Annotated in this window: 48 protein-coding genes and 1 other annotated feature (2 of these 49 cut by a window edge); of the genes, 5 read left to right on the top strand and 43 right to left on the bottom strand. The window is 27.8% G+C overall.

The annotated features are described in order from the left end of the window. Positions 1-323: the 3' portion of a hypothetical protein gene (locus MPUT_RS00485; protein WP_014034858.1), read on the top strand. It extends 121 nt beyond the left edge of the window; 323 of the gene's 444 nt are visible here — the last part of the coding sequence; the start codon falls outside the window, past its left edge; it ends in the stop codon at positions 321-323. A 52-nt stretch (positions 324-375) separates the two neighbouring features. Beyond that, on the top strand, positions 376-2,511 hold the full coding sequence (locus MPUT_RS00480) for an MAG6410 family transglutaminase-related lipoprotein (RefSeq protein WP_014034857.1): 2,136 nt from the start codon (positions 376-378) through the stop codon (positions 2,509-2,511). 146 nt (positions 2,512-2,657) lie between these two features. Here MPUT_RS00480 and MPUT_RS00475 read toward each other — a convergent pair whose 3' ends face one another. The 9 genes from MPUT_RS00475 to secA form a co-directional block, all read right to left on the bottom strand. Beyond that, positions 2,658-4,922, bottom strand: coding sequence for a TIM-barrel domain-containing protein (locus MPUT_RS00475; protein ID WP_014034856.1), 2,265 nt, complete (start codon positions 4,920-4,922; stop codon positions 2,658-2,660). Continuing rightward, positions 4,906-6,771: a PTS transporter subunit EIIC gene (locus MPUT_RS00470; RefSeq protein WP_014034855.1), complete on the bottom strand. Its 1,866-nt coding sequence runs from the start codon at positions 6,769-6,771 to the stop codon at positions 4,906-4,908. Before MPUT_RS00470 ends, MPUT_RS00475 begins: the two co-directional genes overlap by 17 nt. Positions 6,772-7,818: 1,047 nt before the next feature. Further along, positions 7,819-9,255, bottom strand: a complete 1,437-nt coding sequence (locus tag MPUT_RS00465) for an LppA family lipoprotein (protein WP_014034854.1) — start codon at positions 9,253-9,255, stop codon at positions 7,819-7,821. A gap of 785 nt (positions 9,256-10,040) precedes the next feature. Beyond that, on the bottom strand, positions 10,041-11,171 hold the full coding sequence (locus tag MPUT_RS00460; RefSeq protein ID WP_014034853.1) for a bifunctional folylpolyglutamate synthase/dihydrofolate synthase: 1,131 nt from the start codon (positions 11,169-11,171) through the stop codon (positions 10,041-10,043). Then, complete coding sequence (gene uvrA / locus MPUT_RS00455; protein WP_014034852.1) at positions 11,171-14,005, bottom strand: excinuclease ABC subunit UvrA; 2,835 nt, start codon at positions 14,003-14,005, stop codon at positions 11,171-11,173. Before uvrA ends, MPUT_RS00460 begins: the two co-directional genes overlap by 1 nt. A gap of 10 nt (positions 14,006-14,015) precedes the next feature. Further along, on the bottom strand, positions 14,016-16,016 hold the full coding sequence (uvrB, locus tag MPUT_RS00450; RefSeq protein WP_014034851.1) for an excinuclease ABC subunit UvrB: 2,001 nt from the start codon (positions 16,014-16,016) through the stop codon (positions 14,016-14,018). A 28-nt stretch (positions 16,017-16,044) separates the two neighbouring features. Next, positions 16,045-16,800, bottom strand: a complete 756-nt coding sequence (locus MPUT_RS00445) for a hypothetical protein (RefSeq protein ID WP_014034850.1) — start codon at positions 16,798-16,800, stop codon at positions 16,045-16,047. A gap of 418 nt (positions 16,801-17,218) precedes the next feature. Beyond that, the gene (locus tag MPUT_RS00435; protein WP_043714013.1) at positions 17,219-17,509 is read right to left on the bottom strand and encodes a hypothetical protein; all 291 of its coding nucleotides are present in this window, start codon (positions 17,507-17,509) and stop codon (positions 17,219-17,221) included. Between the two features lie 92 nt (positions 17,510-17,601). Continuing rightward, complete coding sequence (gene secA, locus MPUT_RS00430; protein ID WP_014034849.1) at positions 17,602-20,436, bottom strand: preprotein translocase subunit SecA; 2,835 nt, start codon at positions 20,434-20,436, stop codon at positions 17,602-17,604. A gap of 72 nt (positions 20,437-20,508) precedes the next feature. Here secA and MPUT_RS00425 point away from each other — a divergent pair, with 72 nt between their 5' ends. Further along, positions 20,509-21,090, top strand: coding sequence for an IMPACT family protein (locus tag MPUT_RS00425; RefSeq protein ID WP_014034848.1), 582 nt, complete (start codon positions 20,509-20,511; stop codon positions 21,088-21,090). Here MPUT_RS00425 and MPUT_RS00420 read toward each other — a convergent pair. The 3 genes from MPUT_RS00420 to MPUT_RS00410 all read right to left on the bottom strand — a co-directional run bounded on the left by MPUT_RS00420 (position 21,087) and on the right by MPUT_RS00410 (position 24,242). Further along, entirely contained in the window at positions 21,087-22,235 is a 1,149-nt protein-coding gene (locus MPUT_RS00420; RefSeq protein ID WP_014034847.1) for a phosphatase PAP2 family protein, read from the bottom strand. The genes MPUT_RS00425 and MPUT_RS00420 overlap by 4 nt on opposite strands. 273 nt (positions 22,236-22,508) lie before the next feature. Continuing rightward, positions 22,509-23,048 carry a lipoprotein gene (locus tag MPUT_RS00415; RefSeq protein ID WP_014034846.1) on the bottom strand — a complete coding sequence of 180 codons (540 nt, stop codon included), beginning with the start codon at positions 23,046-23,048 and terminating at the stop codon, positions 22,509-22,511. Between the two features lie 840 nt (positions 23,049-23,888). After that, positions 23,889-24,242: a lipoprotein gene (locus MPUT_RS00410; protein ID WP_014034844.1), complete on the bottom strand. Its 354-nt coding sequence runs from the start codon at positions 24,240-24,242 to the stop codon at positions 23,889-23,891. A 392-nt stretch (positions 24,243-24,634) separates the two neighbouring features. On the opposite strand from MPUT_RS00410, the gene MPUT_RS00405 reads away from it, so the two are divergent. Next, a complete protein-coding gene (locus MPUT_RS00405; RefSeq protein ID WP_014034843.1) occupies positions 24,635-25,684 on the top strand; it encodes a 5'-3' exonuclease in 1,050 nt (349 codons plus the stop codon). 52 nt (positions 25,685-25,736) lie between these two features. Here MPUT_RS00405 and MPUT_RS00400 read toward each other — a convergent pair whose 3' ends face one another. The 13 genes from MPUT_RS00400 to rpiB form a co-directional block, all read right to left on the bottom strand. Then, entirely contained in the window at positions 25,737-26,735 is a 999-nt protein-coding gene (locus tag MPUT_RS00400; protein WP_231992260.1) for a hypothetical protein, read from the bottom strand. Between the two features lie 175 nt (positions 26,736-26,910). After that, positions 26,911-27,210: a hypothetical protein gene (locus tag MPUT_RS00395; protein WP_014034841.1), complete on the bottom strand. Its 300-nt coding sequence runs from the start codon at positions 27,208-27,210 to the stop codon at positions 26,911-26,913. Positions 27,211-27,224: 14 nt separating this feature from the next. Beyond that, complete coding sequence (gene atpD, locus MPUT_RS00390) at positions 27,225-28,655, bottom strand: F0F1 ATP synthase subunit beta (protein ID WP_014034840.1); 1,431 nt, start codon at positions 28,653-28,655, stop codon at positions 27,225-27,227. Positions 28,656-28,665: 10 nt separating this feature from the next. Next, positions 28,666-29,523 (bottom strand): ATP synthase F1 subunit gamma, encoded by an 858-nt coding sequence (gene atpG, locus MPUT_RS00385; RefSeq protein ID WP_014034839.1) that lies wholly within the window; start codon positions 29,521-29,523, stop codon positions 28,666-28,668. Between the two features lie 2 nt (positions 29,524-29,525). After that, on the bottom strand, positions 29,526-31,103 hold the full coding sequence (gene atpA, locus MPUT_RS00380; protein WP_014034838.1) for a F0F1 ATP synthase subunit alpha: 1,578 nt from the start codon (positions 31,101-31,103) through the stop codon (positions 29,526-29,528). 10 nt (positions 31,104-31,113) lie between these two features. Beyond that, positions 31,114-31,665 (bottom strand): F0F1 ATP synthase subunit delta, encoded by a 552-nt coding sequence (locus MPUT_RS00375; RefSeq protein ID WP_014034837.1) that lies wholly within the window; start codon positions 31,663-31,665, stop codon positions 31,114-31,116. A 2-nt stretch (positions 31,666-31,667) separates the two neighbouring features. Beyond that, entirely contained in the window at positions 31,668-32,216 is a 549-nt protein-coding gene (atpF, locus tag MPUT_RS00370) for a F0F1 ATP synthase subunit B (RefSeq protein ID WP_408632073.1), read from the bottom strand. Between the two features lie 21 nt (positions 32,217-32,237). Then, the gene (locus MPUT_RS00365) at positions 32,238-32,552 is read right to left on the bottom strand and encodes an ATP synthase subunit c family protein (RefSeq protein ID WP_014034835.1); all 315 of its coding nucleotides are present in this window, start codon (positions 32,550-32,552) and stop codon (positions 32,238-32,240) included. 12 nt (positions 32,553-32,564) lie between these two features. Next, a complete protein-coding gene (locus tag MPUT_RS00360) occupies positions 32,565-33,455 on the bottom strand; it encodes a F0F1 ATP synthase subunit A (protein WP_014034834.1) in 891 nt (296 codons plus the stop codon). 5 nt (positions 33,456-33,460) lie between these two features. Next, a complete protein-coding gene (locus MPUT_RS00355) occupies positions 33,461-33,907 on the bottom strand; it encodes an MG406 family protein (RefSeq protein ID WP_014034833.1) in 447 nt (148 codons plus the stop codon). Positions 33,908-34,306: 399 nt separating this feature from the next. After that, complete coding sequence (gene upp, locus MPUT_RS00350) at positions 34,307-34,930, bottom strand: uracil phosphoribosyltransferase (RefSeq protein WP_014034832.1); 624 nt, start codon at positions 34,928-34,930, stop codon at positions 34,307-34,309. Between the two features lie 89 nt (positions 34,931-35,019). Continuing rightward, positions 35,020-36,261, bottom strand: coding sequence for a serine hydroxymethyltransferase (locus MPUT_RS00345; RefSeq protein ID WP_014034831.1), 1,242 nt, complete (start codon positions 36,259-36,261; stop codon positions 35,020-35,022). Next, positions 36,245-36,685, bottom strand: a complete 441-nt coding sequence (gene rpiB / locus MPUT_RS00340; RefSeq protein WP_014034830.1) for a ribose 5-phosphate isomerase B — start codon at positions 36,683-36,685, stop codon at positions 36,245-36,247. Before rpiB ends, MPUT_RS00345 begins: the two co-directional genes overlap by 17 nt. A gap of 82 nt (positions 36,686-36,767) precedes the next feature. Here rpiB and MPUT_RS00335 point away from each other — a divergent pair, with 82 nt between their 5' ends. After that, entirely contained in the window at positions 36,768-37,067 is a 300-nt protein-coding gene (locus tag MPUT_RS00335) for a rhodanese-like domain-containing protein (RefSeq protein WP_014034829.1), read from the top strand. A 31-nt stretch (positions 37,068-37,098) separates the two neighbouring features. Here MPUT_RS00335 and purB read toward each other — a convergent pair whose 3' ends face one another. From purB to MPUT_RS00250, 18 genes are all read right to left on the bottom strand, one after another. Continuing rightward, the gene (purB, locus tag MPUT_RS00330) at positions 37,099-38,394 is read right to left on the bottom strand and encodes an adenylosuccinate lyase (RefSeq protein WP_014034828.1); all 1,296 of its coding nucleotides are present in this window, start codon (positions 38,392-38,394) and stop codon (positions 37,099-37,101) included. Next, positions 38,387-39,685, bottom strand: coding sequence for an adenylosuccinate synthase (locus MPUT_RS00325; RefSeq protein ID WP_014034827.1), 1,299 nt, complete (start codon positions 39,683-39,685; stop codon positions 38,387-38,389). The genes purB and MPUT_RS00325 overlap by 8 nt, the downstream gene beginning before the upstream one ends. Before the next feature lie 98 nt (positions 39,686-39,783). Beyond that, on the bottom strand, positions 39,784-43,551 hold the full coding sequence (gene rpoC / locus MPUT_RS00320) for a DNA-directed RNA polymerase subunit beta' (protein ID WP_014034826.1): 3,768 nt from the start codon (positions 43,549-43,551) through the stop codon (positions 39,784-39,786). An 11-nt stretch (positions 43,552-43,562) separates the two neighbouring features. After that, complete coding sequence (gene rpoB / locus MPUT_RS00315) at positions 43,563-47,429, bottom strand: DNA-directed RNA polymerase subunit beta (protein ID WP_014034825.1); 3,867 nt, start codon at positions 47,427-47,429, stop codon at positions 43,563-43,565. A 21-nt stretch (positions 47,430-47,450) separates the two neighbouring features. Continuing rightward, on the bottom strand, positions 47,451-48,605 hold the full coding sequence (locus MPUT_RS00310; RefSeq protein ID WP_014034824.1) for a hypothetical protein: 1,155 nt from the start codon (positions 48,603-48,605) through the stop codon (positions 47,451-47,453). 722 nt (positions 48,606-49,327) lie between these two features. Further along, positions 49,328-49,540: a hypothetical protein gene (locus MPUT_RS00305; RefSeq protein WP_043714010.1), complete on the bottom strand. Its 213-nt coding sequence runs from the start codon at positions 49,538-49,540 to the stop codon at positions 49,328-49,330. A gap of 154 nt (positions 49,541-49,694) precedes the next feature. Beyond that, on the bottom strand, positions 49,695-50,063 hold the full coding sequence (rplL, locus tag MPUT_RS00300; protein ID WP_014034823.1) for a 50S ribosomal protein L7/L12: 369 nt from the start codon (positions 50,061-50,063) through the stop codon (positions 49,695-49,697). A gap of 63 nt (positions 50,064-50,126) precedes the next feature. Next, positions 50,127-50,627, bottom strand: a complete 501-nt coding sequence (gene rplJ / locus MPUT_RS00295) for a 50S ribosomal protein L10 (protein ID WP_014034822.1) — start codon at positions 50,625-50,627, stop codon at positions 50,127-50,129. A 26-nt stretch (positions 50,628-50,653) separates the two neighbouring features. Beyond that, positions 50,654-50,792, bottom strand: a sequence feature (ribosomal protein L10 leader region). Between the two features lie 97 nt (positions 50,793-50,889). Beyond that, positions 50,890-51,783, bottom strand: a complete 894-nt coding sequence (locus tag MPUT_RS00290; RefSeq protein ID WP_014034821.1) for a folate family ECF transporter S component — start codon at positions 51,781-51,783, stop codon at positions 50,890-50,892. A 48-nt stretch (positions 51,784-51,831) separates the two neighbouring features. Then, the gene (gene rplA / locus MPUT_RS00285; protein WP_014034820.1) at positions 51,832-52,512 is read right to left on the bottom strand and encodes a 50S ribosomal protein L1; all 681 of its coding nucleotides are present in this window, start codon (positions 52,510-52,512) and stop codon (positions 51,832-51,834) included. Beyond that, on the bottom strand, positions 52,512-52,940 hold the full coding sequence (gene rplK / locus MPUT_RS00280) for a 50S ribosomal protein L11 (RefSeq protein ID WP_014034819.1): 429 nt from the start codon (positions 52,938-52,940) through the stop codon (positions 52,512-52,514). The genes rplA and rplK overlap by 1 nt, the downstream gene beginning before the upstream one ends. Before the next feature lie 204 nt (positions 52,941-53,144). Next, on the bottom strand, positions 53,145-53,774 hold the full coding sequence (gene nusG / locus MPUT_RS00275) for a transcription termination/antitermination protein NusG (RefSeq protein WP_014034818.1): 630 nt from the start codon (positions 53,772-53,774) through the stop codon (positions 53,145-53,147). A gap of 24 nt (positions 53,775-53,798) precedes the next feature. Then, the gene (gene secE / locus MPUT_RS00270; protein WP_014034817.1) at positions 53,799-54,116 is read right to left on the bottom strand and encodes a preprotein translocase subunit SecE; all 318 of its coding nucleotides are present in this window, start codon (positions 54,114-54,116) and stop codon (positions 53,799-53,801) included. Then, positions 54,116-54,277 (bottom strand): 50S ribosomal protein L33, encoded by a 162-nt coding sequence (gene rpmG, locus MPUT_RS03625; RefSeq protein ID WP_014034816.1) that lies wholly within the window; start codon positions 54,275-54,277, stop codon positions 54,116-54,118. The genes secE and rpmG overlap by 1 nt, the downstream gene beginning before the upstream one ends. Before the next feature lie 62 nt (positions 54,278-54,339). After that, on the bottom strand, positions 54,340-55,071 hold the full coding sequence (gene rlmB, locus MPUT_RS00265) for a 23S rRNA (guanosine(2251)-2'-O)-methyltransferase RlmB (protein ID WP_014034815.1): 732 nt from the start codon (positions 55,069-55,071) through the stop codon (positions 54,340-54,342). 3 nt (positions 55,072-55,074) lie between these two features. After that, positions 55,075-56,397, bottom strand: a complete 1,323-nt coding sequence (gene cysS / locus MPUT_RS00260) for a cysteine--tRNA ligase (RefSeq protein ID WP_014034814.1) — start codon at positions 56,395-56,397, stop codon at positions 55,075-55,077. A gap of 18 nt (positions 56,398-56,415) precedes the next feature. Continuing rightward, on the bottom strand, positions 56,416-57,339 hold the full coding sequence (locus tag MPUT_RS00255; RefSeq protein ID WP_014034813.1) for an ECF transporter S component: 924 nt from the start codon (positions 57,337-57,339) through the stop codon (positions 56,416-56,418). 114 nt (positions 57,340-57,453) lie between these two features. Further along, a protein-coding gene (locus MPUT_RS00250) for a hypothetical protein (protein ID WP_014034812.1) crosses the window boundary here: on the bottom strand, positions 57,454-57,671 show its end. The gene runs 1,057 nt beyond the window's last position; 218 of the gene's 1,275 nt are visible here — the last part of the coding sequence; its start codon lies beyond the right edge, outside the window — the gene reads right to left on this strand; its stop codon occupies positions 57,454-57,456.

Below are 57,671 nucleotides of genomic sequence, written 5' to 3'. Positions count from 1 at the left end.
CAGATCCAGAAGAAGACTTTAAAAAATTTAAAGAATTTTCTGGAAAAGTATATAAGTTATACTATTCTGCCTGAAGAGATAGCCGAGATTATACAAACAAAAAATCAAAAAATGGAGAAAATTTTAGAAAGACTGTTGAAGATATTGTAGAAACAAACTCTTCATATGTTTACAATTGAAACTCACTTGATCAAGCAAGCAAACAAAATATTTATAAAGATGGTTTTGACAAAATTCACAAAGACATAAAAAGAGGAATTAAAAAATACGAAGATAATAAGCAAGAATTTGAAAAACTATTTAAACAATATAATATTAAATAGACAAATTTTTTAATACTTTTACAATTTATTTAACTTTAGAAAGGATTTTAAAATGAACAAACTTCTAAAATATCTAACTCTACTAATTGGTATTGGATCAACATCATCTTTAAGTCTTTTGAGTGTAAGTTGTGATATTGCTACTAAACCACAAAAACCAAATAACTCAAATAACAAAAAAGAAGATGAAGTAAATCCAACTAATGGATCAAATAGTAATAGTGATTCATCATCAATTAATAACAACGTAATTTATAATCCTGTTGATTTATCAGAAATTGATGCAAAGTATCTAAAATACACAACAACAGATTTTAAAGAATTTGATTTGAACAATTTTAATGTAACCAGTTTAATGTTAAATGATCAAGTTGGTGTTAATTTTTACGCTCATCCAGATTATAAGCTAGATCACGAAATTGTTGAATTAGATCAAAATATTAATAATCAAGTAAAGGTTAAGTTAATTGATTCAAAAACAAATCAACCTGTTGAAGATCAAGATAAAATTAAATGATATCAAAGAACAAGATATCCAAATGATGTGGTTTTTAAAGCTAATCAAAATGATGAAAATATGAATTTTAAATTATCTTCAGATGGCACTGTGAGTTGAAAAGAAGATAAGTTAGCAAATAATAGTACTAGAGAAGAACAATCAGCTATGTTATATGCTGAATATAAAGGTTATTTATATCCATCTATTGTAAAAGTTTATACTAAAGATAAAAGTAGACTAATTAAAGAAGAAGCTGAAGCCAGAAAAGCAGCTAAAGATATAGTTGAAAAAGAAAGGTGAAAAGATCTACCAATTTTAGAAAGATTAACAAAAGCATATGCATGAATAACTAAAAATGTTAAATACGATTACGACAAGGAAAAACTTTTCAAAAATCAAAGTGCACATTCGGCTTTAGTTGAGAGAAGTACTGTATGTACAGGTTATGCTAAAGGATTTCAAATGATTTGTGATGAATTAGGTATTCCATGTAAAGTTAAAGAAGGGTCTAGTTCTAGAGAGGCTAACTCAGAAGTCAAGCATGCATGAAATGCGGTTGAACTTGATGGAGAATGATATTATGTTGATCCTACAAGTGATAGAGTAGAGAATGGTCAGGGAGAAACAAAATTTGAATTCTTTTTAAATACAGATAAAGACTTTAGCAACAAGGATGTTTTTACAAAAGAAGAAAATCAAGACGCTGTTAAATTTAGAAATTTTAAAAATAAAAATTTTGTTTATACTGTCGAAGATGTTTTAGCTCTTGTTGATAATAATGCTGATGAAAAAACTGGTAACCTAACTAATTTAATGTTAGTCTCTGATAATTTTTCTAATGTTATTAATGCCTTTAATCAAAGGAAGTTAGAGCTAAAAGGTGAGCCAAAAGGAAAAATTTTAATTCCAGGGACTCGTTTACAAGAAGTAGAGTATCAATTTAAAGACCAGTCCAAAAGTAGTCAAGAAGTTAAAGTTGTTAATGTCACAAAAATTCAAACCCTTAAAAATGAGTTAGCAATTCAAATAAAATTAGATAAAGAAGTTCAATACCTAAAACCAGGAAACTTTAATATTGATGGTGCTTTAATCAAAAAAGTTGAAATAGCAGATTCAGGAAAAACATATACTCTATTTTTAGAACACTTTAATAATTTTGGTAAAGTTAATGTTAGTTTAGACTCAATCAAAAGAAAAGGTTATTCATTTAGACTAGATAATTTTAAAACCCCACTTACTTTCAACATCCAAAAACAGGAAAAACTTAATGTTGAAGTAAAACTGTCAGATGAAAATAAAATAACATTAAAAAATGTTAACAACAATATGCAATATCGCATAAATAACGAAAAATGAAAAGATATACCAAATGACAATTTTGTTATAGAAAAACAAACTATAGGTAACATATCTATTAAATATAAAGATACAGCAAACAAAATAAGTGCGGAAGTTCAAACTATACAGTTGAATAAACCAAGTATTCAAGCTGGTCAACTAAAAATTCTTAATAAAACAATAATAACTGGACTAAGCACTAATATGGAATACAAAAAAATTGATTCTCAAGAATGAAGAGATGTAAAAATGAATGTATTAAAAGATCTTGAACAAGGAACTTATCAAATAAGAATCAAAGCAAACAAAAATAACTTTGCATCAGAATCAGAAACTATAAAAATTAATTAATCTACTTTGTTTAAATTAAGTCTTTTTATCTTAGTTTAAACAAAGTTTTTTATATAGGTATTAAAAAAGTTAATAGTAATAAAAAGCAAGATATTAAAATGAGTTTAAAATCTTGCTAATCTATAACTATATATACTAAAACCTTATTACTTAACAATTATTTTATGTTTTGAATCAAATTCAACTTGATTGTGATTAATATAAATTTTATTTAATACTTCATCAATTTCAAATTCATATTTTAAATTATCAACTTTACCATAAATATCTACTTCAATTTGTTGATCTTTAATATTTTTAAAGTTGTAATCGCCATCACTAAATCTTAAAATTGCTGAATTACTTTTAATAAAAATTAATATATCATCTCATTCAACATCAAAGTTGTATAAACGATTTCCTTGGTATTCTTTTGTCTTATCATCTAATCTAAACCAAGAACCATCTGGTAAAAATACGTCCCTATTATTAGTATTTTGTTTTAAGACTGGACATACTAAAATATTTTCTCCAATATAGAATTGATCATCAATCAATCTAGCTATTTTATTATTCTCATTTTCTAAAACCATTGGTCTTAATATCGGTAAGCCTTTTTTAATTGATTCTTGTTCTCACACTTTAAATTCAGGTAATAAAGTCTTTTTAAATCTAGCTCATTTAATAGAGTTATCTAAAACTTGTTTACTAAATCTTCACGGTTCTCTTTGTCCAAAAGCGTGATATCTAGAAAATGTATTTAACATACCAACCTGAGTTCAACGATTATATAAATCTTCACTAAAATCATTTGATTGCACAAATCCACCAATATCAGTCCCTCAAATCACTTCACCTGACAGTGCTAATGACAATCCTGCCTGTAGGTGATTTTTTAGATCACTAAAACTTGTAATACTATCTCCAGATCATTTACCAACAAATTTTTGTGTTCCGATATATCCAGGACGACAAACAACTACATTCTTACCAGTTCCAAAGAATTCTTCACCTGCTTGATAACAACACTTTACATACAAATACATAAAATATTGTTTGAAGTCTTTTGCTTTATAACCATTATATAAAACCGCATTTTCAGGCAAGCCATCTCCATAATCTGGTTTAACAAATCTTAACCCTAATTTGAATAATTTTTTGATTTGATCTTTATACCAGTTATAAGCTTTAGGATTAGAAAAATCGATTATGTAGTTATTTTCTTGATAAGTTTCTGTTCCTGTTCAAGGATGAGCATACTCTCCGGTTGAAGTTTTAACTAATAATTGATTTTCAAATAAATATTTAGAGTTTGCTAAGCCATCATTTTGAATGTATGGATTAACTCAAAAACACATTTCTAATCCATGGGATTTAACATCATCAAAAAGTTTTTTAAAATCTCCAAAAGCATCAGTATTATATTCAAAATTACAACTTTTGGTATATCTATTTTTTAATCATTTAGGATCTAAGGTTATAACATCTAATGGATAATTTATTTGTTTTACTTTTTTAATAGCTTCAAATAATTCATCGTGATTATGATAATAAAGTCTGTTTAACCAAACCCCATATGCAATATCTGGAACTTTAGAAATTCTATTAGTTAGCAGGGTATAACTTGATACTAAATCTTTTAAACTATTATTACTAAATAAATATAAATCTAAATAATCTTGATCAACTTTAAAAGATAGAATATCAGTTGTTGGAGAACCTATTTCAAATGTGGTTTTAGAACTTGTATTTACTAAAAATCCCCACTTATTAGTTGAATATAATAAAGGTAAACCGTTATAAGCTAAATCATTATTAGTTACACAAGAACTATCAGTATTTCAAATTACAGATTCAACTCCATTTTTAACAAATGGTCTAAATTTTTCACCAAGTCCATAGAATTTTTCATCATTTTCAATATCAAATGACACAAAGAATCTATGTTCTTTATTTTGATTAACTTCTATTCCTAGATTAGGATTAACAAAACCTTCAAAAAATTGATATCCACTTCTTAATGTTGTTTTAGTTTTAATATTATTATTTTTGTCTAATAACATTAACATAAAAGGATTTATATTAAAAACTAATTTTTCATCATTTTCTAAATTAATAGTAACTTGTTGATCTGTTTTAGTAAAATTAATACTTTTTTTAGTTAGTTTTTTATTTATATGATCATCAAAAACTTTATCAATTTGTTTTTGTGAAAGTTTAAGATTAATAATATTTGATTCAAAAAGTTGGATTTGAAAAGTTGCTTTTTGTAAATTTGAAAAAGTTATTTCAATAAAAAGATCTTCTGAGTTAGTTCAAATATCAGAAACTTTAGTAGTTGCTCAATACTCATTTTGAGGATCAAAAATTCTTTTTTTTATTGGAAATGAGTACTCTAACATTTCTTTAGTAATATTATTTGGTTTTGGCATTTTGATGATTTTCCATTCTTTCTAAAATTTCATTTTTGTAGTTATCAGCTACAGGCCCATAAATAATTTGTAATGAATTGCCTTTTTCGACAACACCAACGGCATTAGTTAGTTCTTTGAATTTATTTTCAACTTTAGATTTATCTTTGACTTTAACTCTTAATCTAGTCATACAAGCATCAACATCATCTAAATTATCATATCCACCTAAAAGCTTAACAATAATATCGATTGTTGCATTGCTATTAACATTATTTTTAGACGAATCTATACTAATTGTCTCTTGCTTAGAGTTTTGTTTTTTAATTTCTTCATCATTTGTAAATCCAGGAATTGCAGGTTTAAATACTTTGGTATATGAATGAAATACCACAAAATAAATTCCACCAAACCCAATAGTAACTAATAATAGTCATAATCCTTGAATTCATAAAATTCCATCTAATCCAATACCTCTAATTGAAGTTGGACCAAAGACAAATAAATATTTAATAATAGTTTCAATCCCACCAAAAGCATGAATTCTCATTGGTATAAAATCACTTAATCCAAATGCTAATCCTGTTAAAACAGCGTGAATTACGTATAAAATTGGTGCTGAAAACATAAAGATAAATTCAACAGGTTCAGTAACCCCGGTTAAAAAACAAGCAGCCATTCCTGATAAGTAAATTGAACTATATTTTGCACGTTTATTTTTAGGAATTGCAAATAACATTCCGGCACCCGCTCCAATTAGTGAACCAGATGAAGTTATCATCTGACCAACTTTGAATCTAACTGGAGTAACAGAATCTAAAACTACTTTATAAGCTTCTTGCATTGATAGTGAAGAATTAGTTTTAGTTGCATAATCAGCTCATCGTCTCTTAACTTCTCCTAAAGCAGTAATTCAACTTAATCAAATTTTTTCTTGTCCTTCAGCTTTTAATGTATTAATTGTATTTGCATCTAGAGAATTGAAAAAATCAGCAACTATCTTAGCATTTTCACTACTAGTGTTAGTGAATTGAGTTGTACTAGTAAAATCAACAGTTCCACCAAGAGCACTGTAGTTCATAGGAATTGTTATCATATGGTGTAAACCAAAAGGTAATAGCAATCTTTCAGATGTACCATAGATAAATGGCATTAAAAATTTAATATCTTGTCTTTTAACAACAAAGTTTCCTAGTGCATTAATACCAGTTTGAACAAGGGGTCAAAATAAACCTATAATAACTGATAAAGGTAGTACTATTAAAATCACCATAAATGGAACAAATCTTGAACCATTGAAAAATGAAAGTGCTTTAGGTAACTTATCAAAATTGTAGTATTTGTTGTAAATCATCGCTCCAACAAATCCCATACCAATTCCACCCATAGCATCATATCTAATAGATAGAACCCCTTCTTGTAAACCAAAAAATAGATCTTGTCTTTCTCATCTACCTAAAATGTAGTTTAAAAATTCAACATGCGTTTCACCAGTTTCATCTGTGACAGTTCTTGTTATAAACATACTTGAACCAACAGCCAGCAAAATAAAATAAGAAAATGCTGCAGCAAATGATCCACCATATCTATTTTTTGCTCATGTTCCACCAATAGCAACAGCAAACAATACACCCATATGTGTGAACGCTGCTCATCCAACGTTTTCAATCACACCACCAATTTGGTTGAAAACAGTTGAAACTTGTTTAATATTCCCCAGTCCTAAAGGACCAATTATTTTTCCTAAAATGATTGTTAACCCAGCAGCTGGTAATAAAGCAACAAACGTCAAAATAGACTTAGCGAATTTTGAAAAAAATGCGTGTACATTTCTTTCCTTGGCTTTTTTAAAATCTAATATTTTTTTCATTTTTTCTCCTTTGACTTTAAGCCATAGTCTATATTTTAGAACAAAGTTAAAAATTTTTCCATATCAAAAAATACTCTATTTTTTTGTTTTTTTATTAATGGAAAAGGATCAAAAGATCAAAAAAATTACAAACCACCCTTAAGTTTCCGGCTCTTTAAAAAGATAAGTTAAAATGTATAAAAATCACGTATTTATAGCAAATACTGGATAAAATGATAACAATTTTAACTGAATATTAAAATTAATAAATTACTGATTTGGCATTTGCTAAGACAAAGATAGATACAAATGAATTTAAATTATATTTTAAGTAAATTAAGAACTATTCTATAAAATTTTTAGACTATACTAACTAAATTAAAATAATCTTGTAACTTGCAAATGAAAAACATTTTTTAAACTAACTGGTTGCCTTATTAATTTAAATGTGCAAATAGCATATCATCGTAATTATAAAAATTAAATTAGTGTCTCTAAACCTACTACTGAATAACCTATTAAACAGATCTAAAGAGAAATATTGAGCAAAGAGAATAATTTAACAGGAATTCTCTAGTTTTGTATCAATTACTTATCAAGCAAAACAAAAAATTAAAATAGCAAAAATGAATGATCACGAAAATAAACAAAATAATAATCACAAGGATTAAGTTAAGTCTGACAAAAAAGTGCAAGAACATATAAAAACTATCTTTAAAATTTTAAAGATCTTTCTCAAAAAATATAAGATTTGTATAATTGATATTTAAAAAGGGTCCTATCTATTTGAATTAAAGAGGAAATCTTTTTCAAGTGTAGTTGTACATATCTTAACAAATTGTGTTATATCATCACGATAGGTCTTTAACTAATACAACTAAAATCAAGAAAACTGAAAGCGAAAATTGTATTAAAAAGGAAGTAATATAAGTCATTAATTAATACATAACAACAAGATAAAATTAAAAAATTATTTAGAAAGTGTAGTAGGTAAGAAAAAAACCTATCAAAACAAATGATAGGTCTATATTTTAATTGTTAAATTTTATATTTTTGTACGTTGATTGATTAATTTAATGTATATTGAGACGTAATTTTCAATAAAATCTTTTTCTCCAAGCTTACTGCATGAGATCTCAAATCACTTAGTGGTGTCGAATAGAACGGGATCTCAAGATTGAATTCAATTTTTAACTTCTTATTTTCCTTTTCATAATTTAGATAAATCTCTTTAATTGAATCGCTAGTTATTTGGGTATTAAATGGATATAATGACATATTTCCATTTAGTCCTAAAATTGATCGCTTATTTCCGTTTTTTTGGTTTTGAATAGCTAAAGTTTGTGTTGAGTTATAGATACTGTGTTCATTATCAATGATAGTGACTTTTAATTTCTTTAATACTTCTCTTTTGATTTGCTTTGTTAAAAATTCATTAAAATGACTATTGTTTTCTACTGAAATATTATTATCTGTATTATTAGACTTTTCTACTATATTTTTTATTATTTTTTCAATATTGGTATTCTCTATTATTTCTCTAAAATCACTTTGTGTTAAGAAGACAGATATAACATTTTGTTCTGGATTTTTAAAATTAGCTTTTCTAAATCCTTTAAAAGTAAATTCTTTAACAATACTTGGTTCTCTAGAACTATTATCAGAATTTTGAATATCTACACTTAGTTTTAAAATACCGTTAATATCGTCAAATGATGCTTGAGTTATCTTGTTTTTATATAGCTTTTCTAACCCATCTTTATAATCAAATAATAATTCTTTAGTTCCAACGCTGAAGCCACCAAATTTGTCTTTAAATAAATTGTGGTTTACATTTTTCAATTCTTCAAAATTAATAACATTTCCACTAGCTTGTAGTTTTTCATATTCATTTACATTTTCAAAATATAACAGCATATAAGCCATCATTGATGGGAATATACCTTTAAGATTTTCATCAAGTTCTTTTTGTATTAAATAATCATTCTTATTATTTACAAAGTTGTTTTCTTTTCCTTTAAATCCTTTAAAAGTAAATTTTTTTGTTACTGATTGTGAATTTGAAGAAATAGTTTTAATAAATTTAATAGATACGTTATTTATTACTCCATTTTCTTGATCAAAACTTGGATTTATATTTGAATCAACTTCTAATCTGTACTTGTTTTTTAGTTCGATATTCCCTTCAAAAATACTTTTAGATATTGTTTCTGTGTCATTTTTTAAAGAACTTCAAGCAGTTATTGGATCTTTTTCTTTGTAAAAATTATAATGTTGAAAATCAATTTCTGTTTTTAAACTGTCTAAATCTTTAAAATCTTCAACAGGATTATTTTGAGAATCGGGTTTTTTGTGATTATTATCTGGTTTATTTACACCGTTATTATTATTATTATTATTATTATCTATATCAATCTTGTTGGATTTATTAGTACATGAAATAGCGCTAAGTGAAGTAATAAAAATTACTGGTAAAGCTGCTAAGAATTTATTTACTTTTTTCATAACGCTCCTTAGATACTTTTAAGTCATTATCAATAAATATAATAATTTAATTTAATTTTTAAAACAATAAATTCTAAACAAAGTGCTCTTGAAAATATTAAATTAATATAAACTTTTTATTTTTATCAAGTCTAATTTATTTTAATTAGCTACCAGATTTTTAAACAAACCTTAGTTTATAAATTTGAACTTCTTAATATGTTATTATATGAAAATGCAAAAAATAAGAAGAAATATTAAATGAAAAAAATTTTAACTTTATTAACTACATTTTCATTCCTAGGTTCTGGTATTGTAGTTGTCGCTTGTACAGATACAGTAGGTATAAAATAAATAAGCCAAAATCCAGAAATCAATTTCAAAACATTTAAGAAGTTTCTAAAAGTGTTTATGAATTATACAATTCTCATTTGAGATATAACCCAGATTTTAATTCCGAAAAAATTGGTGGTAAAAATTTCAAAAAAGCTATTAAAGATATTGTAATATCTCATGTTGCTTTTGCTTATAATTTTGAAACATTAGCTCAAGCAGTTTAACAAGAAGTTTGATCAAGTCCATTCAGAAATAAAGCAAAGCATCAGAGCATATAATGATAATAGAACTAAACTTAAAAAGTTATTTAAAAAATATAAGTTAGAATAACAAGTTACTTACAAGTATTAAATTTCTTAATAAATAACAATACATTTGATAAATAAAATAAAAATGTCGATAAAACTAGATAATTCAACTATTAAATTTTGGATCTATTATCAAGCGCTAAAAAATCTCTTTAATAACATCTAATTATTAAAATTTGAATTTTTTCTACTTTCAAATCATTGATAAACTTGTGGAATAAAATATAAACTTCCACAAACTAAAATATTTTCATTATTATTTTTTAAAAATGTTTCTCAGTCAAAAACCTTATTTTTATAATCTATATTTTCAATGCTTCAAGCTTTAATATGATCAAAATTAGTGATATAAACTTGATCAAAACTTTGATTTAATAATTTTAATGAAGTTTGATAATCTTTAGTTGAACTGCTTGCATACAAAACAATAAAGTTCTTTTCAAGTTTTTTTGTAGTTGTGATTAGTCGATCTATTGCATCAACATTATGTGCTCCATCAATTACAAAATAATATGGATCAGTTTGTAAAACACTAAATCTTCCCAAAGGTTTGGTTAGTTTAAAAATACTATCATCATAAATATCAAATTGTTCTAAAACTTTTTTTGCAAGACCTTTATTTGCTTGTTGATAATCAATTTCATCAGCAACTTTATCTGCAAAAATTACTTCTACATTTCTATTAATTAATTTATCTAAAATAATTTTTTGATATGTTAAATTATCCGCACTAACAATTAGTTTAGTATTTGGTTTTGCAATATTTATTTTCTGAAAAATAATTTCTTGAATAGTATTTCCTAAAAAATCAGTATGATCAATTGAAACAGAGCTAATAGCTGTAAGTATCTGATTAGCTAAATAGTTAGTAGTATCTTTATACCCACCGATTCCCGCTTCACAAACTACAATATCAACGTTATTATCAACAAAGTACATAATCATAATCAGAGTTCACATTTCAAAAAAGTTTAAACAATATTTGTACATATATTTTTGAGCTTTTTTTATATATTTTTTTAAATCATCATCACTAATAGGAGTGTTATTAATTTGAATTCTTTCATTATGATAAATAAAAGCAGGAGAAATAAATAATCCTACTTTTTGATATTTTTGCTTTAAACCTTGTGATATATAAAAAGAAGTTGAACCCTTACCATTAGTACCAACCACATTAATAGTTGGTAATTTTTTTTCAAGATGATTCAATTCTTCTAAAACTTCTTTAAAAATATCAACGCTTTTGTCTCTAGTTAATCATTCAAATAAAAATTCTTCAACTAAAATCATTATAAATAACCTTTCAAGTACTTAGCTGTGTATGATTTGTCAGATTCAGATACTTGTTCAGGAGTTCCAGTTGCAACAACTCTACCACCAAACTCACCACCATCAGGACCTAAATCAATAATATGATCTGAAACTTTAATAAAATCTAAATTATGCTCAATGCACAAAACTGTATTTCCTAGATCAACTAATTTATTTAAAACACTAATCAACCTTTTGACATCATCAATATGCAATCCTGCGGTTGGTTCATCTAATAAAAACATCGTATTTCCAGTTTGTTTTTTTAACAAGTGAGTAGACAGTTTAATTCTTTGAGATTCTCCACCACTTAAAGTAGTTGCATTTTGACCAAGTTTAATATAACCTAAACCAACATCTAAAATAGTTTGTAGTTTAGATTTAATTTGCGGAATATTTTCAAAAAATTCGTATGCTTGACTAACCGTCATATTTAAAACATCAGCAATCGATTTATTTTTATACTTAACCATTAAAGTTTCACTATTATAGCGTTTTCCTTCACAGACTTCACAAACAACTTCAACACTTGGCATAAATTGCATTGAAATGGTGATAATTCCGTCACCTTGACAGTGTTCGCATCTTCCTCCCGCAACATTAAATGAAAATCTTCCTTTTTTATAACCTCTAATTTTTGCTTCGGGTAAGTTAGTAAACAAATCTCTTATATCATTAAAAACTGATGTATAGGTTGCTGGGTTGCTTCGTGGCGTTTTTCCAATTGGTTCTTGAGAAATATAAATCACTTTATTAATATTTTCTACTCCTCTAATTTCTTTTACCTTACCAGTTGGAACATATTCTTTAGACAAATTGTTTTGTAAACCTTTATAAACAATGTCTTCTAATAGAGTTGATTTGCCTGAACCACTAACTCCAGTAATTGTGACAAATTTATTTAAAGGAATAGAAACATCAATATTTTTTAAATTATTTTCACTTGCTTTAATTATTTGAATAAATTTTTTATTTCCAGGTCTACGGTGTTTAGGAACTGGAATTGTTAATCTTTTTGATAAATATTTACCTGTAATAGTATCTGAATTTAAAATTTGTTGGTAAGTTCCTGAAAAAGTAATTTCTCCACCATTTTCACCAGCTTTAGGACCAATATCAACTATTCAGTCACTAGCTTTCATAGTATCTTCATCATGCTCAACTACAATTAAAGTATTTCCTAAATCTCTTAAGTGTTTTAAAGTATTAATTAATCGATCATTGTCTTTTTGATGTAATCCAATTGAAGGTTCATCTAAGACATATAAAATTCCAGTTAGCTGTGAGCCAATTTGTTTTGCTAATCTAATTCTTTGAGACTCTCCACCACTTAGTGTGGTTGCTGTTCTTGATAGATTTAAATATCCTAAACCAACTTCATTTAAAAAGTTAGTTCTTGAAATAATTTCATCTAAAACCAGTTTAGCAATTGTTGTTTGAGTATCAGTTAGTTCAATATTTAATAAAAAGTCTAACTCTTCACTAATGCTCATATTAGTATAATCAAAAATTGTCTTGTTATTAATTTTAACTGACAGTGCTATGTCATTTAATCGTGAACCTTTACATAACATACAAGTTGTTGAAGACATAAATTTAGCATATCAGTTTCTAATTTCTTCAGATTTGGTTTCAAAATATCTTCTTTTAATTAATTGTGCAGTTCCTTCAATATAATCAAAACTTTCGTATTTTTTACCATTACTACTTATTAATTTAATATCAACTTCTCGGTCACTTCCTCATAAAATAACTTCAATTTGTTTTTTAGTTAATTCATTTAACGGTAGATTTAAATCAATATAATAATAATCACACAAAGTTCGAAACTTTTGTCATTCTAAATTATCAGTATTTAAAAAGTTTTTATAATAACTAACTCCGCCTTCATTAATTGAAAGATTCATATTAGGCATAATTAAATTAACATCAGGTTCTAAATTTACACCTAACCCATTACATTCACTACAAGCTCCTAGTGGTGCATTAAAAGAAAATAATCTTGGTTCTAATTCAGGAACAACAAAATCACATTCTTTACATGCAAAAGAAGTTGAAAATAATTTTTCAGTTTTTTGGTCATTATCTAGATAAGCAATTTTTATTAAGTTATTTGAATACTTCAACCCTGTTTCAACTGCACTAAAAACTCTTGAATTGGTTTCATCATTATTTTGATAAATAATTCTGTCAACAACTATATCAATATTGTGTCTTTGATTTTTATCTAGATCAATTTGATCATCAAGCATTTTTAGTTGATCATCAACAATTACACGAATAAACCCATCAGCTTGTAATTTATCTAATATATCTTTATGTGTTCCCTTTTTATCTCTAATAATTGGTGATAAAATTTGAATTTGCTGATCGTTAGTTGTTGTTTGTTTAATATTATTAACTATTTCAGCAATAGACATGGCTTGAATTTGACCATGACCATTAACACAATAAGCCACACCAATTCTTGCATACAATAAACGTAAATAATCATAAATTTCAGTTACTGTTCCAACTGTTGATCTTGGGTTGTGACTAGTAGTTTTTTGATCAATTGAAATTGAAGGAGATAATCCTTCAATTGAATCAACATCTGGTTTTTCATTACCGCCTAAAAATTGTCTAGCATAAGCAGAAAGCGATTCAATATAACGTCTTCGTCCTTCTGCATAGATAGTTGAAAATGCCAAAGATGATTTACCTGAACCGCTCAATCCTGTAAAAACAACTAATTTATTTTTAGGGATTTCAAGATCAACATTTTTTAAATTGTGTTCTCTTGCTCCTTTAATTATGATTTTATCTTTACTCATAATAACTCTCCTAACTAGATGTTTTTTGGTTTTCTAATTCAATAATTGTGTCTCTTAAAACTGCAGCTCTTTCAAAATCTAATTCTTTAGCTGCTAAAAGCATTTCTTGTCGTAAATCATCAATTGCTTTTTGTAGTGTTTCAAGTTTTTGCTTAGAATTTCTAATTTTTTTAGCTTTTTCAATTGCTTGTTTTGATTTTTTACTTAATACTGATTCAACAATTTGTTTTGAGACTGTTTTAGGAACGATATTGTTTTTTTGATTATATTCTTGTTGAATTTGACGTCTACGATTTGTTTCATCTATAGCTTGTTGCATTGCTTGACTAGTGCTATCAGCATACATAATTGCTTTACCATGTTCATTTCTAGCAACTCTTCCAACTGTTTGAATTAATGAACGATAATTTCTTAAAAATCCTTGCTTATCTGCATCTAAAATACAAATTAAACTAACTTCAGGTAGATCTAAACCTTCTCTTAGTAAGTTAACACCAACTACAACATCATAAACTCCTTTACGTAGGTCATTTAAGATTTCACTACGCTCTAAGGTTTTTAATTCTGAATGTAAATAAGCAACTTTAATATCTCTTTGTTGTAAATAGTTAGTTAGATCTTCACTCATTCTAATTGTTAAAGTAGTGATAAACACTCTTTCGTTAACTTTAATTCGCTTATGAATTTCACTAATAATATCATCAACTTGATTTTCAGTTGGTCTAATTTCAATTATTGGATCTAACAATCCTGTAGGACGAATAATTTGTTGCACAACACGATGATCAACTAGATCTAATTCATAATCTCCAGGAGTTGCAGAAGTATAAATTACTTGATTTAATAAACTGTTAAACTCATCAAAATCTAATGGGCGATTATCTAGTGCACTTGGTAATCTAAAACCATATTCAACCAAAGTGGTTTTTCTTGATCTATCAGTGTTAAACATTCCTCTTATTTGCGGTAAAGTAATGTGAGATTCATCAATAATTGTTAAAAAATCACCTTTAAAATAATCTAATAAAACATAAGGACGCTGTCCAGGAACTCTTAAATCTAAATGTGAAGAATAGTTTTCAATCCCACTACAATATCCAAATTCTTCAAGAGATTCAAGATCATATTTTGTTCTTTGTTCTAATCTTTGGGCTTCTAATAGTTTATTTTCTGATTTTAAGTGAGCAACTCTTTCGATCATTTCATTTCTGATGTTTTGACAAATCATTTTCATTTTATTTTGATCAGTAACATAAGCTTGGGCAGGAAAAATTGAAACTGTACTAGTGCGATCGATTACTGCTCCAGTAATTGAGTTTAAAATATCAATCATTTCTATTTCATCATTAAATAATGAAATTCTAAACATGATATTATTTGCTCAACCTGGAACAATTTTAATAACATCACCTTTGGCCGAAAAACTTCCTAGCTCACTTTCAAGATCATTTCTAGCATATCCAGTTCTAACTAGTCAATTTAATAGTTCTTTTCTAGCAATCTTTTGACCTAGTTTTAATTCGAAAAAAGCTGAAGCATATTCTAGTGGGTTTTGTAGTGCAAAAATTGCAGCTACACTAGCTACAACAATAGTATCATTTCTTGTTAAAAGCGCATTACAAGCACTTAGTCTCATCATATCTAATTCCATATTTTGACGAGCATCTTTGTCAATATAAAGGTCTTTTGCAGGAATATAAGCTTCAGGTTGGAAAAAATCAAAGTTCGAAACAAAGTACTCAACCCTATTTTCAGGAAATAGTTCTTTTAACTCATAATATAGTTGCATTGCTAAAGTTTTATTATGTGCTAATACCAAAGTTTGTTTATTATTTTGAGCAATAACATTAGCAATAGTAAAAGTTTTTCCTGTTCCAGTTGCTCCTAGTAAAACTTGATGCTTTTGATTACTTTTGATCGCTTGATTTAATTGTTGGATTGCTTGACCTTGATCACCAGAAGCATTAAATTTAGTGACTAGTTTAAAAGTATTATCAGCTATGTAATTCATCTTTTATAAATATAGTCTTTCTATTCAATTAATAATATTTTCTCATAGTTTTATTATCTGAATAATTGGCAAATCTTTTAAAATTTAGACTATTAAGATAATACATTCCTACATAAACCAAACTAAAAGCAATAATAATTAGAAAGTTGGCAATAATATAAATTGTTAAGCCTACTTTTTGAGGACTTAAGAATGGGTAGGGAAAGGCAAAATCAGGTTCAGCAACACCAGGAATCAATCTAATCCCGATTCAAAGTAAATAAGCAGAAAGTATCACAACAGTTTGTAATGTTCCTAATCATACTTGCTTTTTTGACTTTTGATCTTTAAACGGGCAAACAAAATAATAAGTTAATCAGATTAACGGTACAATAATATGAATTGATCCAGCCCTATAAAAAGCAACAAAACTTTTATCAGTGATTAAAGTTTTTCCAATAAATATTCCAATTGAATAAAGTAAAAAAATAATAAGTGATCAAGCAGTAAAAGTATGTTCTGTATAGTCATAGATATAGATTTTTTTGGTTGAAAGCATTTTTGTGATTTTAATACCACAAAAAATTAGCACAAATACCGCGTATCACTCACTTAAAAAAGTTGTGTCTTCTAAAAATATTTTGTTTGAATCAATTGGTTCTCTACCGTCTAGACCTGTTGATTTGACAACAAAATAAAAAAATAAACACGATGCTATTAAAAACATTAACAGTATTGAAATTATTAATTCACTTTTAAAAGTTCTTTCAAATTTTCAAACTTTATTTGTTAATTTTTGCTTCATAGTTAATGTCCTTTTTATTTACTAAATTATTTATTTGAATCACAACTCAATACATAACTATATATAAAACTAAACTGCCTAGTAAAGATAGTATAAAAATTGGTCAACCGATTTTTTCGGGATACAAAGTTGAAAAAGCAAACGCTTGTTGAAAGTGCAAATGATCTTTAACTTTTGGCAAAACTCTAAAAATAATTCAAAATAAATAGACAAATGCGATTAGACCAATTCTTCACATTGACTTAAGAGCTTGTTTTTGTCCAATGATTATATTTGTTCTAAAAAATACTAAATAACTTAAAAACATGATTGGCAAAAAGATATGTATATCAATAATTTTTAATCAAATAGATCAATTAGTTATTGGAGTTGCTAATTTAACAATAACAAGAAAAAGAAATAAAATTGCTGATGTTATTTACATACTTGTTGATAAAAATTCTACTCAAATATTGCAATAACTTTGTTTATTTTTAATTGATCTATAAAAACCTACAGCAGAATAAACTGAAGCTATTCATAAACCTCAAATAGAAATTGAAGTAGAATCTAAAGCAATGATTTTGTCTATATTATTAAGATTTTCATCAGTTGGATGCTTAATATTTGTTATTAAAAAAGCAATTCCAACAAATAGGTTTACAAATAAAACTGTTCCAAAAAAGATAGCATCGGTTTTTCACGTTCTTTTATGAAATATTTTTTTCACAAAACTTTCTCCTTTTTATAGTCTTATTATATAAAAATAAGGTTTTATTTTTGACAAAAATTTAAAAAGCACAGCTTGAAAGACTGTGCTAATTATCCGATACGTATTTTTACTTTTTGATCTTCTTCAACTGCATCTTCAGCATTTTTCTTTGATTCATGACGAGCTTGTCTTTTAAAATCATCCATTTTTTGAATTAATTCTAAAAGAACTTCTCTTGCGATAGACAATTGTTGCAATGCCTCAGCGTCTTTAGCTTTTTTAGCAAGTTTTTCAAAGTTAGCATCAACTTCTTCAACTGTCAAAGTTGTAATATCAGCATCTTTTTGAATCTTTTTAACTAACTTTGTGATTTTTTTGTTATCAATTGTTGATTCAGCAAGCATTTGTGCTCTTCGATCTAGTTCAATTACTAATCCTAACATAACATCACGTTGAATCTTTAAACGTCTTAATCTAGTTTTATCATCTTTAAACTCTTCTTCTAATTGATCAAAACGACGATTAATTGCTTGGTTATTGATGTCATTATTTGTTAGTCCAGTTTCAGTTAAAATATTTTCAATATCTTGATCTGTTATCTCAATTCTTTCTGGTTCTGGTTCTTCTTCAACAAGTTTTAGAATTACATTTGAAAGGTTATATACCACTTCATCTGCAATATTAACTTTCATTTTATTAAATAAACTTGTTGCTTGTTCTACATAAATTGCTAGTGGATTATTTTGAGCATATTGTTGTAAATAAATACCACTTTTTAACTTATTAGCTACATCTAAGTGCTTGGTTCAATATTTATCAAATGACTCTAAAATAATTTTTCTTTCCATATCTAAAGCAACTTCTTCAGGAATATCTGAAATTCTTGCTTTATACAATTGCATCATAGCATCAGCAATTTCAATCGCCAAATCCATCTTTTCTTTGTTGTAAAAATCTTCAATTTTAAATTTATTTTTAGCAACTAACTTACCATCAATTGCTTCTAGTAATTGTTCTTCATCTAAAGTTTTTTCGCCATGAACTTCAATTGAATATTTTCCAATTAATTCATAAGCTGTAGTAACTTGGAATTTTTTAATAACAACAGTTAGATCGGTTGCTTCTAAAATATCATCACGTTGAGCATAAATGATTTCACGTTGTTGGGCTAGAATATTATCATAATCTAAAACATTTTTACGTTGATCAAAGTTCATCCCTTCAAGTTTTTTTTGCGAATTAGTAACTGCTCTTGTAAACATTCGGGATTTAATGTAATCATCACCTAAAACTTTGAAGCGTTCTCTTGTTTTTGGAGCAGTAAAACGAATCATTAAATCATCATCCATTGAGATATAAAATCTTGAAATACCTGGATCACCTTGACGTCCTGAACGTCCTCTTAACTGATTATCAATACGTCTTGCTTCATTTCTTTCAACACCAAAAACACGTAATCCACCTAGTTTACGGACTTCATCACTTAACTTAATATCAGTTCCACGACCTGCCATATTAGTGGCTAAAGTAATTGCTCCTAACTCACCGGCTTTAGCAACAATCTCGGCTTCTCTGTCGTGATTTTTAGCGTTAATAGTTTCAAATTTTAACCCAGCTTTTGTTAAATATCTTGCAATTTGTTCACTTGATTCAACACTAGTTGTTCCAATTAAAATAGGAGCACCTAACTCATGAGTTTGTTTAACATCTTGAACTAATTTTTTTAAAGCAGCATTTTTAGAACCAAAAGTTAAATCTGGTTCATCTTTACGAATAACTGGCTTATTTGTAGGAGTAACAACAACTCTAGTATTATAAATTTTAATAAATTCTTCTTCTTCGGTTTTTGCAGTCCCTGTCATACCTGCAATTTTTGAATATAGTCTGTAAAAGTTTTGATAAGTAATAGTTGCAAGTGTTACAGTTTCTTCTTCGATATCAACACCTTCTTTTGCTTGTAAAGCTTGTTGAAGTCCATCAGAATAACTTCTTCCTTGCATAATACGTCCAGTAAATTGGTCGATTAGTAGAATTTCACCATCTTTAACTGTATATTCAACACCTTCTTTAAAAACAAATTGTACTTTTAAAGCATTCATAATTAAGTGAAAAATTTCAGTATTTTCTAAAGCAAAAAGTTTTTTAATAGAAAAGAAATCATTAGCTTTTTTAATCCCTTGTTCAGTTAAATAAACCTGTTTTGATTCTAAATCAATATCAACATCTTCTTTTTCAGTTAACGAAACTGCAAAATCATTAGCTGTTTTATAAAGATTCATTCTTGATGATGAGCCTCCTGAAATAATCAAAGGAGTTCTAGCTTCATCAATTAAAACAGAATCTGCTTCATCGATAATACAATAGTTTAATTGTCTTTGGACTTTTTGACTATAATCAGTAACCATATTATCTCTTAGATAATCAAATCCTAACTCAGAGTTAGTTGTATAAGTAATGTCTTTATCATAAGCTTCTTTTTTTTCATATTTAGAAAGTCTACTTCCGTTTAATCCCACACTAATTCCTAAAAGATCGAAAACTTGTCCGTTGATTTCACTATCACGTCTTGAAAGATATTCATTAACAGTCACAATATGAACACCTTTACCAGTTAAAGCGTTTAAATAAGCAGGAAAAATACCAGTTAAAGTTTTACCTTCACCAGTTCTCATCTCAGCAATATCACCAGAATTTAAAATAATTCCTCCAATTAATTGCACTCTATAAGCATTTAATCCCAATACTCTTCTTGCCGCTTCTCTAGCTAACGCGTATGTTTCAATTAACAAAGCATCAGGATTTGTTCCAGAGTTTATAAGATCTTTAAACTCTTGAGTTTTTTTCTTAAAATCTTCGTCTTTTAATTTTCTCATTTCTGGTTCTAATGCAATAATTTGATCAGCAATCTGACCATATCTTTTTACTAAACGTTTATCAGATATCATTACATCCTCCTATAAAAAAGCCATTACAATATAATAATTATATAACAGTGTTTTTAAGTTAGATAAATAGAAATGAAAACAATAACAAATCAAATTTACACAAATCAAACAGTAATCAAGAACTCTAAATTTATCACCATTATTTCTAGAGTTGAGTCTAAAAAACAATTAGACCAGTTTTTAAAAAAATACACTAAAAATGATGCTAGTCATAACTGTTATGCTTATAGAATTTATGACAATAAAATCATTGGTGGTTATAGTGATGATCATGAACCTAGTTCAACCGCTGGAAAACCAATTTTTAATGTTTTAGAAAAGAATCACTTATTTAATGTTGTCATTTTAGTTATTAGATATTATGGTGGAATTAAACTTGGTGCTGGACCATTAACTAGAACTTATTCTAATTGTGCTAGTCAAATAGTTAAACTAGCAGAAATTATCGATCTTAAAACTTATTATCTTTATAAAATTAGTTTTGATATTTCAAACACAAAACTAGTTAATAGTTGAATTAATCAAAATCGAATTCAAATAATAACTAAACTTTTTAGTAACAAAGTTATTTATCAAATTCAAACAGAATCAGAAATTAAAGAAACTAGCTTTTTTCAAATTATTGAAGAACAAATCTTAAATAAATTATTTTAAGTTCTGTCATTTATTTTTTGTTGAATTTTAATTCCAATTTTATTAACAATCCAAATTAAAGGTAATCCAAATAAATAAGAAAAACTAACATCTGAAAATCAGTGACCTCGATCAACAATTAAAGCAAAAGTCATTGATAATAAATGTAATAAAAAAATTAATAATCAAATTATCTTCTTATAAGTTAGTTTCTTATTATTAGATAAAAAGAAGAAAAAAGTTGTACCAATTGTTAAAGTAGCAATTAAATGACCTGATGGAAAAGCTCATTCTACTCAGTTTTTATATAATGCTAGATTTTTTGCTGGCTTAAAAGCAGATCCATTAATTACATATCAAGGTCAATCACCACTAATATTGTGATCAAACTTACCATCACCAATATCAAATCCATGTCTGAAACTAGATTGATTTAAATAATGTTCAACTCAGTCGGCATGACCTTGATTTTTCATTTTTTCTAATAGATCACCATAAATAACATTGTAATAATAAGGTCTTGATGTTAAACCTTTTAAAAATACAACAACAATATAAGATAAAGCAGCAAACAACAAAATTTTGATTGCTTGAATTCAATATTGATTAACTAAAAAATCTTTAGATCTGGCAAATTTAAAGTGAATTAAACAAAAACCAACAACCATAATTATAAGATCTACAATGATCATACTTATTATTGCTATTTTTCTATATCAACTACTCATCAAAAAGACTGCATCACCTTCTGGTCCAAAACCATTACCTTGTTTAAGTTGAAGATATGACACAACACTTACAACAATTAAAAATAAAACTAATAAAAATAAATAAAGCGCTTTAACAATTCAACGATTTTTACTAAAAAAATTCATTTGTTTATTTTGTGATTTATATAAAAACCAACTTTCAACAATCACCATTAAAGCAAAGCATATAAATGGAGCTAATAAAGTGTTACCTAACATTTCATAAAATACAGCTCAATATTTAACAACTTCATACTCAAGAGCTTTTTCAAAAAATTGAGATATTTTAAAATCAGTTTTATATTGAGTAGATATTATAAATCCAATTAAAGCTAGTAAAAAAAGAATACTAATACTAGTAAACATTACACGAAATGTTGTATTTTTACCTATTTTAGGTTTTAACTGATTTTGCATTAATAAACTCCTTTTACTATTATAATAATTACTCTTAGTATATATAAATTAAGCTAACTTAACAAACTTAGAATCAACTATTAATTAATTTTGGTTTTAGAATTTGAACTTATGTATAAAAATTAAACTTTCATTAATAAGAAGATGAAATTTTTACTAATAATATTTCAGTAAATTTAAAAAGATAAATTTATTTTGATAAAAAAGCACCTTAAAAAAGGTGCTTAATTAATTATTATTCTATTTTTTGACTAAAGGTATTAATTGTAAATATTATTTTAAAAGCATTAATATAGGTTTAAATAATTCATCAATTTTAAGATTTTCTGCTGCTACTTTTTCATTGAACTCTTTAATTATTTTTGCCTTATTTTTTTCAAATTGTTCTAATTTTTCTTCTGGTTTTAACTTTTCAAATTCTTTATCATTAAATGTGTCTTGATCATAAACAACAGTTATATCAGTAACTTTACCATTTTCATCTTTTTTGAATTCTTCAAAAGGATAAGCTGCCTTTATAATATTAAAAATTTCATCTTTAACTTCTTCTTTTAGATTTTCAAAATCAGCTTTTGTTTTAAGATCATCTTTTCATAAATCTTTAAAGTATTCTGTTAGATCTAATTTATTTGCAGCCTGTTGAGGTAAATATTTTGACATATTTATAAATAGAATTCTTTCAATATTTTTTTTAAATGCTTCTTTATATGCTTCTTCTCATTTCATAGCTTCAGTGTTTGTACATGAAACTGCGACCGCACCAGTTGAAGCAATCATTCCAACTGAACCTAGAATTGATAATAGTTTTTTCATAATGTTAATGCCTTTCATCTTAAACAGAAATATTTTCTAAATCGATTCAAATTCTTTTTAAATAAAAAGCAAGTTAACTGTTTGTTTTCTATTAAAATGTACATTTTGTTAAGCTTTGTAGATATTATGTATACTATATAATTTTATTTTCTTTTAGCTTTTAAAACAAGAAAAACTTAGAACTTCGAATAATTTGAAGCGCTAGGAAATGAATAAATAACTAATTAAATATAAGATTTACAAGTTGATTATCAAAATAAATGATGGATCACTAACTATAGTCAAAGATAACATAACTATTAGAAATCAATATTTGACAAAAGACTATACTGTTCTATATCAAAAAATTAGAAAGTTTTAATTATCAGATATGGATATAAGAAAAGGACACAGAAATTTAAAGTACAATGATAATGAAATAGATAATGACAAAAATATTTAAAATTATTCTTGAATGACTGATAGTTCTGATAGTTATTATTCATTCTTCTTTTGACTTTAAAAATTTTACTTTAATTTACACCACTTCATAAATAAAAAACAGACATGCAGACATATCCTTTTTCAAATTAGCAAAATATCTACAAAATAATAAGTTGTTTTATAAAATTTAAAATGTCATTTATTTTAAATATGATGATTCTTACTATTAATCTTAATTGTTAAGAGCTTCATTAGATAGTCACTTTTAAACGAATTGATCGACACAAAAACTATTGCTTAAATAATCTTTTGAACTAATAAAATCCCTATTTCCATTCATCGTTGGATTTGGGGTTATGATAGGTTTTACTTACTTATAATGTTGTTAAAATTAAGAGATTATGAGTGAATCTAAACTTAATTTATTTTAAAAGTAACTTCAACTTCACCTGTGAAGTTCTTTTTTGCTCCTTCTTCAGAAACTGTTATAGTTGCTTTCATTTCTTTATCTTTAACAACCATTGCTGAACCTTTAAGTTGAAGATCTTTTTCAACTAATTTATTATTTATTGAAGTTTTATTTTTTTCAAGCACTTTTTTAATTATTGTTGAAGATTTACTATCAGCTAGTTCATCTAGGTTTGTGTTTTTAATAAGTGTCTTGATTTCTGTCATTTTAGCTGATGGAGTTGTATCTTGACAAGCAACCGCAACTGCACCAGTTGAAGCGATCATTCCAGCTGAAGCTAGAATTGATAATAGTCTTTTCATATGTTAATGCCTTTCACCTTAAACAGAAATATTTTCTAAACCGATTCAAATTCTTTTTAAATAAAAAGCAAGTTAACTGTCTGTTTTCTATCAAAATACACATTTTTATTAAGCTTTATAGATATTATGTATACTGTATAATTTTATTTTCATTCAACTCTTAAAACAAGGGGTGAATTGATAGAAACACCCATAATTCAGTTCAAATATTTAAATTTTATGTTTTGACTGGGACTTTTGATAATAAATTTCATATTACATATTGTGAAATATCAGCCAATCTCATCTAATAGTTTGATTAAATACTCTAGATTTTAAATGCTATTCTAAAAACTAACTCTTTTGATACTAACTATAATGATATTATTAAGTTGTAAGGAATGATTAGAATAATGACTACAAAAAATGAAACCAAACCAATTTTACTAATTGATGGTTATCATTTATTACATAAAGGGTATTATGGTACTTTAAAAAGAAAGAAATTATCTAGAAATAAAGATGGTGTTCCAATCAACGCCGTCTATACATTTGCAGCTAATATATTCAAATTTATAAATTCAAACAAATATCACTCAATCATAGTTACTTTTGATGTTGACAAGGAATCTTTTCGCAAACAGTTATACCCAAACTACAAAGCAAAAAGAAAAGAAACCCCGGCTGATTTAGTTCCTCAAATGCAATTAGCACGCCAATTTTTATCGGCAGCTAACATCACTTGATATGAACAAGAAAACTATGAAGGTGATGATGTTATAGGAACTATTGCTAGAATTGCAAATAAATTAGGCTATCAGGTAAGAATTCTTTCTAATGATAAAGATACCTTTCAATTAGTAAATGAAAAAACTTATGTTATTACAAATATCAGCAAAAAAGCTGAGACACATGTTATTACACCTAAAGAAGTTTATGAACAATTTTTCTGTACTCCAGAACAAGTAGCTGATGTTAAAGCAATGTTAGGAGATACTTCAGATAATATTAAAGGTATTAGATATATGCGTCATAAACAGGTTTATATGTTGTTAAAAAAATATAAAAGCGTCGAAAATATTATTGATAATATCAATGACTTATCTGAACCTTTAAAAACTAGTATTTCTGAAAATAAAGATCTCTTAATCTTAAACAAAAAAATTACCACTATTCTAACTAATTTAAAATTAGGAAGAATTAATTTTAAACCCACCAGAATTACTTACTATAAATTAATAAAATTTTTAAAGGCTCAAGAGATGTATTCTTTTGTAAGACCAATCAGGAAAAAAATCGAAGAAATTAGTAATTTTAAAACTATAAATGATCAATCAACTACTAAACAATTTATTAAAACTCAAATTGATTTAAAAAATACCAAACAAATCAAGGTACCTAAACCAAATAACGCTTTAAAACATAATAAATTTAAAAACTATAAACAAAAAAGATTTAGTTAGTTACTGCTGACTAAATCTTTTATTTTAAATAATGAAATCTTGTTTTAATTTATTAGTTAACATTTTTAAATGGTCTAGAAAAAATACTTATTATCATAAATACTCAAACAATTGGATTGGCACTAGCTAATGCAAAAATATAAAATAATGAAATTTTAAATTTAGTTAATCTCATCATTGTTAAATAAGAAACAATAACTAGCATAATATTACTTATAATTAATCCACCTAGTGTATATGGAACATATCAATAATATGACTCGTCAATTTCATCAACTAAAAATTCATTATAAATTGCATTTGATTCATTGATGATTCATTTTAACTTGTCACTATTTTTTTCATAAACGGGTAGTTTTTTATTAATGATTTCTTGAACTTCTCTTATCTTTGTTAAAGAGTCATTTGATTGGTTATTAACAATTTGGTTTATCTTGGAAGTTGTTTCTGCAATCTTTGAACTTATGCCTTGAAATTTAGTTTCTAACTCTTTAGTAGTTTTATTGACTTCTTCAATACTCTTTTTAATTTGCTCAATATCGCTAGAATTTGATGGAAGTGATGTAATTTTATTAGCTTGTTCTAAAATTTTATCTACAGAACCTTTAATTTCTGTAGCTTTGCTTGTTAACTCAGAAATATCATTTTTTATTTTGTCAAAATCTCCTGAGAAATTATTGGTTAAATTATTTATATCTTTACTAATATCTTTTATCTTATCTATAAGCTTAACTAAGCTATCTGGTGAATTAGGATCGGCTTCTTTTTTAACTTCTTCAACAATAGTTATAGCTTCATGATAGATTTTTTTGGCTTTAGGTATTTGTTCTGAAATTTTATAATGGTTATTAATAATGTCTATTTTATAGTTAGAATATAAAAAATTTAAAGAAAAAAAGATTCCAGAACAAATCACTAGAATTAGTAAAAAAAGATATGAAAAGGCATTTGACAACATTAAGCAATACTTAAAAAAATTCTCAGACTTAGCTGGTTTACTATTTTTAATTTGTTCGTCATTTTGATTGATTGTTAACATATTTCTATCCATTAAATATCACATTTAATTCTACATTAGATTTAATTGTATTAAAAATAAGATTAATTAGAAGTTAGTCAATATTTGCTTTATAAAATTGATTAGTCTCATTAAATACTCAAAGTAAACTAACAATTAAAAATCTCTTTTTTTGAAGCTAATCCAATTTAAAGAGATTTTTAGATGATTATTCAAATTTATCGGGTGTAGATAAAATATTTCCATGTTGATCTACTAAATTTAAACCCTCAGTGATAATTTTACATTCTTGCTGGGTAACTTCCATTATCCCACCATTTATATGTAAATAAGTAGTTTTTGTGTTAGTTCTAAAATTTAGTTGGCTAATTTTTAAAGCGGTGGTAAAAGGTGCCATATTTTTTAATATTCCCATATCTCCATCAATAGTTTTAACATTGATAATTTCAACTTCTTTGCTATCAATAAAAATTCCATTAGGAGTTACGATTTTAAGTTTGATTGACATAACTTTTGTACTTACTATTTTTCATCTTCTTTAAATTTCTTAAACACATCATCAATTGTTGATGTGTATAAGAAATATGATTCAGGAATATTATCTACTTCACCATTTAAAATTGATTTAAATGATCTAACAGTGTCAGCTATTTTAACAAATGCTCCAGGTCTTCCTGTAAATTTTTCTCCTACAAAAAATGATTGAGATAAGAAGTTTCTTATTTTTCTTGCCCTTTGAACAACCAGTTTATCTTCTTCACTTAATTCATCCATACCTAAAATAGCGATAATTGATTGTAGGTCACGATATTTTTGTAAAGTTTCTTGTACTCCTAAAGCAGTTGAATAATGTTCTTCACCAACGATTTCAGGATCTAACATACGAGATGAACTTGTTAGTGGATCAACAGCAGGATAAATTCCTAAACTTGCAATTGATCTGTCTAAAACAATACGTGCGTCTAAATGAGTAAAAGTGGTTGCTGGTGCTGGATCTGTTAAATCATCAGCAGGAACATAAACAGCTTGAACAGAAGTGATTGAACCGTTTTTTGTTGATGTAATGCGCTCTTGTAAAGCACCCATCTCAGTTGAAAGTGTTGGTTGGTATCCAACAGCCGAAGGCATACGGCCTAGCAAAGCTGAAACTTCTGCTCCTGCTTGAGTAAATCTAAAAATATTATCAATAAATAATAACACGTCCATGTTCTTTTTGTCTCTGAAGTATTCAGCAATTGTTAAGCCTGTTAAAGCAACACGCATACGTGCTCCTGGTGGTTCATTCATCTGACCAAAAACTAGACTTGTTTTATCTAAAACTCCTGCTTCAATAAATTCATGGTATAAATCATTTCCTTCACGAGTTCTTTCACCAACTCCAGCAAATACCGAAACCCCGCTATGAGCTTTGGCAATGTTATTAATTAATTCTTGAATTAGAACTGTTTTTCCAACTCCAGCTCCACCAAATAAACCGACTTTTCCACCTTTAGAAAAAGGAATCATTAAATCAATTACTTTAATTCCGGTTTCAAAGATTTCAGTTGTTGTTATTAATTCATCATAACTTGGAGCATCACGATGAATTGGCATTCTTTTACAATTAGGTTCAGGCTTTTCATCAATTGGATCACCTAAAACATTAAACATACGACCTAAAACTTGATCACCAACTGGAGCTAGGATAGGAGATCCTGTGTTTAAAACTTTCATTCCACGAGTTAAACCATCAGTTGAACCCATAGCAATTGTTCTAACAATTTCATCACCAATGTTTTGTTCAACTTCTAAAACTAACTTTGTACCATTATTATCAACAATTAAAGCATCATAAATTGTAGGAATTTTGCTTTCACTGAATTTAACATCAACAACAGGTCCCATCACTTGAACGATTTTACCTATTGAAGTTGCTTTAGCTGTTTTTTGTCTAGTTTGTTGATCAGTTTTCATTATATCTCTCCTAGTTTGATTGTGCGTTTGCTCCAGAAACAATTTCACTAATTTCTTGTGTAATAGCACCCTGTCTTTGACGGTTGTATTTTAAACTTAAATCGTATTCTAAACTCTTACCATTGTTGGTTGCGTTTTCCATAGCATTTCTTCTAGAAGCTTGCTCACTTACTTGTGATTCAATAATAGTTCCATACAAAACTGCATTTAAATACAAACTTATTGCTGTTTCTAAAATTTCTTCAGCACTTGGTTCAAAAACGAGTTTAGCTTTAAAGTTTTGATTATTGTTTTGTTGATCAGTATTTTTAATAATTGGAAACAATCTTAAAATAGTTGGTTCATGAGTAACATTATTTATGAATTTAGTATAAACAATTTTAATATCATCAAATTCTTTGCTAGTGTAAAGCCCTAAAATGTCATTTCCCATTTGTTTTGCTTGATCACTTGTAAAGTTAATATCAATATTTGTTTTTTGTTCTTTAATTTTGATTTTTCTAGCTTTATAAAATGAAACGGCTTTTGATCCGATGGCATAGATTTCATCATCAGGTTTAATGTTTTTCATTACTAGTTTGTTAATATTTAAGTTATATCCACCACATAAACCTAAATTAGAATTAATTACAATTCATAACGTTTTTTTAAGATCGTGTTCATCTTCTTTTAAATAAAGAGATTTATCAGAGTTTTTAATAATATCGTTAAATAAGGTATAAACTTCAGTTACATATTCATGAGTTTGGACTACTTTCTTACCAATACGACGTAATTTAGCTGATGCTACAAGTTGCATCGCATTAGTAATTCTTCCGATATTTTTAACAGATGCAATTTCTGCTTTTAAACTACTTAAATTTGCCATAACTATTTACCTAGAAGTTTATAGTCACTAACCAAACCATAAGCTTCAGCTTTGTAGTCTTTTATTGTACTTGTGACTCTGATAACAATCTTTTCAATCTCTTTTAAAATCTTAGCTTGCAGTTGATCATCAAAATTTTTATTTTTATCTAGGGTACTACGTAATTGATTGGCTGTCTTGTTGCTTGAAAAGTGAAGTAAAATTTCATTTTTAAAATCACTAATAGCACTTAAAGGAAGTCACTTAATTAAATGTGATTTAATTGCTAATAATAAAATTGCTTGATCAGCTTGATGTAGTGGAGTGTATTGTTTTTGAACTAACATTTTAATAATTTTTGCACCTTGATCAAGTTTTTCTTTAGTTGAATCATCTAAATCTGAACCAAACTTTGCAAATGACTCTAATTCATAGTATTGAGCTAGTTCTAATTTTAAGGTTCCTGAAACTTGTTTAATAGATTTAATTTGAGCTGCTGACCCTACACGAGAAACTGAACGACCTATATCAACAGCTGGTCTTACTCCTTGGTTAAATAGTTCGGTTGATAAAAAGATTTGTCCATCAGTAATTGATATCACATTGGTTGGAATATAAGCAGAAATATCTCCTGCTTGAGTTTCAATGATTGGAAGTGCAGTAATTGATCCTCCGCCGTATTTTTCATTAACTCTAGCTGCGCGTTCTAATAAACGTGAGTGTAAATAAAAGACATCTCCTGGATAGGCTTCACGTCCTGGTGGACGTCTTAATAAAAGTGACATTTCACGATAAGCAACTGCATGTTTAGATAAATCATCATAAATTATTAAAACATCATGACCATTTTCCATTCACTCTTCAGCAATTGTAACTCCTGTATAAGGCGCTAGATATTGTAGTGGTGCTGACTCGCTAGCTCCTGCATTAACAACTACTGTATATTCCATTGCTCCGTATTTTTTGAACTTTTCAACAACTTGCACAACAGTTGAATCTTTTTGACCAATTGCCACATAAATACATTTAACATTTTTATCTTTTTGATTTAAGATAGCATCAATTGCGATAGTAGTTTTTCCTGTCTGACGATCTCCAATGATTAACTCACGTTGACCTTTACCAATTGGAATAGCAGCATCAATTGCTAAAATACCTGTTTGTAAAGGTTCAGAAACTGATTTACGAGCCATTACTCCAGTTGCAACTCTTTCGACTGGTCTTAGTTTTGTCGATTCAATTGGACCTAGATCATCAATAGGTTGACCTAGTGCATTAATAATACGTCCAATCATCTTATCTCCAACAGGAGTTTGGACAACTTTTTTAGATCTTTTAACAGAATCTCCTTCTTTAACTAAAGTTTCATCACCTAAAATAACAGCTCCAACTGCACCTTCTTCTAAGTTTAAAACCATACCATAAACATCATTAGGAAAAATAAGTAATTCGCCCATTAATGCTCTATCTAATCCATAAATTAAAGCAACACCATCACCAACACTAACAACAGTTCCTTGTTCTGTTTTGATCACTTTTTTACCATAGTCTTTAATTTGGCGCTCAATTATTTCAGAGATTTCTTTAATGTTAAAACTCATTTTAAACCTCCTATTCTCTTTTTATGGCTTGATATTTCATTGATTCAAGTTTAGCTTGAATAGAACCATCAAATATTTTACCTTCTATATAAACTTTTACTCCACCAATCAGTGATGGATCAATCTTATTGATTAGATTGACTTTTTTACTAATACGTTTTGAAATTTTTGCTTCAATTAATTTAATTTGGTTTTTATTTAACTTATCAGTTGATCAAACAATGCCAGAAGCAATTTTTTTAGTTGCTAATAGATTTTTATACAAGATCTTTAAGATGTCTCTAAAATGAATAAAAGCTCTTTTTTCAACTAATAATTTCATCGTGTTAATAATATATAAGTTAAAACCAAAACTAGAAAATGTTTCATCAATTAATTTCACTGATTGTTTTTTTTGCTTATTATTTGTATAAGTTAGAATCATTGCAAAATCATCTCTATTTTTTAAAACAGTTATTAAAACATCAGCTTGTTCAATAAATTGATCAACTAAATTTTCTTCTATTGCAATCTTTAATAAAGCTGTGGCTCAATTATTAATTACATTTTCTTTTAATATCATAATTATTGGTCTAAATTATCAATAAACTCATCAATTAATTGTTTATTTGTTTGTTTATCAATCTCTTTATTTAGTATTTTCTCAGCAGCATCAAAAGCTAAATTAACAATTGTTTGTTTAATTTCTGATTCTGCTTTAAGTCTTTCTTGAGCAATAGAAGTTTTTGCCTGGTTTTGAATATTTCTTGCTTGAGTTGTTGCGCTATTAAGAATTTGATTTTTTTGTGCTTCAGCATCAATCTTAGCAGTTTTAATAATTGAAAGTGATTCGGTTTTTGCATCTTCTAATAATAAGTTTGCTTGTTGAATTTGAGTATTTGCTTGCGATTGTTTTTCAATTGCATCACTTAAAATCTCATTAATTTTATCTCTTTGTTTGTCAACTGCTTGTCTAAAAGGTTTATAAACCAATTTAGATAAAATAACTACTAAAACAATTGTTGCTAACACGTGAGCAATAAAGTTAGGTAAGTTTGGAAAAAGTGCAGATACAATATCAGGAACTCCTTGAGTTCTTCCAAAAAAAACACCATTAAATGTATAAAACATTAATACCAGCCCTTCTTAAAAACATTAAACAACAAAGATTAATAAAATTGCAATAACTAGTGAGTAAATAGCTCCAGACTCAGCAATACCAGCAGCTATGATCATAGTTGAAGTAATTTTTGACGCCATTTCTGGATTTCTTCCAATTGCAAGACAAGCTCCTTGACCAATGGCACCTTGACCAATTCCTGCTCCAAAAACTCCAATAGTTGCAACTCCTGCTCCAACATATTGTAAACCTTGTGCGGTATCTTTAGCTGCCAATAGATTTGGTAGAATAACAACTAAAGCTGAGATATAGTTAGCTAGTATGTTTGAAACAAATGCTGTATATAACATAGCAATCCTCCTTTAATTAAATTCAATAATTTGTCTTTGCTTTTTAAAATTTCAATTCAACAATTTCGGTTTAGTTTTTTGTTCCGAATTTTGGTTATGATGTTTTTCTTGGCCTTCAATTTGTTCAGCTCAATAAGAAAGTGTTAACATTGTAAACACTACTGATTGGATCAATCCATCAAATAAATCAAAATACAGATGTAAAAATGGTGTAATTGGGGTCGTGAATACGTTTAAACCTGCTCAAAAATATTTATATTGTAATTTTCAACCATCTGCAAATTCTGATGGATTTCAAATTGCATATGCTACTCAACGTTGCATACCATTAGCATCTTGAATATTATCAGTTGCTCAACTTAATTGAAAACCAATTAATAATGCATACAATAAACCTAAAATAATAGAACCACCCAAAATGTTACCAAACAAACGAAACGAAATAGAAAGTAGTGGTGTAAATTGAGAGATCAATTCTATTGGATTTAAATAACGTTTCAAAAATGATAGTTTTTGATATTTAAATCCAAAATAATAAATCATCACAAATGTAACCATACCCATAGAAAATGTAACGGTAAAAGAAGTTGTTTGGGATTCTAATCCTAACAGTGAAACTACTGATCCAATAAAAATGTAAGCTAACAAATACATTGCATAAGGGGTAAAAAACTTGTACTTTTTACCTAAAATAGAAGTAACAATATTCTCAACATTAATTACAAATGTGCTGATAAGTACTAAAAATCCTGACATTTTTTCATCAATTTTATAGTTTCTAATCTTTTTATTATAAATAATTGAAATTGAACAAATAATGATTGTTACAATACAAATAGTAGTTAATGCACCGGTTAGTTCTTTTCATTTATTTAGATCTTCAGTAATTGATAGCAATGTCATTTTTACTAGTTTCCTCCTTTCTTTTGAGACTTTTTATTATTTAAATACCCACTTATTGGTCAACTAAACAGACTAGTCATACCAATTAAAATACCTAAATAAGCAAAAATTTTTCCATCACATAATACTAAAGATAGAAAAAATGGAATAACATAAATTCCGATTCTAATCAAAAACATAAAATAAAATAAAAAAGGATTTTCATATTTTATAACTAATTCTCTTGTATAAAACAATGACAATAAACCCAAAAAGCTTGTTGTCTGACCTAGAATTAGACCAGTTAATCAATTTCATTTTATTGTTTTTGTGCCAACCAATATAACAAAAACAATAACATAAAATACCGATCATATAGAATTAACCATTAGCGCTTTTTTTGTTAGGTTTCTAGCAAATATTTGTTTTAGCATAATTTTATTTAGAATCTTTCGAAATATGATGATCCACATGTTAATTTTACTCCTTTTTTTATATAACTAAAATATTAATTCTGATAAGTACTTCTACTAAACTAGAAACAAACTTGTAATTTGGCCTTTTATGCAATTGAATCATTATTTATCGGACAGTTTTAGTTTCATTTTGTTAACTAAATAAAATTTTTAGGTCTTAAATATTAATTGAGTGATAACAAATATTTACAAGCAAATGATTATAATAAGCTATTTTTAGTTAATGCTGATATCTTAATTTAGCTAAATTTGAAAATAATGTTTTAAATCAATTTTTATGACTATCATCTATAAGTTTTTTTATTACTCTAAGACTAAGTAACTTATCTTTTAAAAGGTTACAAATAAAAAATAGCGTCATAAACGCTACTTGAATTTTTATTATTATTATTATTATTATTTTGTACCAAAAATTCTATCTCCAGCATCTCCTAGACCTGGAACAATGTATCCTTTATCATTTAAATACTCATCTTTTGAGGCTGCATAAATTTCAACATCCGGGTGTCTTTCTTGTAATTTTTTAATACCGTTTTCAACCGCTACTAAACAAACAAATTTAATATTTTTTGCTCCTCATTCCTTGACAATATCAATTGCTTTGCAAGCACTTCCACCTGTTGCTAACATCGGATCAACTACGATCACATAACTATTTTGAATATCTTTAGTTGTTTTTGCAAAATATTGGTGAATTTCTAAAGTTTCTTCATCTCTATACAAACCAATATGAGCAACTCTTGCTGTTGGTATTAATGTTTGAATTCCATCTAACATACCGATTCCGGCTCTTAAAATAGGAACTAAGACAATCGGATGATCAATAGTGTAACCTGTAGTTTTTTTAATTGGTGTTTCAATTTCAATTGCTGTTAATTTTAAATCTCTAAAAATCTCATAAACCATTAACTGGGCAATTTCATTTAAGTTTTCTCTGAAATCTTTTGATGAGGTTTCAACTTTTCTCATACGAGTTAATTTGTCAATAATAAGTGGGTGCTTAATTTCTGTAAATGCCATATTTTTCTCCTTTTTATACATTAACTTATATTGTATATCATTTCCAAAATAATTGATACAAAAAAAATACTCAAAAAGAGTACTTAAAATTAATATTTAATATTTTGATAAATTGGATAATTTTCACAAATCTCAAGAACTTGTTTAGACAATTCAATCCAATTTTCTTCTGTTCTATTTTTTAATGCACTAGAGATAATTAAACCAACTTGTTTAAAAGTTTCTTCAGTAAATCCTCTAGTTGTCATTGCAGGAGTTCCTAATCTAATTCCTGAAGTGTAAAAAGGTTTTTCTTGATCGAAAGGAATCATATTTTTATTAACAATAATCCCAACCTTTTCAAGAATTTTTTCAGCTTCTTTTCCAGTAATTCCAATAGTTGATTTAACATCAATAGTTAACAGGTGATTATCTGATCCTCCGGCCACTAATCTAAATCCTTGTTCTTGTAAAACTAAAGCAAGCGCTTTAGTATTAGCAATAATTTGACGAGCATACTCAACAAATTCTGGAGTTGAAGCTTCTAAAAAGGCTTGAGTTTTTCCGGCAATTTGATTTTCTAGTGGTCCACCTTGTGATCCGGGAAAGACAGCTGAGTCAATTTTTTTAGCATATTGTTGTTTACACAAAATAACTCCACCACGTGCTCCTCTTAAAGTTTTGTGAGTAGTTGTTGTGACAATATCGGCATATTGCATTGGATTTGGATGAAGTTTAGCAGCTACTAAGCCTGCAATGTGAGCCATATCAACCATTAACATTGCACCAACTTTGTCAGCAATTTCACGAAACTTTTTAAAGTCAATAATTCGTGAATAAGCACTAGCTCCTGCAACAACTAATTTTGGCTTATGTTCTAAAACAATTCTTTCAATTTCATCATAATCCAACTGTTCAGTTTCTTTGCTCACTCCATAAAATCTAAAATCATAACTTGAACCAGAAAAATTAATTGGATAGCCATGAGTTAAATGCCCACCTGCATCTAAACTCATAGCAACTACCTTATCTCCATGTTCAAGAATTGCTCTATAAGCCGCTTCATTTGCTGAGCTACCTGAATGGGGTTGAATGTTTGCATGGTCTGCATCAAATAATTTTTTGACAGTTTCGATTCCTAAGCTTTCAATTTCATCAATAAACTCACAACCACCATAATACCTTTTATTTGGATATCCTTCAGCATACTTATTTGTTAAAACAGAACCATTTAATTGCAAAACAGCTTCTGAAACAAAATTTTCAGATGCAATCAATTCAATATGTGTTTGTTGTCTTGTTAATTCTTTTTTTAAAGAGTCTAAAATTTTTTCGTTAATTTTTGAATTCATTTAGTGTCTTAACCCTTTCTGTATGACGTCCATCTTCAAATTCAGTTTCTAAAAAGGCATCAACTAAGCTAATTGCTTTATCAACGGCAATGAATCTTGCCCCTGTTGCTAAAATGTTAGCATCATTATGCAAACGTGATAACTTAGCAATTTGTTCTTCATAAACTAATGCAGCTCTGGCTCCTTGCACCTTATTAGCAGCAATGCTAATTCCCACTCCAGATCCACAAATTACAATACCTTTACTATCTTTATCTTTAACAACATGTTTGGCAACATCTAGTCCAATTGAAGCGTAATTGCATGATTGTCCATCATTATTTCCTAAGTCAATAACTTCGTATCCTTTATCAATTAAGTGCTTTTTAATAGCATTTTTCATCTCAACTGCAGTATGATCATTTCCTATATAAATCTTATTCATCTTCAACCCTCCATTTTAAAAATATTTTACAACAATCTTAAAAACATTTTATAATAACTAAAATGTCAAAGGGTGAATAAATATGTCTAAGTACAGCATTTCAAATGAAGAATTTTACCAGTTGCTTGGCCAAGGATGACAAGTAATTGATGTTAGAGATGATTATGAATATAGGAATTTTAAAAGATTTGAACCTAGTTTAAATATTTCTTATCCAATGGTTTTAAATAACCCAGAATTTAGATGGCCAAATTTAGATGAAAAACTAGTTATTGTTTGCAATCACGGAAATCGATCAGCACTAACAGCTAGACATTTGAGAAATTTAGGATATAAAAATGTCTTTGTTCTAGATCATGGAGTATATGGACTAGATAAATAAATAAAAATCATCTAATTAAAAGATGATACGGTTAATCAAAAACTTTTTTAAAAATATAATCAACATGTCTTAAAAAGAATTTGTTATCAAAAAGTTCTTCTAATTCTTTAAATGAAAGACATTCAGCTAGATAACTTTTTAAAATTTCGGCTTTAAAATCTAAGTTATTTTCTAAACATTCTAAAGTGATTTTTTGTACATTATCATAAATTTCTTCTCTAGTAATGTTTTTGAAATTGATCAAAACATAAGTCAATATTCTTTGAGAAAAGTAAATGTTTTTTGCTTGAGAAATATGTTCTAACATTTGTTTTTTATTGATAACTAAATTTGATAGTGTGTCGTTCATTCTTTTTAATGTATAAACTAAAAGATTAAAAACATCTGGTAAATAAATTCTTTCATTTGAAGAGTGAGAAATATCTCTTTCGTGTCATAAATTATTATTTTCTAAAACTGTTAACACTTGAGATTTAATATAACGACTTAACCCAGCAATGTTTTCACTTGAAATAGGATTTTTTTTGTGTGGCATTGATGAACTTCCTTTTTGATTTTTACTAAAACCTTCTGCTAATTCATTAACATCACTTCTTTGTAATAATCTAATTTCAGTTGACATTTTTTCTAGAGTTGAAGCAATATTTGCAAACACTTCAATTAAAAATATGTGTCTATCTCTTTGACAAACTTGTGTTGATAAACTATCAACTTTCATTTGTAATTTTTTAGCAACAAATTCTTCAATTTCAGGTTCTAGATTGGCATAATTACCCATTGATCCTGAAATTTTAGTAATTTCAATATCTTGTCTGGCTAGTTCAAAACGTCTAATATGTCTTTGCATTTCATCATATCATAAAGCAAATTTTAAACCTAAACTTGTTGGTTCGCCATACATTCCATGAGTTCGACCCATGATTAATTGTTGTTTGTTTTCAATAGCTAATCGTTTAAGAGTGTAACTTATGTTTTCTAATTCTTTGCTGACAAATTGATTTGATTGTTTGATTAGATAGTTTTGAGCAGTATCAACAACATCAGTTGAAGTAATTCCTAAATGAATTCATTTGCTTTCACTTCCTAGTTGTTCAGAAAGCATTCTAGTAAAAGCAACCACATCGTGTTTGGTTTGACTTTCGATTTCTAACATTCTATTTAAATCAACTTTCAAATTATTATTGATGTTAAAAATTTCGCTTTGTTTAATATAGCCTAGACTTTCTCAAGCTTGACAAACTAGTTGTTCAATTTTTAGCCAAGTATCATATTTATTTTGATCACTTCAAATTTTTGTGATTTCTTCAACTTGATATCTCTTAATCATCAAATTCTCCTTTAATTAAAATTGTTTGGTTACGGTCTGGACCAACTGAAAAACCTAAGAAAGGAACTTTAACAATTTTTTGAATTTTTTTAATGTAATTTTTGGCATTATCAGGTAGTTGGTCAAATGAAGTCACTTTACTAATATCTTGATTTCATCCAGCAACTTCTTGATAAATTGGTTGACATCTTTTAAAGTCTAAATCGCTAGCTGGTATTGAATCAATAACTTTACCGTCTAACTGGTATGCTATACAAATCTTAATTGTTTTTTCAGTATCTAAAACATCAAGTAGAGTTAAAAATAATTCATCAATTCCACCAACTCTAATTGCATATTTTAAAGCCACTAGATCTAATCATCCAATTCTACGTGGCTTTCCAGTATTAGAACCATACTCTCTTCCACGTTCTCTTAATTTATCAGCTAGTTGGTCATGTATTTCAGTTGGCATTGCCCCTGATCCAACACGTGTATTATAAGCTTTAACAATTCCTACAACTTTATTAATTTGTTTTGCATGAATTCCTACCCCGATTGAAGCATTATTTGCTGAACAGTTTGATGAAGTTACAAACGGATAAGTTCCGTGATCAATATCTAGTAAAACACCTTGTGCTCCTTCAAATAAAACAAACTTATTCTGATCAATCAAGTTTGAAACTTCATATCCTGAGTCAATAATATTATTTTTTATAAAATTGAAATTATTCATTAAATCATGATAAATATCATCAAAATTTAATGGTTCATGATTATATACTTTAGTAATCATTTGATTATGATAGTCAAAATTTTCTTTTAAGATATTTTTAAAATTTGGTTGATTAATATCACAAATTCTAATCCCATATCTGGCAGCTTTATCTGAATAAGTAGGTCCAATTCCTCGTTTTGTTGTGCCGATTTTTTGTTCTTGTCTTTGTTCTTCTTGTAATTGATCTAATAGTATGTGTCAATCAAAAATTAAATGTGCTCTATCTGAAACAAAAACATTTGAAGTATCAATCTGGGCATCATTTAATTTTTTAATTTCAGCAACTAAATTTCTTAAATTAATAACAGTCCCATTACCGATAATGTTTTTAACTTTAGGGTTGAAAACTCCTGATGGAACAATAGTTACTTTATGGCGTTTATGATTAAATTCAATCATATGACCAGCATTATCTCCACCAGCAAATCTCACAACAGCATCTGCTTTTTGTGCAAAATAATCAGTAATTTTTCCCTTCCCTTCATCTCCTCACTGACTTCCCACAACAACTAACGACTTATATTTATTCTTCATAAAACTTCTCCTTAAAAAACATATAATGTAATTTTACAATATATTATTTTTAATTAGAATTAAAAAATCTCACCTTATGTGAGATTAAAATATTATTATTAATATTCGTTATTGTGGTATTTTTCAGCTAATTGTTCAACTTCAGCAGTTCCAGTTAAACCAGTACCAGCAGGGATCAAGTTTCCTAACATAATGTTTTCTTTTAATCCTTCTAGTTTATCTTCTTTTCCTTTAATAATTGCTTTTGTTAATACTCTAGCAGTATCTTGAAATGATGCAGAAGATAATCAAGAGTCTGATTCTAATGGCGCTTTTTTAATACCAAAAATTTGAGCTATTGATAATGGTGGTTTTTGTCCATTAATAATACATTCTTGCACAGCTTCTTTTCAGCTTTGAATTGTAACAATTTCACCAGGTAATAAATTAGAATCTCCACTATCAGTAATTTTTACTTTGTTCAACATTTGTTTAATAATAATTTCAATGTATTTGTCTGAAATTTCAATACCTTGTAAACGATAAACTTTTTGAACTTCTTTTAAAATGTAGTTTTGAACATCTTGAATTCCACCAACTTCAAGTAATTGGTGTAAATCAATTGCACCTTCAGTTAGTTTTTGACCTGCTTGTACATGGTCATGTTCTTCAACACGAAGAATTGAGTTAAAGTCTGTTTTGTATTTTCTTATGGTGTCATTTTCACCAGTCACAGTTATCACATAAATTCCGTTGTGATCTTCAATTCTAGTGACAATACCATCAATTTCTGAAATAATTGCAACTGATCCTTTTGGTGTTGTAACGTCAAGTAGTTCTTTAATACGTGGTAGACCTTGAGTAATATCAGCATTACCAGCAACTCCTCCTGTATGGAAGTTACGCATAGTAAGTTGTGTTCCTGGTTCACCAATTGATTGAGCAGCAACTACTCCTACAGGTTCACCAATATTTACTAATAAAGCTGTAGCTAAGTTACGACCATAACATCTTTGACAAACACCACGTTTATTATCACAAGTTAATACCGAACGAATAAGCACAGAAGTAATTCCTGCGTCAACAATTTTTTCAGCAATATCTTTATCAATCATCGTATTAGCAGCAACGATTAAATTATTTTGATCATCGTAAATATCAGTAAATGTGAAACGACCATTTAATCTGTCTTTTAATGGCACGATAACATTATCGTGTTTAGTATCAATAATTGCTGAAACTTCAAATCCTTTAGTTGGTTCACAATCTTGATTTACTACTACAATTTCTTGACTAACATCAACTAATCTTCTAGTTAGATATCCTGAGTCGGCAGTTTTTAAGGCAATATCGGCCATACCTTTTCTTGCACCGTGAGTTGAAACAAAGTACTCAGACACTGTTAGTCCCTCACGAAATGATGATTTAATAGGAATTTCTTTAATATCTCCTTTGGTGTCATTCATCAATCCACGCATACCAACTAACTGAGTAAAGTTAGAAACATTACCACGTGCTCCAGAATCTACCATTACAAAGATTGGGTTTTTAAGATCTTTACGTAATTCTGAAGATAATTCGTTTTGAATGTTATCTTTAATTGTCGATCAAACTTCAATAATTCTACGTTTTTTTTCGCTGGCTGTTAACATCCCCATATTGTAGTATTGAGTAATTTGTTCAACTTTAAGATCTGCTTGTTTAAACTCATCATATTTATGAGTAAACGCAACAACATCTCCAGCTGAAATAGTTGTTCCAGACTTGGTTGAGAAATAAAATCCTAAATCTTTCATTTTATCTAGCATTTCAGCAGTTTTTCTAGCACCATAAGCTTGGAAATATCTTTCAATAATAATTGATAGTTCTTTTTTCTTAATTGGCTGTTGAATTTCAACGTTATTAATTACATCATGAATATTTTGATCAAAGTTATAAATAAATTCAGACAGAACTTGTTCGGCATTTCAAATATTATTTGAATTAATTCATGGGAAAGTTTTATCAAAGATTTCGTTAAAGTATAATTTACCAACTGTTGTTAATAGATAAGAATTTGCTCTGGTTTTTTCATCAGCAAACTTTTCTTTTGGAAGAGCTGAAATAGCAATTCCAATTAAAGCATTTAATGATACTTGACCAGTTTTATAAGCAAGAAATGCTTCTTGTAAAGTAGCAAACATCATTGCTTGACCTTTAAGATCTTTTTCTTCAGTTGTTACATAGTAATTACCTAAGATAATATCTTGACCTGGAGTAACAATTGCTTTTCCATCTTTTGGACCTAAAATTGCGTTTGAACCCAACATTAAAGCTCTTGATTCAGCAATTGCTTCTTTAGTGATTGGCACGTGAACAGCCATTTGATCTCCATCAAAATCAGCATTAAAAGCAGTAGTTACTAATGGGTGTAGACGAATTGCTTTTCCTTTAACTAATTTAGGTTCAAAAGCTTGAATACCTAAACGGTGTAGAGTAGGTGCACGGTTTAATAATACTGGTCTTTCTTTAATGACTTGCTCTAAGGCTTCTCAAATTTTAGGATCATTTTGTAATACCATTTTTTCAGCAACTTTAACATTTTCAGCATACTCATGTTCTTGAAGTCATTGAATCACAAATGGTTTAAACAAAGTAATTGCCATTTCTCTTGGAAGACCTGCCTGATACATTTTTAGATCAGGGCCAATTGCAATAACTGAACGAGCTGAATAATCAACACGTTTCCCTAGTAAATTTTGTCTGAAACGACCTTGTTTTCCTTTTAAAACACTAGTTAGTGATTTTAAAGGACGTTTGTTTTTACCTTGAACAGGTTTTGGTTTACGCTCATTATCTAATAAGGCATCAACTGCTTCTTGTAACATACGTTTTTCGTTGTTAACAATAATAGATGGCGCACCCATTTCCTTAACCTTTTTTAGTCTTTCATTTCTAATAATGATTCTACGGTATAAATCATTAATTTCAGAAGTAGTAAATCTACCACCATCTAATTGAATGATTGGGCGAATGTCTGGTGGAATTACTGGAAGTACTCTCATTACCATTCATTCTGGTCTCTGATTTGAACGTCTTAGAGAATCTAGTGTTTCTAAACGTTTCATTAATTTAGATCTATCGTTAGGATTTTTTTTAGGATTATTTAGTTCTACTTTAATTAATTCAACTTCTTTTTTTAGATCAATCTTTTTTAATAGATACTCAACAGCTCTAGCTCCAATTCCAAATTTAGCCCCAGTGTACTTACTAATAAGTGATGTTGCTTCATCAATTGAAAATGGAATGTTAGTGTTGTTTAATTCTTCTAATAAACGGTTTGCCTTTTTAGTATCACGATGTTCAGGATCATTAATAATTTCAATCACTTCTAAAATGGTTTCACGTAATTTTTCACGTGTTTTTGTAATTTTAGTAGAACTTAAATCTAACACCTCTTTTTCAGCAAAGTGTTTTGATTCACCTGCTTCTAAAACTATATGAGAAACAAAATAAACCACTTCTTCTAATTCTTTAACTTTTAGATCTAATAAAGCAGCAATTCGATAAGGTGCGACTTTTAACATTCAAATATGAGTTACTGGTTCTTCTAATTCGATATGACCCATTCTTTCACGTCTAACAATCGCTTCAGTTAGTTCAACTCCACATTTTTCACATTTTTTCCCTTTGTTCATAGGGTTAGCTTTTTTATATCTACCACAAGCACATTCATAGTTTTTGGTAGGTCCAAAGATTCTTTCATCAAATAATCCATCTTTTTCAGCTTTTAAGGTTTTGTAATTGATAGTTTCTGGTTTAATAACTTCTCCGTGTGATCAAGAACGGATAGTATCAGGGTTTGCTAATTCAATTTTAATAGCTTTTTTATTTTTAATATTTTCCATGCTTCTCCCTATTATTCTTCATCTTGTTCATTGAACCCAAATGATTCTAAAATATCTTTTTCATCAATATAAGTAGCATCTTCTAATTCAGCATCAACATCTTGATTATCAATTAACAATTTTTCTACTTCGAAGTTGTCTTCATCATCAAGTATCTTCATTAAATGTTCTTCATCATCATATGCATTAATTGCTGTTTTATCACCTTTATCATCAATCATATACATATTAAATCCTAACCCCATAATCTCTTTTGAAAGAACGTTAAATGACTCAGGAATTCCTGGTTCTGGAACGCGTTTTGATCTAACAATAGCTTCATATGTTTTTGAACGACCTTTAATATCGTCTGATTTAATTGTTAGAATTTCACGTAATGTGTGAGCAGCTCCATAAGCTTCTAAAGCTCAAACTTCCATTTCTCCGAAACGTTGTCCACCATTTTGAGCTTTTCCACCTAATGGTTGTTGAGTAATTAAAGAATAAGGTCCTACGTTACGTGCGTGAATCTTGTCATCAACCATGTGTGAAAGTTTTAGCATATACATAACCCCAACTGCAATTGGTTTATCAATAGCTTCACCAGTTTTACCATCAATTAGAGTAACTTTACCATAATTAGTCATACCAGCTTCGGCCATAATTTCATCTAGCTCTTTTTCGTTTAAACCTTCAAACACTGGAGTAATAACTTTTTGATTAATTTTTTTAGCAGCCATACCTAAATGAATTTCTAGGATTTGACCAATGTTCATACGTGATGGTACTCCTTGAGGGTTTAACATAATATCAACTGGTGTTCCATCTTCTAAGTGTGGCATATCTTCAATTGGTAAAATTCTTGAAATAATCCCTTTATTTCCGTGACGTCCTGACATTTTGTCACCTTCTTGAATTTTACGTTTTTGAACAACATAAACTTTAATTACTTCTACAATATCAGCTGGTAAATCAATTCCATCTGGATTTAATGAAGATTTTGCTTTAAAACGTTTAATTGATTGAACAATACCTTCTCCACCATTTGGAACTCTTAATGAGTTATCTTTAACATTTCTTGATTTTTCACCAAAAATTGCGTGTAGCAGTTTGTCTTCAGGAGATAATTGAACTTGTCCTTTTGGAGTAACTTTACCTACTAAAATATCTCCTACTTTAACTTCAGTACCAATAGCGACAATCCCTTCTAAATCAAGATGTTTTCTGGCTTGCTCACTAACGTTAGGAACTTCTCTAGTAACTTCTTCTAGTCCTTGTTTTGTATTTCTTACTTCAAGAGTGTATTCGTCAATATGAATTGAAGTAAATCTATCATCGATTACAACTCTTTCACTCATAACAATTGCATCTTCAAAGTTATAACCATTATAAGTTGAAAACGCCACTACAACGTTTTGACCAATAGCTAGTTCACCTTGATCCATTGACGGACCATCAGCAATAATTTCACCTTTTTTAACAACATCACCTTTTCTTACGATTGGAGATTGTGTTAGTGAAGTACCGTTGTTTGATCTTTCAAAATCTGATAGTGTATAAGTTTTAATTCCGGATTCACCTTGAACTGAAATCATCTTAGAATCTACATATTTAACAATACCATCTTCTTTAGCAACGATTGCTTCTCCTGAGTCACGTGCTGCTTCAAATTCAATACCTGTTCCTACAATTGGAGATTCAGGTCTGATTAATGGAACTGCTTGACGTTGCATGTTAGCACCCATTAAAGCACGATTGGCATCATCATTTTCTAAGAACGGAATTGCTGAAGTAGCAACTGAAACAATTTGTTTTGGTGAAACATCAATATATTCAATTTCATCAAATCTAGCCATGTAATCATCACCATTAAAACGTGAAACTACAATTTCATCTAGAATTTTTCCATTTTCATCTTGTTTAACATTTGATTGTGCAATAACAAATTTTCTTTCTTTATCAGCTGTTAGATATTCAATTTGTTCATTTTGAATAACTCCATTGATAACTCTACGGTATGGAGTAGTTATAAATCCATATTCATCAACTCTTGCATAAGTTGAAAGGTTGTTAATTAATCCAATATTTGGTCCTTCTGGTGTTTCAATCGGACAAATTCTTCCATAATGAGAAGGGTGCACGTCACGAACTTCTAATCCAGCACGATCTCTTGATAATCCTCCTGGACCTAAAGCAGTTAATCTACGTTTATTTGTTAGTTCTGATAATGGGTTAATTTGATCCATAAATTGTGATAGCTGTGATAAGTTAAAGAATTCTCCAATAATTGCAGTTAATGGTTTAGCATTAATAACTGTTGAAGTTTTTACTCTATATAAATCACTTGTTGCTAATTTTTCTTTAACGTTTTTATCAATACGGTTTAGTCCCATTCTAAATTGGTTTTGTAATAATTCACCAACTGTTCGAACACGTCTATTTCCTAGATTATCAATATCATCAATTTCACCGATATTGTATTTTAAGTTTAATAAGTATGAAATTGTTGAAATAATATCTGCAACTGTCACAAACTCTTGATTAGTTTGACTTGTAATTCCTACTAAAGTAGTTGTTTCAGCTTTTAAATCATCATCTTTATAAACTTTAAGTTTTTGAATTTTTCTACTTCCTTGAATTTCATCTAAATAATCAATAGTTGAAGTCATCACATCAGTATCTAAAATAGCTGAAATTTGGTTAATATTTGACTTGTTAATTTCAGTATCTTTAGCGATTAAAACATTATTATTATCATCAACAATATCTTCAGCTAAAGTGTGTCCAAAAATTCTATTTTTAATTGAAAGTTTTTGTTGTAATTTAAATCTTCCTGCTTTAGTTAAATCATATTTACGTTTATCAAATAAAATTCCATTAATAAATTTTGAAGCACCCTCACTAGTTGCAGTTTCACCTTGTCTAATTTTTTTATAGATTTCTTGAACTTGATGAGCTCAATCTGCGTGATGATCACCAAAAGTAATATCTTGTTGTAAAGTTTCTTTGATCACAGGATCATTATCAAAGATTTCTAAAATTTGATCTGCGCTAATTCCTAAAGCAGTTAGTAATGATGTTGCAGTTGTTTTTCTTGATTTATCAATTTTTACATATAACGGATTAATTGCATTAATTCCAGTCTTTTTAGAATCAGTTTCAAATTCTAATCAAGTACCACGGCTTGGAATAATATCTCCTGAATAGATCATTTCTCCAGTTTTGCGGTTTAATTCTCGGTTAAAGTAAGCTCCTGGTGATCTAACTAGTTGAGAAACAATAACTTTTTGAGATCCATTAATAATAAATGTTCCAGCTTCAGTCATTAAAGGAAAATCACCTAAAAATACTTCACCTGACTTGTAAATAGCAACATTTGCAATAATTGCAGTTGGTCTATCTTCAACAATATCAATTTGAATTAAATCTGGTCTTTCGGCTTTTTTAACTGTTACTTCAAAAAAATATGAATCTCCAGAATTTTGTTTGAAAACTACTTGGTTACTGTCTGTTCTATTTTTTAACCATTGTGTTAGAGATCTTTTCATGTCTTTTTGATCATAACCTTCAAAATCTTTTAAGATTTCTTCAGTTCTATTAACAGACAATTTTAGATTTGCATAAATTGGTGCATCATAAATTTTTGATTCTTCTTTAGCTTTTCTTATACTAAATCTAGGTTCTCTAAATCCTCAATTTTCTAAAGTTAAAACACTTGTTCCATCCATTGAAAGAATAGGGAAAAATTCGTCTAAAACTTCTTGGATCCCTTTTTCTTTGAACCAATTAAATGTTTCAGTTTGTACTTCGATTAAGTTTGGTAAAGATAAGTTTCCAGAAATTTTAGCATAGTCACGTCTTTCAACTCTTCGATTGATTTTTTTAATTTTATAAGTCATTGTCTAACCCTTTCGTTTCTACTATTTCACTAAGTATTTAGCTTTTGCTAAATTTTTATCTACTAAACTATATTTGACTGTTTGACCACTTGTTTTGCTAATAATATTTCTAGTAATCAATTTATCTAATGTTTTTTCTAGTTCTATATCAGTTAATATTTTTATTTTGTTAATTGTTATTAGACTTTTAATATTATTTAAAGACAGATTACCAATTTGTTGAAACATTAACACAACCAACAAAAATGCTAGATCATCTTCAAACAGTCACATTCTATTTTTTGCATCTTTTTTTATCCATTTATAGATATGAGATGCATGATAATACATGTTTATATTTTGGATATAATAATGCTTAATTGTACTTAAAGTTGTATCAATAACTAACTTTTCTGGAATTAAACTATTTAAATTAATTAAGAAATTATTTCAATTTTTAGCGATTTGATATAAAGGTATAACTAACTTTTTAGAATCATTTTTTTGAAATGAAAATCATTGAGTTAATAAGGTTGAAAAAGTTAAATTATAATTTTTAAAAGCAGATATCAACATCAACACAATAAACAAAATATAAGCTTTGGTATATCCTGATAATTGTTTATTTTCTACATCTTTTATATATTCAAATAATGCGTTAAATTCATTATCAATTTGATTTGCTAGTAATAAGTTTTGTAAAATTGTCTTATCATTTTCTAAGCGATAATAATTTGATTTAATATCTAAATCAAATTCCAAATTTTGTAATAATACATGAATAAACATTTCAAAATTATTTTCATCTAAAATTATTTTTGGTTTTCTAATAAATTCATAAGTATAAATAATATTAAAGATTCGGTTTTCAAGATTATTTAAAGGTCTTTTACCTTTTTTAATTTCTTTAAATATTGTAAAAATTTCACTAAAACTGTGGTTTTGCTTTTTTTCTAAAAATAAAAGTAGACAAAATTCAAAAATACGTAATTTTTCTGCAACGACATCTTCAACAAAATTATCAAAATAAGCTTTTGTGTAATCAAACAAAAAACGATCTCGCCCTAATTGATTGACTAGATCAAATTCTATTTTCTCTTTAGTTGATATGGGTATTGGGGTTTTAAACACACCATTTTTCAATCTTTTTGTAATATTGCCTAATGATTTTGTTTCTAAAAAATAATCAAAACGCATTATAACTTCCTCTTATTTATCGCCAAAATAATAAGATAGAGAATAGCAGAAGCTCTTAACGACTAAACTATACCCGATCATTTAATTCTAAAACTTTTTAACAAAAAGTCAAGAGAATTTTATGATATATCTAGTTACTCTCAATCTCATTTAATTTGAACTAATTATAAAGATCTTTTTATGGTTAATTGTAATTATCTTGTTAAATTTAGTTTGTTAATTAGTTATTTAATTTCTTGATAGTTTCTCTAATATTTGTCTTTTTTTTATTTATTAACTGATCGATATCATACTCTGAGTATTCTAATTCTTTTATTTTATCGTGATGATAATAATTAAGTGTTTGAGTTTATTAGTTAGCTTGTCACCAACTTCATAGATAACTATCTTCAACTCAAACACACCAGCAAATATAATTGACTTTTTGTTCAAGCAGTTCTTTAAAAAAGTAAATTACAGCTAAAAAGATAAAAATCTAATTTCATATTAATCTTCTATAAAGAATTTTTATGTATTTCACTAAAGCTGGTAACTCGAATACAAAATAAGCACTTTAAAACGTAGTGATTGTTTTAAAACTTATTAAGATTTAATTTTATTTCTAAAGTAGGTTTTTCTATTAATTCTATGATTAAAATATGATTAAAAAAATCTTTAATTTAATAAACTTTCAATTATTATATGTTTAAAGGTTAAATTCAGCACTTGTAATTTTAAAGACATTATTTAATTAAAACTAGAATATTTTGAATCGCTAAACTTAATATTTTAGGATCATTTATTCTAATTGAACAAACAATAATTTTTTTGTCAAAATGTTTTTTAATTGTCTTTTGATAGCTACTCTCAGCATCATCATATAATGCTCATACTATAAGAAGAGTATTTTTCTCAACTGTTAGTTTTGAGTTAGTACCACAATCCTTCATTTTCATAAATCATCAATTTATCTTTTAAAGATAATGATATATAGTCAAGTGCTTTAGTAGATTTGTTATATCTAAATTAAGAATTTGAATGATAAATTTTATAAAACAAAAAAAGATCTTTTTCAGATCTTTTTTGATTGTTAATTATTACAAATAGAAATTATTTAATGTCTACTGAAGCTCCAGCTTCAACTAATTTAGCTTTCATTTCTTCAGCTTCTTCTGGTTTAATGTTTTCTTTAATTACAACTGGCATTGTTCCATCAACCATTTTTTTAGCATCCATTAGTCCCGCACCAGTTAATTCTTTAACAACTTTAATAACTGCAACTTTTTGAGCACCAACAGCTGTTAAAACAACTGATACTTCACTTGGAGCTGCGTTTCCTGCTTCAGGAGCTGCAGCTGCAGCTACACCAACTGAAGCAACAACACCAAAGTGATCTTCAATTGATTTAACTAAATCGTTTAATTCGTTTAGTTTCATTTCTTCTAATGCTTTAATAATATCTTCTTTAGTAATAGCCATGATTTTATTCTCCTTTAAAACTTTATTATTGTTGCTACTAATACAAAAATAATTTTTTATATATTAATTGCTTTTAGTTTCAGCAACTGCGTTGATTGCTGCCATAACTTTTCGTAATGGGTAAAGTAAACTTGAAGCAAACATTGAGTATAGTTCTTCTTTTGAAGGTAAAGAAGCAACTTCACCGATTTTAGCTGTGTCAAGAACTTTTCCTTCGTAAATACCAGCTTTTAATTTAAGTTTTTCATTTCTTTTAGCGAATTTTGCAACTAATTTAGCTGCAGAAATAGCATCATCATTTGAAAAAATAAAGACATTTTGTTGGGTTAAGAAAGGTTCTAATTCAGATAGTTCTAATTCTTGAGCAGCTCTTCTAACAAGAGAATCTTTAAAAACTTTAACTTCGATGTTTTGTTTTAAAGCTTCAATTCTTAGCTCAGTCATATCAGCAACTGATAAATGTTTATATTCAGCAATTGCAACACCTTGTGCATTTTTAATTTTTGAAACAATCTCAGAAACTATTTCAGCTTTTTTAGCATGAGCAGGTCTTGTATTTGACATCTATATTCCTCCTTTGTTTGTAATTAACACTTAATAAAAAACCTCGGTTAGTAACATTAACTAAACCGAGAAGTAAAACAAAAATGTTTTTTAAAAAGATTTCCTCGGTAACATGATTAAGAGATCAAACTCCGTTACTGTCTTTGGTATTAATAGCATTAATAATAATAACATAATCTAATAACTTTACAATATAAAAATCTATTTTAATACCACTACAAAGAGTATTAAAATAGATTAACTTTTAAAAAAATTGTTAACATTATTTGTTGTTTACTTTTTCTTTTTTATCTAATTTTTTGGTTGCAATTTCAACTTTTTCAACTTTAGAAATTTGTCGTCTTTCGAATAAGAATTTTGGTGTTCCATGTCGAGAACATCATAGTTGATGACTTAGTTTAGCATTATCTTTTAAAACAATTCAAGTTACTTCAAAGCATGCGATTACTAAAAGTGAATATAATACTCATTCAACTGGCACAAGAATAAGTCTTCTTAACATTGAAGCTAAAACTAAACCTTGTTTTGTTGCGATGTTTCCTCCATATGAAGCAAATGATAATGGTGTAAAGACAAGTAAATGAAGAATAACTGAAACAAGCATGAATCAAAAAATACTAATAATAAAGTACATTTTTTTATTATGCTTTGTTAAAAATACCATCGCTCCTAAAAAACCATACATAACTTTGACTAAAGTAAATCCAAAATGAGGAACTCCCCCAGAAATGATTAATCCTGTTAAATCGCTTAATAACCCAACCAGTGCTCCTGCTAATGGTCCTAAAATCATTCCTGAAAAAAAAATTAAAAAATTACCCAATTGGATTTGAAAGCCAAAGATTCTTGAATATCCAATTACATTAGTTGCTATTACACAAAGTGCAATTAAAATTCCTAATAAAGCCATTACTTGAATAGTAATTTTACGTCAAAAGTAACGGTCTAAAAATCAACCAACAAAAAATAAGAAAAGAATAATTGCACCAGCAACTGCATTTGCAGAGAAAAATGTTAATTTGTCTGCTATTTGCGGCCCTTTATCTGCAAATATTGATAATGAAATGAATGTTTTTCAGCTGCCTTTCTTGATAATAATATTTATAAAAATTGAGTTAAAGTGACTCAAAATAATTATATTAACTATTGTTATCAATTTGAAAAAAGATCTCTTTAAATAAAGAGATCATATTAATAAATTTTATTATAATTGCACTTTAATTCCTGGCCCCATTGTTGTTGAAACACTAACATTAATAATGTAATCACCTTTAACAGTTTGAGGTTTAACTCTTCTGATTTCATCAACAACAGTTTTGAAGTTTTGTTCTAATTTTTGAACATCAAATGATGATTTTCCAATAATTAAATGAACATTTCCTTCTTTGTCAGCACGGTATTCAACTTTACCTTTTTTAATTTCATCAATTGCCTTAGCAACATCTAAAGTAACTGTTCCGGTTTTTGGATTTGGCATTAAACCTTTTGGTCCTAAAACTTTACCAATTGCTCCTAATTTTGCCATCATTTCTGGAGTTGCAACAATAACATCAAAACCAAATCAATTTTCATTTTTAATTTTGTTGATTAATTCTTCTCCACCAACAATATCAGCACCTGCTTGTTCAGCTTCTTTAGCTTTTGTGTTTGTTAACACTAAAATTCTTTGACTTTTTCCTGTTCCAGCAGGTAAAACTACAGCTCCACGAATCTGTTGATCAGCTTTTCTTGGATCGATGTTTAAGTTAAATGAGATTTCAACAGTTGAATCAAATTTAGTTGTTGAAGTATCTTTAGCTAGTTGCAAAGCATCTTGTACAGAGTACAATTTGTGTTTTTCAACTTTGGCTAAAGCTTCTTTGAATCTTTTACTAATTTTAGCCATTATTCAACTTCCTCCATACCTGTAACTTTGATTCCCATGTTTTTAGCTGTTCCTGCAATTTGTTTCATAGCTGCTTGCACAGTATTAGCATTTAGATCTGGTAGTTTGTACTCAGCAATTTGTTTAATATCTTCAGCTGTAAGAGTTGCCACTGTTTGAGTTCTAGAATTACTTGCACCTTTTTGAATTTTAGCCACTTTTTTTAACATAGCTGCCGCTGGGGTTGTTTTTAACACAAAGTCAAATGATTTGTCATCATAAGCAGTAATAACAACTGGAACGATGTCTCCTGCTCTATCTTTAGTTGCATCATTGAATTGTCTTGTAAATTCAGGCATGTTAATACCTAATGAAGCTAGTTCTGCTCCTGGTTTTGCTTGCATAGCCATAAATTCTAATTTAGCTATACGCGTGATTTTTTTAGCCACGGGTTTTCCTCCTTATAATATAAGGTCGTTTTTACTCGCTGTGGTCCATATGAGTCAAAAAAACTCTCCCACAATAAAAATCGCCTACACAATATTATACAACAATTAGGATTATTTTAAAAAGATTTTAATTAACTCTAAAAAATAGTTTGATTCTAATCAAAATAAACAAAAAGCATTCTTACAAATGCCCTTACTTTATTATTAGTATTCTTTGATTGGTTCGACATTTTTAAATGAAATTTCTAAAACTGTTCATCTTCCAAACATTTCAATAGTAACAAAAGCAACACCTTTTGAATAGTCCATATCTTTAACTATCCCTTCTTCACCTTCATGAAGTCCAGCTTTAATTTTAACAAGATCTCCAATTTTAAAATCAGCAGTAAATAAAGGTTTCTTAGCAACAGCTTGATTTTTAGGTGCGGTTTGTTTTTCTTCTTGAACTTCAACTTCTTGATCAGGTACTAACATTTTTAAAGTTTCTTCAGTTGTTAATGGTGAAGGTTTGGCTCCGCGCCCACTTGAGCCAATAAATCCAGTTACTCCTGGAGTATTTCTAATTAAAAACCAAGCTCTTTCACTCATGATCATATTAATAAAAATATAACCAGGAAACTTATTTTTTTCGCTTTCTTTACCAGATTTAGATTTAACCAAACCTTTTGAAATTTTAATATGAAAGATTTCATCTTCGATGCTTGCTGATTTAATTTTTTGCTGTAAATCTGCTGAAACTTTATCTTCATGACCTGTTTGACAACTAATTACAAATCACTGTCCTTTAGCAGTTAGAATCTCGTCTTCTAATTTCTTAATTTCATCATTTGTCATAACGTTATGCTTCCTTTTTTAGTTTTAAAATACTTTAATCCATTGAAATATTAGTTGTATTAGTAAATCAACACTATAAAAAATAACTGCAAAGACCAACATAAATAAGATAACAGTTATAAATTTTTTAGCTAAAGTTTCTGATCCAGATCAACGAATTTTTGAAATTTCTTTAACCATTTTAATTGGAAATTCTTTAAGCATTAGCTTGAAGTTTTTTGGTTCTTTATGTTTTTTAATTTTTAACTTCTTTTTTGTCTCTTTAGAAATTTTTTGCTTTTGAGAAGAAGTAGTTTTTTTAGCGTCATTGTCAATTTTATTTAAATCCAAGTCTTTTTGCATTATCTGGTTTCCTTGTGTAATGTGTGTTGGGCACAATTGGTGCAATATTTTTTAAGTTGTAGTCTTTCTTTTTGCGTTAAAGTACTCTTATTAGTTGAATAATTTCTATTTAAACACTCTTCACAAACTAAAGTGATCTTTTTATTATTTGACTTTGACATAACTACTTCTCCCAACTTATATAACAATATATATTATATAGAATATTGATGATTAAACAAATTTATACTTTTGCTAATTTAGTTGCAATTTGAAAACAAATAAGCGCGCTTGCAACACTAACATTAAAAGAATCAATAGTCTTATTTGAAGGTATAAAAATGTTTAAATCACTATTTTTAGTTACCAAATCACTTACACCTTTTTGTTCGTTACCAATCACTAAAACGCTTTTATTAGCAAAATCAACGGTTCTAAAATCAACTGATTTGTTATTTAAATTAGTTGAATAAACTCAAAAACCATGATCTTTTAATTGTTTAATTGCATTAGTTAAATTATTAACTTTAGAAATTTTAAGATCATAAGCAGTTCCCGAACTTGTTTTAAGAACACCTGAATTAACTTGTGCTTGTTTGCGATCTAAAATCACAATTCCATCAACACCAAGCAAAACTGCAGTTCTAATAATCGCACCAAAATTATAAGGATCATGAATCTGATCAAGTAATAAAACCAATGAAGTTGTTTGAGCTTTTAAAATTGTTAATAGTTCTGAAAATGGTGTATAGTTAAACTCTTTAATTTCAGCCACCATTCCTTGATGATTAACAGTTTGATCAAACATCTGATCTAGGTTTTTTTCAGTGGTCTTAATTATTTGAACTTTATAATCATTTAAATTAAAAGATTTTAAATATGCTAGATCTTTAGTTCAAATAGTTTTTAGCATTTTAGGGTGTTTTTCTAAAAACTCTAAAATAGTGTGTTTACCATAAATTAAGTTCTTATTCATTTATTATAAAATACCTTTTTTAATCAGATGTTCTCTTAAAACATCAGCACTTAAAAAATCTTTTTGTTCTAGTTTATTTTTTCATTGAATATATAATTGCTTATCAGCTTGGCTAATCTGATAATTAAAAATCTCATCTGTAAATCCCAGGGTGTCTATGATTTGTTTTAATGATCCTACTAAAAGCTTAATATCTTGATTATCTAAAACTTTTTTATTAATTTCTTTAATCATTGATTCAATTAGTGATAACACCATTGCCGTATTTAAATCATCTGACATATAACTTGTAAACTGATCAAGATATTGTGACTGATTAATTATTTGAATATCAGTATCGTTTTTAATTGATCAATCAATAATTTTTTTAGACAGATTTTTTAGCTTATCAATAAACTTATGTGACTGATTAATTAAATCTTTATTAATATTTAAAGGTGCTCGATAATGTGATGATAAAAAGATTCATCTTAAGGCATTAGGGTTATATTGACTGACAAAATCTCTTACTAAAATAACATTTCCTAAAGATTTAGACATCTTTTCATCTTCAATTTGTAAATGACCATTGTGCATTCAAATATTTGCTAACTCTTTATTTTTATGAGCAATAAATTGAATTCTTTCGTTTTCATGATGAGGAAATTTTAAATCAACTCCACCAGCATGAATATCAATAGTTTGTCCGCTAAAAAATTCATCAATTAATAAAACACATTCAGTATGCCAACCAGGTCTACCTAAACCAAAAGGTGAATCTCACTGAACACCAAGATTTGTTTTTTTTCATAAAACAAAGTCTAAAGGATTTTTCTTTTTAGAATCAATTTCTACTCTTCCACCTGAAATTAGTTCTTCAAGTTTAAATCCTGATAATTTTGAGTATTGTTGTTTATATTTATCAATATCAAAATAAACATCACCATCAACAATATAAGCTGAATTATTATCAACTAATTGTTGAATAAATTTAATCATGCCATCCATTTTTAAACTAATTGGAATTAAAGTATCAGGATGATTAATATTTAAAGAAGTTAAATCTTGTAGATAAGCTTTAGTATATCTTTCTGATAAATCTTTTTCAGTTGTGTTTTCTTGTTTGGCTCTTGTAATAATTTTGTCATCAACATCAGTTACGTTTTGCAAATAATTAACTTGATATCCGATACTTCTTAAAAAACGAACAAAAACATCCATCAACATTGATGGTCTAGCATTACCAATATGAATAAAGTTATAAACTGTAGGGCCACAGCAATATAAAGTAATTTCTTTTTTATCTAAATTTTTTAAATTTTTTGATAATGAATCATATAATTTCATAACATTTTTACTTTCTTTTTATCTAACTTTAATTAAAGGTCTTAATACTGTATAAACAGTAGTTAAAACTGCTGTGTTAAAAAAGATCTTTAATGGTACTTGAATAATTCTTACAACTACCATAGTAATATAAGGATTTTCGGTTTTAACATTAGCTCTTATTCCTAGTAATTTATAATCTGCTCAAGCAGCTACTAAAACTGTAACTAAAATTTCAGTAATTACACAAATTAAAATTACTGGTAGAATAACATCTAACCACTTTTCTTTTTTTCTAATCCAAAGTCCAAATGCAACAAGATAAATGACACACAAAGTAACTCCCATCACAATTAAAAATAAGTATGGAAAGACATCTGCTTGAACTTTAATTCCAAAGATAGTAGGATTTAAATCTTTCATTCCTTGCATTAATCAGAACATAACCGCAGTTGATATCACAATAAAAGTAGTGATTAAACTTAAAGTAAATCATTTATTTTTTAACTTAAAAGTATAAGAAGTCATTCCTGATCAAAATCCAAATGAAAAAGCAACAATTAAATAACCAACATGAATATAAGATGGCACAAACATTAGTGTTAAACCTTCAGTAACAAGGCCGACAGTTAATCCAACAATTGGACCAAAAATCATACCTGTAATTTTAATCATAACTCCTTCAAAAGCAATTCTAACCGGTGGTAAAACAGTAATAGGTAACGTTAAAGAAATAACTGTAGTTACAGCAACAGAACCTGCTACCATCATAGAAATATAAGTAATCTTTTTTGTTTCAAACTTTATTCTTTCAGTTATCACAAACCCTGTTTGACATTGTCTTACAAATCTTTGTGATAATTTAAAAAGCGCATAAATTACAATGGCTGATAGTGTTATACATAATGAAAAGATTGCTAAGTTATGATCTTTTAGTAACAAGGTTCTGAAACTATCGTTCATCCTATCCCGCCTTACTATATACATATTGCTTATATCATAAAAGTGCGGTAAACATCCCACACTTTATCATTTATATATTTTATCTTATTAATTTAAATATTTTATTTTGCCACTCTATGCTTTTGTAATTGTTAAATCTATATTTGAAAATGAACCATTAAGATCATTAATATTGTTATTATCTGAAAATCTATACCCAGCAAATTTCCATCCAAATGCTATATGTTTTATATTATTATTTGCATTATCTTTTGGTGTGTATTCAACAAAAGAAGGAATAAATACTTTGTATAACCCACCAAGCTCTACGTTAAATTTAAATTCATTATTAC

The sequence above is a fragment of the Mycoplasma putrefaciens KS1 genome, assembly GCF_000224105.1.
GTDB lineage: Bacteria > Bacillota_I > Bacilli_A > Mycoplasmatales > Mycoplasmataceae > Mycoplasma > Mycoplasma putrefaciens.
The sequence above is the reverse complement of the archived record's forward strand: the minus strand, read 5'-3'. Positions and strand labels throughout refer to the sequence as shown.